At 66.3% G+C, this 57,671-nt stretch carries 38 protein-coding genes, 3 pseudogenes and 1 CRISPR repeat array (2 of these 42 cut by a window edge); of the genes and pseudogenes, 18 read left to right on the top strand and 23 right to left on the bottom strand.

The window, feature by feature from the left end:
- The 8 genes and pseudogenes from GobsT_RS33395 to GobsT_RS33355 form a co-directional block, all read left to right on the top strand.
- Positions 1-394, top strand: partial view of a hypothetical protein gene (locus GobsT_RS33395; RefSeq protein WP_010036080.1) — the end only. 4,346 nt of this gene lie to the left of the window's left edge; only the last 394 of its 4,740 coding nucleotides appear in the window; the start codon falls outside the window, past its left edge; the stop codon is at positions 392-394.
- 147 nt (positions 395-541) lie between these two features.
- A pseudogene (locus GobsT_RS33385) lies at positions 542-1,689 on the top strand (IS3 family transposase).
- Between the two features lie 363 nt (positions 1,690-2,052).
- A complete protein-coding gene (locus GobsT_RS33380) occupies positions 2,053-2,775 on the top strand; it encodes a phospholipase D-like domain-containing protein (protein ID WP_010036083.1) in 723 nt (240 codons plus the stop codon).
- Between the two features lie 58 nt (positions 2,776-2,833).
- Positions 2,834-4,996 (top strand): DUF7133 domain-containing protein, encoded by a 2,163-nt coding sequence (locus GobsT_RS33375; protein ID WP_010036084.1) that lies wholly within the window; start codon positions 2,834-2,836, stop codon positions 4,994-4,996.
- 207 nt (positions 4,997-5,203) lie between these two features.
- On the top strand, positions 5,204-5,707 hold the full coding sequence (tadA, locus tag GobsT_RS33370; RefSeq protein ID WP_010052619.1) for a tRNA adenosine(34) deaminase TadA: 504 nt from the start codon (positions 5,204-5,206) through the stop codon (positions 5,705-5,707).
- A gap of 146 nt (positions 5,708-5,853) precedes the next feature.
- Positions 5,854-7,602, top strand: a complete 1,749-nt coding sequence (locus GobsT_RS33365) for an outer membrane protein assembly factor BamB family protein (RefSeq protein WP_010052621.1) — start codon at positions 5,854-5,856, stop codon at positions 7,600-7,602.
- Between the two features lie 130 nt (positions 7,603-7,732).
- The gene (locus GobsT_RS40820) at positions 7,733-8,575 is read left to right on the top strand and encodes a bifunctional transcriptional activator/DNA repair enzyme AdaA (RefSeq protein ID WP_010049370.1); all 843 of its coding nucleotides are present in this window, start codon (positions 7,733-7,735) and stop codon (positions 8,573-8,575) included.
- A 79-nt stretch (positions 8,576-8,654) separates the two neighbouring features.
- A complete protein-coding gene (locus tag GobsT_RS33355) occupies positions 8,655-9,593 on the top strand; it encodes a nucleotidyltransferase domain-containing protein (RefSeq protein WP_010049371.1) in 939 nt (312 codons plus the stop codon).
- Here GobsT_RS33355 and GobsT_RS33350 read toward each other — a convergent pair.
- Both GobsT_RS33350 and GobsT_RS33345 read right to left on the bottom strand, forming a co-directional pair.
- Positions 9,590-10,135 (bottom strand): DUF2617 family protein, encoded by a 546-nt coding sequence (locus tag GobsT_RS33350; RefSeq protein ID WP_010049375.1) that lies wholly within the window; start codon positions 10,133-10,135, stop codon positions 9,590-9,592. The genes GobsT_RS33355 and GobsT_RS33350 overlap by 4 nt on opposite strands.
- Positions 10,136-10,260: 125 nt before the next feature.
- Positions 10,261-10,767, bottom strand: a complete 507-nt coding sequence (locus tag GobsT_RS33345; protein WP_010049378.1) for a hypothetical protein — start codon at positions 10,765-10,767, stop codon at positions 10,261-10,263.
- 312 nt (positions 10,768-11,079) lie between these two features.
- On the opposite strand from GobsT_RS33345, the gene GobsT_RS33340 reads away from it, so the two are divergent.
- From GobsT_RS33340 to GobsT_RS33330, 3 genes are all read left to right on the top strand, one after another.
- Positions 11,080-12,393, top strand: a complete 1,314-nt coding sequence (locus GobsT_RS33340; protein WP_010049379.1) for a hypothetical protein — start codon at positions 11,080-11,082, stop codon at positions 12,391-12,393.
- A 113-nt stretch (positions 12,394-12,506) separates the two neighbouring features.
- Positions 12,507-14,423 carry an HTTM domain-containing protein gene (locus GobsT_RS33335; RefSeq protein ID WP_010049380.1) on the top strand — a complete coding sequence of 639 codons (1,917 nt, stop codon included), beginning with the start codon at positions 12,507-12,509 and terminating at the stop codon, positions 14,421-14,423.
- A gap of 111 nt (positions 14,424-14,534) precedes the next feature.
- Positions 14,535-14,858: a DUF3467 domain-containing protein gene (locus GobsT_RS33330; protein WP_010049381.1), complete on the top strand. Its 324-nt coding sequence runs from the start codon at positions 14,535-14,537 to the stop codon at positions 14,856-14,858.
- 226 nt (positions 14,859-15,084) lie between these two features.
- Here the strand turns inward: GobsT_RS33330 and GobsT_RS33325 are convergent, their stop codons facing one another.
- Both GobsT_RS33325 and GobsT_RS33320 read right to left on the bottom strand, forming a co-directional pair.
- Positions 15,085-16,908, bottom strand: a complete 1,824-nt coding sequence (locus tag GobsT_RS33325) for an alkaline phosphatase family protein (RefSeq protein ID WP_010038597.1) — start codon at positions 16,906-16,908, stop codon at positions 15,085-15,087.
- 124 nt (positions 16,909-17,032) lie between these two features.
- Positions 17,033-19,072 carry a prolyl oligopeptidase family serine peptidase gene (locus GobsT_RS33320; protein ID WP_010038601.1) on the bottom strand — a complete coding sequence of 680 codons (2,040 nt, stop codon included), beginning with the start codon at positions 19,070-19,072 and terminating at the stop codon, positions 17,033-17,035.
- A 204-nt stretch (positions 19,073-19,276) separates the two neighbouring features.
- Here GobsT_RS33320 and efp point away from each other — a divergent pair, with 204 nt between their 5' ends.
- Positions 19,277-19,852 (top strand): elongation factor P, encoded by a 576-nt coding sequence (gene efp / locus GobsT_RS33315; protein ID WP_010038603.1) that lies wholly within the window; start codon positions 19,277-19,279, stop codon positions 19,850-19,852.
- 443 nt (positions 19,853-20,295) lie between these two features.
- Here the strand turns inward: efp and GobsT_RS33310 are convergent, their stop codons facing one another.
- The 4 genes from GobsT_RS33310 to GobsT_RS38460 form a co-directional block, all read right to left on the bottom strand.
- Entirely contained in the window at positions 20,296-20,799 is a 504-nt protein-coding gene (locus tag GobsT_RS33310) for a leucine-rich repeat domain-containing protein (protein WP_010038605.1), read from the bottom strand.
- 18 nt (positions 20,800-20,817) lie between these two features.
- Positions 20,818-22,281, bottom strand: a complete 1,464-nt coding sequence (locus tag GobsT_RS33305) for an IS66-like element ISGob3 family transposase (RefSeq protein WP_033197911.1) — start codon at positions 22,279-22,281, stop codon at positions 20,818-20,820.
- A 99-nt stretch (positions 22,282-22,380) separates the two neighbouring features.
- The gene (locus tag GobsT_RS33300) at positions 22,381-22,758 is read right to left on the bottom strand and encodes a leucine-rich repeat domain-containing protein (RefSeq protein ID WP_050790252.1); all 378 of its coding nucleotides are present in this window, start codon (positions 22,756-22,758) and stop codon (positions 22,381-22,383) included.
- Between the two features lie 37 nt (positions 22,759-22,795).
- Positions 22,796-23,308, bottom strand: coding sequence for a transposase (locus GobsT_RS38460; protein WP_261344332.1), 513 nt, complete (start codon positions 23,306-23,308; stop codon positions 22,796-22,798).
- Here GobsT_RS38460 and GobsT_RS38455 point away from each other — a divergent pair.
- A complete protein-coding gene (locus GobsT_RS38455; protein WP_029600832.1) occupies positions 23,240-23,755 on the top strand; it encodes a hypothetical protein in 516 nt (171 codons plus the stop codon). The genes GobsT_RS38460 and GobsT_RS38455 overlap by 69 nt on opposite strands.
- Complete coding sequence (locus tag GobsT_RS38450) at positions 23,704-24,192, top strand: ISAzo13-like element transposase-related protein (RefSeq protein ID WP_029600833.1); 489 nt, start codon at positions 23,704-23,706, stop codon at positions 24,190-24,192. Before GobsT_RS38455 ends, GobsT_RS38450 begins: the two co-directional genes overlap by 52 nt.
- On the opposite strand, the gene GobsT_RS33285 is transcribed toward GobsT_RS38450, so the two are convergent.
- On the bottom strand, positions 24,169-25,314 hold the full coding sequence (locus tag GobsT_RS33285) for an ISAs1-like element ISGob5 family transposase (RefSeq protein WP_010033957.1): 1,146 nt from the start codon (positions 25,312-25,314) through the stop codon (positions 24,169-24,171). The genes GobsT_RS38450 and GobsT_RS33285 overlap by 24 nt on opposite strands.
- A gap of 150 nt (positions 25,315-25,464) precedes the next feature.
- Between GobsT_RS33285 and GobsT_RS33280 the strand changes: the two are divergent.
- Positions 25,465-25,770 (top strand): annotated as a pseudogene (locus GobsT_RS33280) (ISAzo13-like element transposase-related protein); the annotation flags it as partial.
- Here GobsT_RS33280 and GobsT_RS33275 read toward each other — a convergent pair.
- The 3 genes from GobsT_RS33275 to GobsT_RS40665 form a co-directional block, all read right to left on the bottom strand.
- Entirely contained in the window at positions 25,718-26,122 is a 405-nt protein-coding gene (locus GobsT_RS33275) for a hypothetical protein (protein WP_010038621.1), read from the bottom strand. The pseudogene GobsT_RS33280 and the gene GobsT_RS33275 overlap by 53 nt on opposite strands.
- Positions 26,119-26,559 (bottom strand): helix-turn-helix domain-containing protein, encoded by a 441-nt coding sequence (locus tag GobsT_RS33270; protein WP_010038623.1) that lies wholly within the window; start codon positions 26,557-26,559, stop codon positions 26,119-26,121. Before GobsT_RS33270 ends, GobsT_RS33275 begins: the two co-directional genes overlap by 4 nt.
- Positions 26,560-26,671: 112 nt before the next feature.
- Positions 26,672-40,328: a CRISPR direct-repeat array (repeat unit 36 nt; unit sequence GCTTCAATTCGGCCGCGGCTATGAGCCGCGGAGAAC).
- Positions 40,329-40,571: 243 nt separating this feature from the next.
- Positions 40,572-40,706 carry a hypothetical protein gene (locus GobsT_RS40665; RefSeq protein ID WP_261340047.1) on the bottom strand — a complete coding sequence of 45 codons (135 nt, stop codon included), beginning with the start codon at positions 40,704-40,706 and terminating at the stop codon, positions 40,572-40,574.
- A gap of 89 nt (positions 40,707-40,795) precedes the next feature.
- On the opposite strand from GobsT_RS40665, the gene GobsT_RS33265 reads away from it, so the two are divergent.
- Positions 40,796-41,056: a hypothetical protein gene (locus tag GobsT_RS33265; protein ID WP_109570709.1), complete on the top strand. Its 261-nt coding sequence runs from the start codon at positions 40,796-40,798 to the stop codon at positions 41,054-41,056.
- Positions 41,057-41,151: 95 nt separating this feature from the next.
- Here GobsT_RS33265 and GobsT_RS33260 read toward each other — a convergent pair whose 3' ends face one another.
- From GobsT_RS33260 to GobsT_RS33225, 8 genes are all read right to left on the bottom strand, one after another.
- Complete coding sequence (locus GobsT_RS33260) at positions 41,152-42,231, bottom strand: type I-G CRISPR-associated protein, Cas3-extension family (RefSeq protein WP_010038626.1); 1,080 nt, start codon at positions 42,229-42,231, stop codon at positions 41,152-41,154.
- A gap of 40 nt (positions 42,232-42,271) precedes the next feature.
- Positions 42,272-43,747 (bottom strand): type I-G CRISPR-associated protein Csb2, encoded by a 1,476-nt coding sequence (csb2, locus tag GobsT_RS33255; protein ID WP_232068504.1) that lies wholly within the window; start codon positions 43,745-43,747, stop codon positions 42,272-42,274.
- Between the two features lie 23 nt (positions 43,748-43,770).
- A complete protein-coding gene (cas7g, locus tag GobsT_RS33250) occupies positions 43,771-44,898 on the bottom strand; it encodes a type I-G CRISPR-associated RAMP protein Csb1/Cas7g (protein WP_010038634.1) in 1,128 nt (375 codons plus the stop codon).
- Positions 44,895-45,734 carry a type I-G CRISPR-associated protein Cas8g2 gene (cas8g2, locus tag GobsT_RS33245; RefSeq protein WP_010038639.1) on the bottom strand — a complete coding sequence of 280 codons (840 nt, stop codon included), beginning with the start codon at positions 45,732-45,734 and terminating at the stop codon, positions 44,895-44,897. The genes cas7g and cas8g2 overlap by 4 nt, the downstream gene beginning before the upstream one ends.
- Positions 45,731-48,310 carry a type I-G CRISPR-associated helicase/endonuclease Cas3g gene (cas3g, locus tag GobsT_RS33240; protein ID WP_010038640.1) on the bottom strand — a complete coding sequence of 860 codons (2,580 nt, stop codon included), beginning with the start codon at positions 48,308-48,310 and terminating at the stop codon, positions 45,731-45,733. Before cas3g ends, cas8g2 begins: the two co-directional genes overlap by 4 nt.
- 12 nt (positions 48,311-48,322) lie before the next feature.
- Positions 48,323-48,607, bottom strand: coding sequence for a CRISPR-associated endonuclease Cas2 (gene cas2, locus GobsT_RS33235; RefSeq protein ID WP_033198170.1), 285 nt, complete (start codon positions 48,605-48,607; stop codon positions 48,323-48,325).
- Complete coding sequence (locus tag GobsT_RS33230; RefSeq protein ID WP_010038644.1) at positions 48,607-50,322, bottom strand: CRISPR-associated endonuclease Cas4/Cas1; 1,716 nt, start codon at positions 50,320-50,322, stop codon at positions 48,607-48,609. The genes cas2 and GobsT_RS33230 overlap by 1 nt, the downstream gene beginning before the upstream one ends.
- A gap of 547 nt (positions 50,323-50,869) precedes the next feature.
- Complete coding sequence (locus tag GobsT_RS33225) at positions 50,870-52,018, bottom strand: citrate synthase (protein WP_010038645.1); 1,149 nt, start codon at positions 52,016-52,018, stop codon at positions 50,870-50,872.
- Between the two features lie 563 nt (positions 52,019-52,581).
- Between GobsT_RS33225 and GobsT_RS33215 the strand changes: the two genes are divergently transcribed.
- A complete protein-coding gene (locus tag GobsT_RS33215) occupies positions 52,582-53,445 on the top strand; it encodes an RluA family pseudouridine synthase (protein WP_063744625.1) in 864 nt (287 codons plus the stop codon).
- Between the two features lie 70 nt (positions 53,446-53,515).
- On the opposite strand, the gene GobsT_RS33210 is transcribed toward GobsT_RS33215, so the two are convergent.
- Positions 53,516-54,364, bottom strand: coding sequence for a TIGR02996 domain-containing protein (locus GobsT_RS33210; protein ID WP_010046259.1), 849 nt, complete (start codon positions 54,362-54,364; stop codon positions 53,516-53,518).
- 108 nt (positions 54,365-54,472) lie between these two features.
- On the opposite strand from GobsT_RS33210, the gene GobsT_RS33205 reads away from it, so the two are divergent.
- A complete protein-coding gene (locus GobsT_RS33205; RefSeq protein ID WP_010046261.1) occupies positions 54,473-56,380 on the top strand; it encodes a TIGR02996 domain-containing protein in 1,908 nt (635 codons plus the stop codon).
- Positions 56,381-56,470: 90 nt separating this feature from the next.
- Here GobsT_RS33205 and GobsT_RS33200 read toward each other — a convergent pair.
- Together GobsT_RS33200 and GobsT_RS33195 are read right to left on the bottom strand one after the other, a co-directional pair.
- A pseudogene (locus GobsT_RS33200) lies at positions 56,471-56,659 on the bottom strand (methylated-DNA--[protein]-cysteine S-methyltransferase); the annotation flags it as partial.
- Between the two features lie 890 nt (positions 56,660-57,549).
- Positions 57,550-57,671: the 3' end of a B12-binding domain-containing radical SAM protein gene (locus tag GobsT_RS33195; RefSeq protein WP_010046267.1), read on the bottom strand. 1,729 nt of this gene lie beyond the right edge of the window; the window shows 122 of its 1,851 coding nt (coding positions 1,730-1,851); the start codon falls outside the window, past its right edge; it ends in the stop codon at positions 57,550-57,552.

Raw genomic sequence — 57,671 nt, 5'->3', positions numbered from 1 at the left:
GGCACCGGTCGCGCTGTTCGAGTTTTCGGTTCCCGCGGTGCAGGTGCTGGAGGTGCGCGGCCCGGACGTGTCCGGGTGGGGCCGGTCCGGCGAGCGGGTGCAAGTGTGGCTCCGAGCCGGCGCCCGCGAGGGGGCGTTCGAATGGACCGGGACGCTCGATCCCGGCGGCAGGCCCGGAGCCGAATGGCCGTTCGAACCGGCCGTTCCGGCGGTCCCGAACGGCCGGCTCACGTCGGTCGACGTGCGCGTGCGACCGGCCCCGGGGTGGACCGCGCGCCCCGCTACCGGCCGCGGGTGGTCGCCGGCACGGGCCGACGAACTCCGGTACCACGCCGCTGGCCCGCCGGCGCCGGGGCTGCGGGTGCAACTGGTACCACTCCCGCCGGGGCGGTAGCGACGGACGAGGGGGTGAGTTGGGCTATCTCGTCAACCGTATACCGGGCGGGGCCGTTCCGTTATTCATGCTGGGGGATCTGAAGTTCCCCACGAATGGTGGACAGCGGGAAAGCGGTGTAAACTCCAAGCATTAAGGGAGACACCGATGGCTGGCAAGCGGAAGACGTACGCGCCCGAGTACAAGCTCTCGGCGGTGAAGGTGGTTACGGAGCAGAAGCTCTCGGTTGCGGAGGCCGCGCGTCGGCTGGGCGTCTCGGAGAACCGGCTTCACACGTGGAAGAAGGCGCTCGCCAAGGACGGGCCGAGTGCGTTCCCCGGATCCGGCCATCTCACACCGCTCGAGGACGAAAACCGGCGGCTGCGGGCCGAGGTGAAGCGGCTGGAGATGGAGCGCGACATCCTCAAAATGCGTCGGCGTCCCTCGATCCAGACGAACTGACGTTCGCCTGGATCGAGGTACGCAAGGCCGAGTGGCCGATCGTGCGGATGTGCCGGGTGCTGGGGGTGTCGCGGTCCGGATTGTACGCGTGGCGGTCGCGGGAGCCCCGTGCCGCCGAGGTTCGACACGAGGAGTTGACCGAAGAGGTGAAGGCCCGGTACGGCAGCCCACGCATCCACGCCGAACTGGTGGCGAGCGGGCACGCGTGCCGCGTGAACGTCGTGGCCCGAGTCATGCGTGAGGCCGGAATCGCCGCAAGAACCAAGCGGAAATTCCGCCAGACCACGGACTCGAATCACGCACACCCGGTGGCCCCGAACGTGTTGGCTCGGGCGTTCGACCCAGACCAGCCGAACGCCCGCGGGTGTGCGGGCATCACGTACATCCCAACCCGCGAGGGGTGGCTGTACCTGGCGGCCGTGGGAGACCTGTTCAGCCGCCGCGTGATCGGTTGGTCGATGGACGGGACGACGACCAGCCGGTTGGTGGTGGATGCCCTGGAGATGGCTCTGGGCGCTCGTCTCAAGGGGTCTTCGCGTTCAGCTCTGGTGGCGCATTCGGATCGCGGGAGCCCGTACGCGAGCGAACATGACCCGCGGCGGCTCCGAGAGGAGCGGATCGTGTGCAGCGTGAGCGGGGTCGGGCAGTGCTGGGACAACGCGCCGATGGAATCGTTCTTCGCCAGCCTGAAGAAGGAGTTCGTTCACCACGAGGACTACGCCACCCGCGAGCAGGCCAAGGCGAGCATCTTCGAGTACATCGAGACGTTCTACAACCGGGTCCGACGGCACTCCGCTCTGGACTACGTTGCCCCAGACGAGTACGAACGAACGCATAACCCAACCCACCGCTAAAAGCTGTCCACTTTCCGTGGGGAACTCCAGATCTAGACTCCCGACCCGAAACCCCACCCCCCCATGCAATTGGCCGTGTAAACAGCGCAGTAACGGGACCACACCCCTTATGTGCTTTTTTGCGGCCACCCCTCTTCGGCCCTCTGGCGACCGTCCCCCTTTAGCATCTTGGAAGCCGTTACCGAGTGAGCATACTCCGGGAGAAGTACGTGTTTTTCTCAGCGAATCGCGTCCCTTTGGCCCAATGGCACCGACGTTTAAGGCGAAGCCATGAACGGACCACACGCTCCTCTCCCAAGCGGATGTGGTAGCCGCTTCTATCGCGCGTGGGGCTTCGCAGGCCGAGTAGCTACAACACCTCACATGAACCCCGACGACCTCACCCGCTTCCTCACGCAGTCACTCGCGGACCGCAAGCTCTCCGGCGGCGAGAAGTCCGCGCTCGCCGACTGGCTCGCCAAAAACGTGAAGTCCGACCAGCACCGCGGGCTGGTCCGGCACACCGCGTTCGAGGTGGCCCGCGCGGCCGTCGCGGACCCGGCGGCGAGCGAACTCATCGAGTGGCTCGAAGACATCATGAAGGTGATCGCCCCGGTGCAACCGCCGGGAGGCGCCTCGCCCGCCGCAGCCGCCGGCGACGAAGCGTACTTCGCGCCCGGCGAGCGGTGCCTTCAGCAAATCGTTGCGCGGTTCAACCAGTGCCGCCGCACCGCCGACGTGTGCGTGTTCACCGTCACCGACGACCGCATCTCCCGCGCGATCCTCGACGCGCACCGGCGCAAGGTGGCCGTGCGGATCATCACCGACAACGAGAAGCAGCACGACGCCGGGTCGGACGTCCAGAAGTTCCGTGAGGCCGGCATCCCAGTGAAAACCGACGACATGCACGGCCCCGCGGACGCCGGGCTCAACGGACACATGCACCACAAGTTCGCCGTCTTCGACGGCGTGCGGCTCATCAACGGCAGCTACAACTGGACCCGCGGCGCCGCGGACCTCAACTACGAGAACATCGTGGACACGGCCGACGCCGCGCTGGTCGCCGCGTTCGCGGCCGAGTTCGCGCGGTTGTGGGCCCGGTTCTGAGCGGGTACACTCGTCTTCATCCTGCCAACCGCTTCCACTCAGTCTTTCGGAGTCGCCGATGAACTCCCTGTCCGCGCTCCTCACGGTGGCGCTGGCCGCCGGTCTTGCCTTCGTACCGCTCACGGGCGCACAACCGCCGAAGGAAAAGCCCCTGGACGGGGAGTACGTCAACAAGGGCAACCGCGCCGACAGTGCGCGGGCCACGCTCAAATCGTACGGGCTCCCCAATCTCGAAGGTAAGTGGTATTACGCGGGGCCGTTCGACAACACCGATAAGGCCGGGTTCGACTTCGCCTACCCGCCCGAGAAAAAGGTCGATCTGAAGGCCGCCTACGCCGGTAAGAGCGGGGCGAAGGTGACCTGGAAGGAGTACACCGGTTTCCAGCTCGGGCGGGTCGTGAACCTGCAAAAGCTCTTCCCGGACGTGCGCGCCAACGCGGTCGTGTACCTCCATCACACGTTCGAGTCGCCCCGGGCCTTCAAGCTCCCACTCTCTTTCGGCAGCGACGACTACATCAGCGTGTTCGTGAACGGAAAACGAATCCTGCACGAGCAGCACACCCGCGCGGCCGCCGCGGACCAGGACAGTGCGGTCGCCGACATCAAGGAGGGGGCCAACGAGATCCTCATCAAGGTGTGCCAGGAAGCCGGCGAGTGGGCCGTGTACGCGAACCCGGAACTGCCCGAGATCGTTCCCGCGACCGTCCGCAAACGGCTGGACCGGGACTTCCCGCCGAAGGGCGAAGCCGCGGTCGCCGCCGCAAAGGGCGAGGAGTTGCACTACAGGGTCGTTACGATCCCCCTCCCGGCCGACTGCGTTCTTGAAGTCGGCGGGCTGGCGTTCCGGCCGGACGGCAAGCTGCTCGCCTGCACGCGCCGCGGCGAAATCTGGCTGATCCACAACCCGACCGCCGACAACCCCGCCGACGTCAAGATGACCAAATACGCCTCCGGAATGCACGAGGCGCTCGGGCTGTACGTCGAGGCGAACAGCGCGGTGTACGTGATCCAGCGCCCGGAGCTCACCAAACTCACCGACACAGACGGCGACGATAAGGCCGACCAGTTCCAGACCGTGTGCGACAAGTGGGGCGTGAGCGGCGACTACCACGAGTACGCGTTCGGCCCGGCGCGGGACAAGCAGGGCAACTTCTTCATCACCCTGAACGTCGGGTTCGGCGGCGGGCACCAGGCGAAGGCCCCGTGGCGCGGGTGGTGCGTCAAGGTGTCGCCGGACGGCAAGATGGAACCGTTCGCCTACGGGCTGCGCTCGCCGAACGGCATCAACTTCGCACCGGACGGCGAGCTTTTCTACTGCGACAACCAGGGCGAGTGGGTGGTCACGAACAAGATGCACCACCTGAAGCAGGGCAAGTTCTACGGCCACCAGGCGGGGCTGCGGTGGGTGAAGGACTCGCCGTTCGCCGGGAAGGTGCCCGAGACGGTGGCGAGCGGGATGTGGTACGACGGCACGCAGCCCGCGCTCAAGAAGTGGAACGACCTGGGGCGCACGCTCCCCTGGGTGCGGCCGGTCCCGGTGTACCCGGACCTCGACCCGCCGTGCATCTGGTTCCCCTACGGCCGGATGGGGAAGTCGGTGACGGAACCGGTGTGGGACACCACCGGCGGCAAATTCGGCCCGTTCGCGGGGCAGTGCTTCGTCGGCGACCAGACCAACGCGGTCGTGATGCGAGTGGCGCTGGAGCGGGTGAACGGCGTGTACCAGGGCGCGTGCTTCCCGTTCCGCGCCGGGTTGCAGTGCGGGGTGAACCGGATCGCCTTCAGCCCGGACGGGGGCAGCCTGTTCGCGGGCCAGACGAACCGCGGGTGGGGGTCGCTCGGCGGCAAGCCTTACGGGCTGCAACGTGTGGTGTACACCGGGACCGAGCCGTTCGAGATCCACCACATCGGCCTGACCCGTGACGGCTTCGCGCTGACCTTCACGACGCCCGTTGACCCGGCGACGCTTGAGAAGTCCGTCACGGTGAGTTCGTACACGTACCAGTACCTGAGCAACTACGGCGGCCCCGAGGTCGACCTCCGCGCCGAAACGGTCGGCGCGGCGACGCTTTCAAAGGATGGGAAGACACTGACGGTGCCGGTGTCGGGGCTGAAGAAGGGCCGCGTGTTCGCGATCCGGGCCGACGACATCAAGAGCCGCGACGGCCGCCCGCTGCTCCACGCCGAGGCGTACTACACGCTCAACGAACTGGCGAAGTAGGCGGGTTGCCAAGGCAGAAGAGGATTGGCCACAAAAAAGCACAAAGGGCACAAAAGGAACCACAGACGAAGACAGAGAAGTGAGTTTAAAAGTGCTTCTCTTTGTCTTCGGTTTGCTTTTGTGCCCTTTGTGCTTTTTTGTGGCCAATCCTCTTCTGCTTCTTTTTGTGGCCAATCCTCATGCCGCGTTTGCAGCTACACTAACGGCATGAACCCGTTCGACCTCGCGTTCACCGACCCGGCGCACCCGTTCCACGTTCATCACATGGAGATGGCGCTCGACGAGGCGGCGGTCGCGGCGAGCGAGGACGAGGTGCCGGTCGGGGCGCTGATCGTCCACCCGGAACTGGGCGTGATCGGCCAGGCGCACAACATGCGCGAGCGGCTCAACGACCCGACCGCTCACGCCGAGATGATCGCCATCACCCAGGCCGCGACCGCCCTCAAGTCCTGGCGGCTGGAGAAGTGCATCCTGTACGTCACCCTCGAGCCGTGCCCGATGTGCGCCGGGGGGATCGTCCAGGCGCGCGTGCCGATGGTCGTTTACGGTTGTACCGATCCGAAGGCCGGGGCATGCCACACGCTGTTCCAGATCGCGAGCGACCCGCGCCTCAACCACCGCGCGCAGGTCGTCGGGGGCGTGCTCGCGGACCGGTGCGCCGCGGCACTCACTGATTTTTTCCGCCGCAAGCGGGAGATGGGTAAGAAGTAGTCGCGCCGGCCGCACAACCGGCGCCACCGACACGGCCGCCGCCGTCTTCGCACGTTCGCTACGCGGTTCGCACCTCGCACAGCCGGCGCGGCCGTGGTAAAGTGAACGGAACGTTTCGCGCCCGGCTTCGCTCTGGAGTCGCACCTATGTGGCATCGTTCCGGCGCGGTCGCCGGCCTCGTTCTGGCGCTCGCCGCCCTCGCCCCGGCCCAACCGATCGGCACGGCATCGAAGGCCGTGCCCCCGGACACCGCGGCACTCGAGCGGCTCAACTTACGCACCGAATGGTCCCTCGTGCTCCCGGTCGAGGGCACGAAAGACGCCGTCGCTCAGGTGCAGACCTTCGACGACCAAATGTTCGTCCAGACCCGGAGCGGGATGCTGGTCGCGGTGGACACGCTGACGGGCCGCATCCAGTGGGCCGCCAAGCTGGGGAACGGGGTGTACGGGAACGCGTACCCGGTGGCGGTGAACTCGCAGTACGTGTTCTGCGCGCACCTCACCCGGCTGTACGCGTTCTACCGGTACACCGGGGTCACCGAGTTCGTTCACGAACTCGGCACCCCGACCACGACGGGCCTGGCGGCCGACGACGAGTCGGTGTACTGCGTCCTCGGGATGCGCCCGGGCGCGGCCGGGGCGCACCGGATCGCGGTGTACGACATGCTCCGCCCGATCCCGGTGAACGATCCCACCAAGGCGCCGGCCGACGCGCTCGCGCAGGGGGCCAAAAAGGACACCCCCAGCCCGCTCGGCGAGCTGGTGAAGCGGTACCCCACGTCCGGAACCGCACACGCGACCAGCCGGTACCCCGAGATCACCGCCCGTCCGGCCGCTGCGGCGGCCCCGGTCGGCGGGGTCACCGGCTCCCGGACCCCGGCGATCGGCGTGCTACCGAGCGTCGTCCCGCCGTACAACCTCGACAACCGCTCGCCGACCCCGGCGATCAACGTAATCCCGTCCCTGCGCCCGCCGTACACCCTGCGGCTCGAATCGGGGCAGTACGTGCAGCAGACCCCGTCGATCGGCGTGATCCCCCCATCGGTGGCCGCGTCGCTCGCGCTGGCCGACCTGCGGCCCAAGGCGCCGCCGCCGCCGCTCCGCTGGGAGTTCGGGCTCACCAGCCGGATCCTGTACCCGCTCCTCCTCACCCCGACCCGCGCGTGGGCCGTCGCCGACGACAACACGGTGATGGCGTTCGGTAAGGAGCTGAGCAAGGAAAAGGTGGTGACCGAGGTGAAGGAGCGGTTCAGCAGCGCGATCCCGGCCGCCCCGGTCGCTGCGGGAACCACCCTCTACGTGCCCCTGGACAACGGCATCCTGGTCGCCATCTCGGGCACCACCGGGAACCTGGCGGGCGGCATCAACGTCAAGTGGCGGGCCGCCACCGGCGGTCTGAACAACCACGCCCCGTTCGTCTCGAAGGACCGCGTGTACGCCGCCGGCGACAACAGCGGGGTGGTGTGCTTCAACCGCGACACCGGCGACACCATCTGGCGGTCCGACGCCGGCGCCGACCGCGTGATCGGCGCGAACGAGGAGTTCGTGTACGTCCGCGACCGCCAGGGCCGGTTCCTGGTATACGACGCCAAGCGCCCGACGAACGCTGCGAGCAATCGGTCCGCGCCCCTTGGATCGGCCGACTTCGGCGAGTTCAACGTGCCCGTGGTGAACACCGCGTCGGACCGGGTCTACCTGGCGGCCAACAACGGGCTGATCGTGTGCCTCCGGGACGCCAACGCGAAGTACGCGAAACCGATGCGCAACCTGTGGCCGGCGCCGGAAGTGAGCCGCCAGCGGGTCCGCGGGGTGGAAGGCTTGAACAAGGACGGCGAGCCAAAGAGCGAGCCGGAGCCGAAGAAGGAGCCCGAGAAGAAAGAGCCCGAGAAGAACTGATCGGGCGGTCAACGCGAGCGGGGCGCACGGACATCCGTGCGCCCCGCTGCGTTTATACTTTTCGCCCGCCCGCGCAAGAACCGGATAGCGGCCCCCGATCCCCTCCGCGTATCGTGAGCGCGGAGGCCCCATGCCAACGACCGCGGAAACGGTGTCGCTGATCGGCGAACTGTGCGACTACATCCGGGCGAACCTCGATTCGCCGCGCACACTCGCGCAGCTCGGCCAGCAGGTCGGGCTGAGCCCCGCGCACCTCCAGCGCGTGTTCACGCGGGTGGTCGGGCTGAGCCCGCGCCGGTTCGCGGACGCGTGCCGGCTCCAGCTCCTCAAATCGAAGCTCAAAGAAGGTGACACGGTGACGACCGCGATGACCGCCGCCGGGTACGGCTCCAGCAGCCGGCTGTACGAGCGCGCCGCGGGCCAGCTCGGGATGACGCCCGGCCAGTACCAGAAGGGGGCCGCGCTGGTGATTCGCTTCACAACCGCGCAGTGCGAGCTCGGTCGGGTATTTCTCGCGGCAACGGACAAAGGGATCTGCTGGCTCGGGTTCGCCGACACCGACGCGGCGGGCGAAGCGGCGCTCCGCGCGGAGTTCCCGAGGGCCGCACTCGAGCGCGCCGACGGGCCGCTCGCCCCGTGGGTCGGCGAGCTTCAAAAGCACCTGGCGGGGGCGCAACCGCACCTGGACCTGCCGCTGGACGTGCGGGCTACGGCGTTCCAGCGCCGGGTGTGGGACGCGCTGCTCGCGATCCCCTACGGCGAGACGCGGAGCTACAAGCAGGTGGCCGAAGCGATCGGTGCCCCGGACGCGTGCCGGGCGGTGGCGCGGGCGTGCGCCACCAACCCGGTCGCGGTGATCGTCCCGTGCCACCGGGTGATCGGCACGAACGGCACGCTGACCGGCTACGCCGGCGGCCTGCACCGCAAAAAGAAGCTGCTCGAAATCGAGGCCAAGAGGGAGCAGCCGCAGTAGCCGGTGTGGCGGGCGCGGGGCGAACTTCGCCGGGGCGCGCCGTGTCCGTCCTCGCTCCCGTAACTCGCCGTGGTGCCCCATGCTCGCATCCGACCGGGCCGACAACCTGCCGCCGAACTTCCTCATCCCGGTCGGGACGCAGGTGGTGCTGCGGTACGAGCGCCGGGTGCCCGGCACGGAACGGACCAAGCTCGCCGGCACGGTGGGCGAGGTGGCCGAGGCGCCCGAGTCCAACGACCGCCCGTACCTCGTGCGGTTCCTCGACGGCGCGGCCTTCCGCCTGAAGTTCGGCGAGTTGCTCGTGCGCCGCAAGGACCACAGCGTCGAGGCGACGGCGACCGCCGGGCCGGACGTGTCGGCGTTCGTGGTGTACCGCGTGATGCTCGGGTCGCGGGCGTTCGGCCTCGCCACCGAGTCGTCCGACGAGGACCGCCGCGGCGTGTTCCTGCCGCCCGCGGACTGGCACTGGTCGCTGACCAAGCCGCCGGAGCAGGTCGAGTTCTTCGGCGACGGCGTCGAGGAGACCGACTGGGAGATCGAGAAGTTCGTGCGGCTGGCACTTCAGGCGAACCCGAACATCCTGGAGACGCTCTGGTCGCCGGTGGTGCTCCACGCCGACGAGACCGGCGACGAACTGCGCCGCGTCCGCACCGCGTTCCTGTCCAAGCACCTGTACCGCACGTACTCCGGGTACGTGCTGTCGCAGTTCCGGCTGATGAAGAAGGGGTTCGCGACCGACCGGCGGTACAAGCCGAAACACGCGATGCACCTGATCCGGCTGCTGCACAGCGGCATCCACGCGCTGCGGGACGGCGACATCCGCGTCGACGTGGCCGAGCACCGCGACGAGCTGCTGGCGATCCGGAAGGGGGACGTGCCGTTCGAGGCGGTGGAGGCGCGGGCGCTGGAGCTGGACCGCGTGTTCCAGGAGGCGTTCGCGGCCACGACGCTCCCGGAGCGGCCGGACACGGACCGCGCGAACCGCTTCCTGATCGCGGCCCGCCGCCGCCGGGTCTAATCCGCGTACTCGATGAGCGACTGCGTCTTCACCACCGCGAACTCGTCCGGGAACGTGTGGAACGCGTGAACGCTGAGCGCCCGCGGCAGCGCCTCGGCGATCACCGCACCGAGCGGCGACAGCCCCACGCGGTTGTTCTCCCGGCAGTGGAACACCAGCCCCTTCCGCGCGCCGTCCGCCAGCAGCTCGGCGTGGACGTGAACGAACTGTTCGGGCGCCAGCACCTCCACCTGCGCCGACACCTGATACCGGGCGCCGGCGAGTTCGACCCGGCGGCTCTGGGAGCCGTCGAACCGCCGGGTCAGCCACAGCCCGGCGCCGGGCAACTCGGCCGCGGCCGTCGTGATGACCTCTTCGACGTGCGTGCGGCCCCGCGACCAGCTCAGCGCGTGCCCGGTGCGCGTGATGCGAACGGTGAGCTGCGCGCCGTCGCGGGCGACGGCGCGGGCGGCCACCGCGTCGAACAGCTCGGGGTGGAGCGGCCGGTCGTAGAGTCGGAACAGCAGTTCCGCGACCGGCGGTCGGATCAGCGCGCCACCCATAATTCGAAACGCCCTCAGTCGGGAGCCGACGAGGGATTATAGCCCGGTCCGACAGACCGCACAAACGCAAGCGGGGCCGCCCGGACGCACCGGACGGCCCCACCCCGCGTTGTTCAGACGATCACTTACCAGCCGTGGCATCCGCCGTGGCAGCCGCCCTTTTTCTTGCCGAACAGGCCGCCGCCGTCACGCAGGCCGAGGAACCCGCCGCCGTGGCAGCTCGACCCGTGGCAGCCGGCCGGAGTGTACCCGGTGCAGCCGGTGCAGCCGGCCGGGGCGGCGACCACCACCGGCGCCGGGGCCGGGGTGTACCCGGTGCAGCCGGTGCAGCCGGCGTACTCGCTGCCGTGGCAGCCGCTCTTGTGCTTGCCGAACAGGCCGCCGCCGTTCCGCAGGCCGAGGAACCCGCCGCCCTGGCAGCTCGACCCGTGGCAGCTCGACCCGGTGCAGCCGGCGCTGACCACCGTGCCGTGGCAGCCGCCCTTGTCCTTACCACCGAACGCAGCCATGTCGCCGCCCGACGTCGCCGCAACCATCAGAACAACGCTGTACATCTCGATGCCCTCAATGAGACCGCCCGGCGCGAACGACTTCCGGTCACGGCTCCATGTCCGCAACAGAACGGTTGCCAAGTTGTCGCTCTGGTCGTTGCCGCAAGTGGGGAAGCTTGAACCAGTCGGGCGGTCGAACCCTCATAGTGAGGATGGTAGATTGAGGCGATTTAGGAGTCAACGGTAAATTGGGGTGTTTGACCCGGGGCCAAAGTCCATGAACACCGGTTGTAGGGCCGCCTATCGGTTGCCCGGGACGGAGCTAAAATTCGGGTGCCGCGTTCGGCATCTTCGGGCCGCCAACGCCGGGGTCAAAATGGAGTTATGCCTCCAGAAAGCGCCCGCCGATGTAATGACCGTCCGTCGCACTCGGGACCGCACTGAGGACAGTTCATGGACAGGGACGCAGCCCCCGGCACCGAAGAGGTGGTGCCGCCGTTTGAATGGAGGCTCGTGCGCCGCGCAGGCCTGGCGGGCCTCGGGCTGACCGCGGCGGCGGCCGCGCTGGGGCTCGTCGCGGCCGCGGTCGCCCCCCCGCCCGCGGCACTTTCCACGGCCCGGCTGCTGCTGGTGCTCGCCGGGGCGCTGACCGCGGGGGCGGCGCTGTCGATGCGCCCGGACCTGTGGCGGGCGTGGGCGATCGCAGGCGGCGCGGCCGCGCTGGCGGTGGCCGGGGTGCCCGAGCACTGGGACTCGTTCCGGCTGCTGTTCGGGGTGCTGGCGGCGGTGGAGCTGGCCGGGGCCGCGACGCTGGCCGCCCCGGCGCGGTACCGGCTGCCGGTCATCAGCGGGTGGCTGCTGTTCCACTTCACCGGCATCTTCTTCGCGACCACCACGCCGCCCTCGACCCCGTGGCTCACCGAGCAGATGTTCATCCGCGTGTACAATCCGTACCTGCAGTTCATCTACATGCGGAACGCGTACCACTTCTACTCGCCCGAGCCCGGGCCGGCGAGCGTGCTGGTGTTCATGCTCAAAACCGAGACCGGGACCGACGCGCAGGGCCGGCCGCAGTACGACACGAAGTGGGTGGTGCTCCCGAAGCGCCCCGACGACGTGAAGGACCCGCTCGGGCTCACTTACTACCGCCGGCTGTCGATCACCGAGCAGCTCGCCCGCTCGACCCCGGGCCTGCTCGCCAACGTGGCCGAGCGGAGCGAGATGCTCCCCCGCCGCCAGGCGGTGGCGCACCTGATCCCGATGAACCCGAACGAGGACCCGCAGTCGCAGTACCGGCTGCCGCAGGCGGAGGTGGCGCGGTACGTGCTGCCGTCGTACGCCTCGCACATCATCCTGGAACACGCGGACCCGGCGCGGGCCGGCAAAACGACGGTCAAGATCTACCGCGTGGAGCACCGGACCATGAACGTGGAGGAGTTCGCCAACCCGCGGAACCGTCCGGGCAGCACCAGCCCCTACGACCCGGCCACCTACCGGCCGTTCTTCCTGGGCGAGTTCGGGTACGTCGCGGACCCCGAGAAGCCGGGCGCGGCGCGCATCGAGCTGCTCAACCCGCAGGAGCCGCTGCTGTACTGGCTGGTGCCGATCCTCCCGCGCCCGGGCGGGGTGCCGCCGGGCGACCCGCACAAGCGGCCGTTCATCGACTTCATGTCGATCCACGCGCTCGACACGCTCGACCTGAACGCGGGCGACGTGGACGACCCCCGGCACCGCAACAAGGTGTTCGACTGGAACCAACTGCGCTGACGCACCGGGCGTGAGCGCGGGTGCGAGCCGGCGGCCGAAGGCGCGTTGATGCCCGGTCGCCGCTCGCACCTGCGCCCCCCACTCCCTGCACCCACACTCAACACAACACTCACATGGCCTCTGAAGCGCCGTCCATCACCGCCCCCGAGCCCGTGTACCGGACCCCGTGGCAGCGGTGGGTCGGGTTCTGGTTCCCGGCCGCGGACCCGACCACCCTCGGGTTCATCCGCGTCACCACCGGCCTCTTGGTGCTGTACATCCACATCGCGTACAGTATCGATTTGCAGCAGTTCTTCGGCAAGCACGGGTGGTACGCGGCCGCGTACATCGAGCGCGAGCGGCACGAGTACCCGTGGCAGGTGTCGCCGTTCTGGTCGTGGGACCCGGAGTCGGTGGTGCCCGCCAAAGTGCCCGAGTTCCCGCACCGCCGCAAGGCGGTCGTGGACTTCATCCGCGCCCTGCCCGCCGAGGAGGCGAAGCGCAAGGCGTCGCTGGAGTTCCTGCGGCGCGTGAGCGACAGCGACAACCCGGAGATTCCGGTGCTGGCGCTGAACTGGTTCCAGGACATGCGCACGTTCCCGGAGCGCCGGGACCGGTACCTGGCGGCGCTGGTCAGCGGCCAGGTGCCCGCGGCGCAGCCGGACCAGCCGCCCACCCCGGCCCCGCCCGCGTTCTTCGCCGCGCTCCCGGCCGCCGAGCGCGAGCGGGTCGCCAACGACGTCCGCGCGTTCTGGGACGTGCTCCCGGCCCGCGACACCGGCGCCCGGGCGTACGTGCTCAACCACTTCGTCGAGCTCGGGCCGGAGCTGCGCCGCGCGCTGGTCCACTTCCTGTACACGCTGCCCAACGATCCGGCCGAGCGCGAGAAGAAGATCGAGTACCTGGACTACTGGAACAACGAGGCGGACAAGGCGCTGCGCACGGGGCACAAGGTGTTCTCCGTCTGGTTCCACGTCACCGACCCGACCCAGATGGCCCTGATCCACGCGTGCGCCCTGCTCGCCATCCTGCTGTTCACGATCGGGCTGTTCACCCGCGTCACCTCGGTCCTCACCTGGATCGCGGTCGTGTGCTACATCCACCGGTCCCAGCAGATCCTGTTCGGGATGGACACGATGATGAACATCCTGCTGTTCTACCTGATGGTGGGGAACAGCGGGGCGGCGCTCTCGGTGGACCGGCTCGTCGCCCGGTACCGCGCCGCGCGGGCCGGCCTCGCGCGGTCGGGGGGCACGCTCCCGCCCGCGACGCGGGCGTTCCTCGACGCGCCCCCGCCGTCCCGCTCGGCGGGGCTGGCGCTGCGGCTGATCCAGGTCCACTTTTGCTTCATCTACGTGGCCGCCGGGCTGTCGAAGCTGAAGGGCGGGGCGTGGTGGGACGGGCGGGCGCTGTGGGACGTGGTGGTGAACCCCGAGTTCACCCTGATGCAGTACGAGTGGTACGAGAAGGCGCTGCGGGCCGGCGCGAGCATCAAGCCGCTGTACTACGCGGTCACCGTGCTCGGGGTCTGGGGCACGCTGTTCATTGAGGTCGCCGGCCCGTTCCTCCTGTGGACCCGGCTCCGGTGGCTCATCATCCTGCTCGCGACCGCCATGCACGCGTTCATCGCGGTGCTGATGGGGCTGAACCTGTTCGAACTGCTGATGATCATCATGCTGGTCGCGTTCCTGCCCGATCAGGTGATCCGCGACCGGCTCCGCGGCGGCCCGGCCCTGCCCCGGCTGAAGCTCGCGTTCGCCCCGGGCTCCGCCGCCGCCACCCGCGCCGCGGCCCTGACGGTTGCGGTCGACGCCGAAAATCAGGTGGCCCTCGTCCCCGACCCGGGCGCGGCGGCGCCGGTGCTGACCGACTCGCAGGGGACACGGACCACCGGCCCGCACGGGGTCGGGGCGCTGTTCCGGTCCTTGCGGCTGCTCGCGCCTCTGTCATTCGTGCTGTGGGTCCCGGGGGTGCGGGGGGGGCTGGCGCGCCGGCTCTTCCCGTCACCGGCGGCCGCGCCCCAGCCGGCCGCGCCGACCGCCGCGAGTTGAAATTCGTGGGCGGGTGAAGGTGGTGGGCGGCGGTTTCGATGACGATATACTGTGTGCGTCCGCGAGTTCTGACACTTGCGGCGCGTGCAACCCTCGCTCAGGAGCCACACAATGGCCGACGAAATTAAGCCCGCGGCGCAACAACAGGTTCAGATCCCGGTGGACGTGTCGAACCGGGAGACGGTATACGCCAACTTTGTGCAGGCGCACCTGAACGCCGACGAAGTGTACCTGGAACTGGGTCAGTTCTCGCAAGTGGTGACCCCGACCGGCCCGGACCCGATCGTCCTGAGCCACCGGGTCATCATGAACTTCGTGACCGCGAAGCGTTTGGCCGATCTGCTCCGCCGGGCGGTGTCCCAGCACGAGCAGATGTTCGGCGTGGTGGAGGTGGACCCGAACCGCCGGCTCCGCGTCCAGCAGCCCCCGGTGTAATTTCGAACACCGGTCAGCCACAAAAGAAGACTAAGACCGAAGAGAGTTGGCCACAAAAAAGCACAAAGGGCACAAAAGAAAACCGAAGACAAAGACAGAAGAGTGAGTTTAAAAGCACTTCTCTTGTCTTCTGCCTTGGTTTCCTTTTGTGCCCTTTGTGCTTTTTTGTGGCCAGCTCTCTTCGGTCTTCTGCCTTGGTTTCCCTTTGTGGCCATTCTGTCTGCGGTTATTTCGTCTTCGTGAGTGCTTCGGGCGCTGGTAGCGCGGCGGCCCGCGGCGGCTTGATGCCCAGCGCCTGGGCGAGGGTCGGCGCGACCGCGAGCGACGACACTTTCTCGGTCCGCTTGCCGAGCGGCGGGACGCCGGCCCCGTAAGCCAGAAACGGGATGTGCGTGTCGTACGGGTGCGGGCTGCCATGCCCGGTGCCGCCCTTGTACGGCGTGACCTGCACGCCCGCCTTGGGGATCACGATCACGTCGCCGCACCGGTCCGGGCGGTACGCCAGCGCGACCGACTTCTTGAACGGCTGGTCGGCCGGGAACTGCCCGTCTTCGATCTGCTTGCGTGTAAAGGTCGTGTCAATGTAGCCGCGCCCGGCGAGCCACCCCGCCGCGGCCTCAGTGACCTTGTCGGGGTCGAGGTTCCGCGCCTTGATCGACTTCTGGTTCAGGTAAACCCAGGGCCACGTGTCCGCGTCGAACGCCGCGACCCACGGGGCGGCCGGGGCGGCGCCGAACATCGCGTCGAGCGCCTTGGGCAGCCCGGTCGTGAGTTCGTCGATCATGACCCGCTGGGCGGTCGGGTACTTCTTCAGCTCCGGCAGCGGGCTGACGCCGTGGTCGGCCGAAACGACGAGCGTGTACCGCCCCTGCCCGACCTCCTTATCCAGGAACGCGAGGAACTCGCCGACCATCTGGTCCGAGCGGAGGGTGACGTCGAGCATTTCCTGCGAGTCCGGCCCCCACCGGTGGCCGAGGAGGTCGTTCGAGGAGAAGCTCACGCACAGCAGGTCCGGGGCGTCGCCGCGCCCGAGCTTCTCGGCGGTAACGGCCTTCTTCGCCAGGGTCGCGAGCAACTCGTTGCCGTAGGGCGAGCCCTCGACTGCGTCGTAGTACTTCTTCGCGGGCGCGGTCAGCTTGCCCCTCAGCGCGTGCGGGAACGTGCGCCCCTGCCCGTTGAACCCGTCCGCCTCGCCCAGCGCGTCGTCCGGGCCGGCGAACTTCAAGTAGTCGGCCTCGGCCTTGGGGCGGAGCCGGTCCCAGCTCGTGTTGAACCACGAGTCGACCAGCCGCGAGTCGTTGAGCTCCTTGACCCAGGCGTGCTCGCGGAAGCTCTCGCTCTTGCGCCCGTACCAGGCGCCGGTGTGGAACCGGCCGTCGCGGGTGTCGAAGCAGTACGCCCCGGACGGGTCCTGGCCGCCCATCAGCACCGCCGTGCGGTCCTTGATCGAGAGCGAGAACACGCGGCCTTTTCTGCCGGTTTGCTCGCGCAAAGCGTCGGCGACGGTGGGCACGAGCAGGCGCTCGGGCGAGTACCCGGTGGCGGCCCCGCGGTTCAGGTCCTTGCTTTCGGACGCCAGCGGCGGCACCAACTCGTACGCCCGCCCCACCGGCTCGCAGCAGTACACCTTTACGCCCTTCTCGCGGTCGAACCACTCGTTCTCAATGATCCCGTGGTCGCGCGGCGCCGCGCCGGTCGAGAGCGACGCGTGCCCCGGCGCGGTGGAGGTGCAGGCGTAGGGAATGTGGCACTCCGAGAACCAGACCCCGTCCTTCTTGATGCGCTCGAACCCGTCGGGGCCGAAGAGCGGCGCCCAGCGCTCGAGGTAGTCGCCGCGCATCTGATCGAACACGAACAGTACGACCAGTTTGGGCGACTCGCCCGCCGCCCCGGACGGCGCGGGCGGCGCGGGCTGCGCCGCCCCCGGCGGCTGCTCGCGCTGCCGCGGGGGGCCGTCCGGCGGCGCCGGGCGGATCAGAAAGTACCCGCCGACGCCCGCGGCAACAAAGAGGAGGAACACGGCCGCGATGGCGAGCCAGAACCGGGACATACGCACTCCTGAAAGAACCCGCCCCAGCCCCCTTCCTCCCCTTTTAGGTAGAGCAGAACGAGCCGGCGCGGGTTGTCGGCTCCTTCTCCCCTCATCTGAAGGGAGGGGCCGGGGATGGGTCGATCTACTTCCCGTCGTTGTCGAGCAGTTCCCACTTCTCGCCGAAGAAGCCCGCGCGGACCACCTTTCCGGGGTACCGCGCGTTGGGCGGGGTGGTCACGTCGATCACCGCGTAGTCCGGCAGCTTGGAGACCTGCCGGGCGTTGTTCAGGTAATCGTATTCGCGGAACGTGAACCCGCTGTTCAGGACGACGTATTTCTGCGGGTTCAGCGGGTTCGGGTAGATCAGCACCGGAACGTGCGTGCCCGCGTCGTAGGTGTGCTTGCCCAGGACGACACCCGTGTCGGTCCACTTCACCGGCAGCTTGTCTGCGATCTTTGCCAGCACCGCGTTGCTGCGCGGGTCGCCCCAGAGGATCAGGTTGTTGTTCGCGATGTCGGCGTCCGTGACCTCGGCGTCCGCCTTCAGCGGCGCGTCGCCGCGGAACTGCTTCCGCCAGTGCTCGGTCGCGTGCTTGAGTTCCTTTTCGGCCCACGCGCCCACCTTCTCGTTCGCCGCTTTCCCGGTGGGCTTCACCATCAAGAACGCGGACATGAACGCGTCGTCGATCGGGCCTTGCGACCCGGGCCGCTTGCCCCCGGACGCGAACTCGTGTGCCCGCGCCCACTTGCCGCCCGCGCCCTTCGCAAACAGCAACTCGACCGGGGACACCCCGGCCGGCCGTTCGGTCGCCACAGTCTGCCCGTCGATCTCGACCGTCTTCGGGCTGTCCGCCGGGAGCGCGAGCCGCAGACGGGTGACCCCGCTGGTCCGGACCGCCCACTTGCCGTCTTTCAGGGTGCCGGTGACCTGCGCGGCCGCCCAGTGCTTCTCCAGCCCCTCTACCGCGGCCCACCCGCACCGGTTGTAGCGCAGCGTGTACGTGGTGAATTTGATCTCCGGGCGCTCCTTCGGCAGCCCTTTCTCGACGGCCGCGTCGATGAGCCGGTTGACCTCTTCCTTCGCGCCCTTCTCGTAGCTGTGACCGGTCTTGGGGCCGATGACGTGCTTCAGATCGAGCCCCACCTTCTTCATCTCGCGGGCCATGACGTCGGCGGCCTGCTTCTGCGAGTCGATCTCGCCGCTGTACGCGACGGTGGGCAGGTTGAAGAAGTTGACCGCGGTGTCGCTGGCGTTGTACATGTGCCACAGCTTCTGCTCGTACCACGTCGGCTCGAGCTTCTCGTTCTGGAACACCTTGAGGAACTCGGGGGTCTCGCTGAACCCGGCGCCCGGGGCGCACGCGGCCCACAGCGTGGGGTAGTGGGCGCCGTACTGCCAGCACGCGGCCCCGCCCATGCTGAACCCGCGCGCCACCAGCCGCGACTCGTCGATGCGGTAGTGCTTCTTGGCGTGTTCGAGGCACTCGAAGGTGTCAATTTCGCCGGCGAATTTGTTGGCGTTACTGAACCGGCCGAACGGGTGCAGGATCAGCGCGCCGGGGGCGGGGATGATGCCCCCGCCGGCGCCGGGCGCGTTCGCCATGAACCCGGCCTCGACGGTGTTCTCGTACCGGCCGTGCCACCAGAAGTCGAGCCGGTGCTTGGTCTTCGCCGCGAAGTCGTACTCCTTCGGAACGATGAGCCAGTACGGCTGCACGCTCCCGTCGATCTTGGATTGGTACCCGCGCAGCACCGCGCCGGTTTGCGTGGCCCAGGGCGCCTTGCCGCTCTTCAGGGCTTTCGCGCGTTCCAGCCCCGCGGCCAGCACCTTCTTCACGTTGTTCGCGGGCACCGGCGGCTTCTTGTCCTTGCCCGGCGCCGGGTCGAAGATCTCCTTGTAGTCGAGCGCCCACCGCACGGCCTTTTCGTAGATGAGCACGTCCGGCAGCAGCTCGTGCGGGCCGGCGTCCTTGATGAGCTGTTGCAGCTCGGCGAGCCCGGCCCGGATCGCGTCGCGGTCGGCGGGCGGGATGTCGTTGCCGACGGGCGGGACCGGGCGCACGTTGTCGGGGACGTTGTCCTTGGGGCCGTCGGCGCGGGTGGGGCTCGCGGGCAGCGTCGCGAGCGCGGCGACGGCCGCCGCAAAGAGAAGGGCGGAAAAGGCGCGTGGCAGCGCGAACATGTGAGCACCTCGGGGGTGTCGTGGGATAGGCACACTGTACGCGCGGCGGCGCGAGGTGCCAGGGGCACCGGCGGGGGCCGGACCGGGCGTTTCGGCCCGGTTCCCTTCTCCGCCCCGCGGGCATCTGCTAGAACGACGGTTGACCGTTCTCACACACCGGGACATCGCGCACGGACCGCGCGGTCCCCCGACAGGAGGCTTCCAGTGGCGGCGACGAAGATGATCGACATCCGGCGGGGCATGGTGCTGAACATGGACGGCACCCTCTTCTACTGCCTCGACCGCGACCTGAACACGCCGGGCAACTGGCGCGCGATCCTGTACCTGAAGCTCAAGAACATGACCACCGGGGCCATCACCGACGAGCGGGTCCACCCGGACCACAAGGTCGACGTGGTGTTCCTCGACACCAAGGACTACACGTACTCGTACAAGGACGGCGAGGACTTCGTGTTCGTGGACAAGGAGTCGTTCGAGCCGGTCACCCTGTCGGGCGACATGGTCGGCGACATGATGAAGTACCTGCGCGAGAACGACGACGTGAAGATCACGTTCTACGACGGCCGGGCGCTGTCGATGGAACTGCCGCAGACGGTCACGCTGAAGGTGACCGAAACGGAGCCCGGCATCAAGGGCGCGACGGCCGCGGCGCAGACGAAGGCCGCCACCCTGGAGACCGGCCTGGTCATCCAGGTGCCGTCGTTCATCGCCGAGGGCGAACTGGTCGTGGTGCAGACCGAAGACGGCAAGTACCTGCGCCGCGCGAAGGAAGGCAAGTAAGCGTTTCGGGCCGACGGCCCGCGGTCGGTGGCCGAAGCGAACGGGGGCGCGAGCCCCCTGTTTGCCTCACCCCAAACCCCGCAGCACGCAAGTACCGCGCCCGCGTCACCGGCCAGCCTCTTGGGCGCTCGCGCGCGGTCCGCACCGGTCCGGCTCGCCCGCAAGCGACCCGATCGGACCCATGATGCCGGCTCTGCCGAAGAGGCCCCTTCTTCTGTCACCGGCTGCCGTGAGGCCGGTGCGACATCACCCGAATGCCAGTGGGCGAGGTGCCGAACCGGGCGCGGCACCGGGCCGCCCGCACAACAGACGGCTCCGGCCGCGCCCGGGTCTGGGAGCGAGAGCCGCACCGGCCGCGCGCTCTTGTGCCGGTCCCGATCGAGCCGCACCGCGTTGACGCACCCGCGCCCGCCCGCGGCTTGGCGCCGCCCCGCGGCCTTGCGTCACTTCCGAACCTTGCACTTCGGTAGCGCCGCGTTCAGTTCCTTCAGCCCCGCGTCCGTTACCCCCGTGCCATGCAGGTCGAGGGTGGTCAGGCCCGTGAGCGCGGTCAGGGCTTTCACACCCGCGTCCGTCACCTGCGTGTTGCTCAGGTCGAGGGTGACCAAGAAGTTGAGCCCGGATAGCTCCTTCGCACCCGCGTCCGTCACTTTCGTACCCCCCAGGTCGAGGTGGTTGAGGTTCTTAAGCGCGGCCAACTCCTTCACACCCGCGTCCGTTATTTTCGTGGAACGCAGCTCAAGGCGGGTGAGGCCCTTGAGCCCGGATAGCTCCTTCACACCCGCGTCCGTCACCCCCGTGCCGCCCAGGTCGAGGTTGGTCAGGGCCTTGAGTGCGGCCAGCTCCTTCACGCCCACGTCCGTCACCCGCGTGCGCCGTAGGTTGAGGGTGGTCAGGCCCTTATTCAGCGCGGCCAACTCCTTCACACCCGCGTCGTAAGCGTTCACAGTTGATGCGGGTGTATCTCAACAGCCAGCGAAAGTTGGGTTCATCATCGGTGGTTGTTGAGCCGGGACCGGGATCAGTGTTGGTGGCTTTGCCCCGGTACGGTGTGCGGTGACGGCGTCGGTGAGGAATGCGAGCACGTTGCGGCCCTGCCGGCGACACGAGGCCAGGACCGTGAGGATCCGCTCCACGAACCGGCTACCGCGTTCGGAGTCGGTGCCGTAGCTGGTCTTGCGCCAGCACACGGCGTGACGCAGGGCCCGCTCGGCCGCGTTGTTGGTCGGTTCCACCCCGCCCACGCGTGCGAACGTCCACAGGGCCGGCTCCACCGCCAACAGCTCGCGGCACACGGCCCCGGTCTTGGGGCACCCGCACCGGCCCCCGTGCCCCAGGTGCGTGCGGAACCGGGCCCGCACGGCGCGGGCGTACACGCGAGCGAACGTGGACCGGGCTAACGTCCCGTCCCGCACCCGGAACCAGTGCCCGAACAGTTCGTCGGAACAGGCCAACAGGGCGGCCCCGATCGGGGATCCGTCGTTGCCCCGATCGATCATCGCCTGGAAGTCCCGCCGCAGGTGCGCCCAGCACACCTGGCGCCGATGCACCGGCAGATGCGTGTACACCGGATACCGATCGGTCGTGTGGACCTGGGCGGACCCGTCCCGCAGGTCGTCGAACGCGCTCCGGCCCCGGGTGGCGCGGATCAGGAATGCGACCACCGAGGTGCTCACCGCGACCCACAACCAGGCCCGCTGGCGCCCTTGCGTCCAGCACGTTTCGTCCACGTTCGCCGGGTGCCCGCGGGTGTACGCGAGAGCCGCTTCGGCCACCGGGGCCAGAGCCGCCGCGGTCGTGTGCTGGAGTTTGCACACCGTGGCCGGACGGATGGGCAACCCGAACAGGTCGTCGAACAGTTGGCTCACCACCCGCTTGCCCAGGCGGCACGAACCGGTGAGCATGGCGGCCACCGCCTGGACCCGGGGACCGTACCCGGGAGCCGCGTCGGCGGGCACCGGTGCGGTCGTCACGGCGCCGCAGTGCGGGCACCGGAGCCGATGGCACCGATACTCGGTCACCTGCGGCCGGACGACCGGGATCTCATGCACCTGGTGAATCGACGGGTTCGGGTCGTCCCCGGTGAGTGGGCACGCACACCCGCGGCAGGTGTCCGGTTTGAGGGTGTGGACCGTGTCGGGCGGCAGCACGGTGCGCTCGGCCTTGGGGTGCCCCGATTGACCGCCGCGCCGCTTCCCCGAGGGACTCTTGGGCGGGGCCGGCTTCACCTGCGGACCATCCGACGAGGGCGGTTTCGACGAGTTGCTGGAATTCTGGTTGAGCCGGGTCTGAAGGTCGGCCACCGTGACCTGGAGAGCCGCGACCGTGGCCTGCAACTGCGCAACCGTCGCTTCCAGCGCACGAATGTACGCCACCACCGCTGGCGGCAGGTCACTCGGTAGCTCCGGCGGTTGAGGAACAGATGTCATCGCGTCCGTTCGATTACGGAACACCGGCTCTTGAGGCAACCCCGCGCAGAATCGAGTCACAAAGGCCTGGAAAATGCACGGCCCGCACCCCGTGAACGGTTACCCCGCGTCCGTCACCCGCGTGAAACTCAGGTCGAGAATGGTCAGGCCCTTGAGCCCCGCCAACGCCTTCACACCCGCATCCGTCACCACCGTGACGCCCAGGTTTAGCTGAATGAGGTGCTTGAGCCCGGACAGCGCCTTCACACCCGCGTCCGTCACCTTCGTGAACCCCAAGTCAAGGGTGGTCAGGGCCGTGAGCCCGGACAGCGCCTTCACACCCGCGTCCGTTACCTGCGTGAAGGTGAGTTCAAGGCGGGTGAGGCCCTTGAGCCCGGATAGCTCCTTCACACCTACGTCCGTCACTTTCGTGTCAAACAGGTCGAGTTGGGTGAGGCCCTTGAGCGCGGCCAACTCCTTCACACCCGCGTCCGTCACCCCCGTGCCACCCAGGTAGAGAGTGGCTAGTGCTGTGTCAGGTTTTGATTTTAGGGTAGAGGGATTTGAGCCTGTTGCGAGCATCGTCGGTGCGGAACTGCCAATCGACGCTACGCTGCTTGTCGTTGGTGTAGTCCTGCCAGGCGGCCGTCTCTACCCTCAACTCCTCTATCGTTGCGAACCGCCTACCCTGCACGCATTGCCGCGTCATCGCGCCCAGCTCACATTCCGCGACGTTCAACCAACTCCCGTGCTTGGGCGTGTGGCGGAACTCCGATCGCCTCACCAGCGCCCGCGCCGTTTCCGGGTCGAACGCCTCGTAGAACGCACCGATCGTGTGCGTGTTCCGGTTGTCGCACACCACGATCACCTTCACGGCATCCCGGTAGCGAGTACGCGGATTAGGGACTCGGCAAAAAATAACTATCCCAAGTCTCGTATCGTAGGATGACCTTCTCGGTGGTACCCGCAGGAGGTCGCTGTGATTCCGTTCGGCGAGACACTCACGCCCGCGTTGATCGAGGCGGCGAACGATCTGCGCGGGGCGCAACGACGGTTGTTCATGGCCCGGGTGGTGCGTGCGTTGGGTCCCGGCGGTCAACGCCGAGCCGAAGAGGCGTTCGGGTGGAACCGGGTCACCATCCGCAAGGGCATGCGGGAACTGAACTCGGGCGTCGTGGCCCGCGACGCGTTCTCGGCGCGAGGCCGGCACCGTGCCGAGGACCGATTGCCCGACCTGCTGGCCGACATCCGGGACCTCGTCACCAGCCAGAGCCAGGCGGACCCGCGGTTCCGCACCCTGCGCCTGTATACCCGGCTGACGGCCGAAGAAGTGCGGCGTCAGCTGGTCGCCACGAAGGGGTACCGCGCGGACCAGTTGCCCCAGGCGCGAACCCTCCGCACCAAGCTCAACGACCTCGGGTTCCACCCGACCAAGGTTCTCAAGTGCGTGCCCAAAAAAAGATCCCCCAGACCGATGCCATCTTCGCACGGCTGAAGGAGATCAACCCGCAGGCCGACGCTAGTGCCGACACGCTGCGGCTGTCGCTGGACGCGAAAGCCGGTGTTCAGGTGGGGGCGTACTCGCGCAAGGGCAAGAACCGAGTACGAACGAAGGCCGCGGACCACGACTTCCGGGCCGAAGAGGTCCTGACACCCTACGGGCTGTTGCTGCCGCGTGACAGCGACCTGTGGCTGTACTTCACGACGTCGCGGGTGACGAGCGATTTCATCGTGGACATCCTGGACCGCTGGTGGGTACAGCACCAGCCGCGCTTCCCGCGGGTCCGGACACTGGTCATCAACCAAGACAACGGGCCGGAGAACAAAAGCCGGCGAACCCAGTTCCTCAAGAGGATGGTGGCCTTGGCGCGTCAGCGGAGGCGGCTCGTGCGGCCAGGGCAAACGCACTCAATCCTCGGGATTTTTCAGTAGTACCTGTTCGAGGTAGGTATTATCCCATCCGGCCTTGAGTCGCCGGTTCTTGATCCCACATTTGGCGTTTGCCTTCTTCAACATCGCCAAGGCGATCTTGCGCACGAGGGCCATATTCTGCGGGCCGTGCCCTTCACGGAGTCGGTGGTCGTCTTCTCGGAACGCGACATCCAGCACCCAATGGCATGAATTCTCGATGCACCAATGAGCCCGGATCCACGTTTGGAACCGCTTGGCCGATGCCTTCCGCGAGCTGATGTAATACCGCACCTCGTCGCTCGTCCTACCGGCGACCGTGCGGCTGCTGACGAGCACCACGACGGACCGCAACCGGGGCCACACATTCCGGTCCCGGATCGACTCCAGGTCGTCGATCACGAAGCAGAACCGCATCTCCTCGCGCCCGTGGCCCGTTCCTTCGTTGAGGTCGGTCGAGCGGCCCGCGTAGCTCGCCTCTAGGGCCCCCTCGGCCAACCGCTGGATGTCCTCGAGCAGCCGCGGCTGGTTGTCCTTGACCGCCAGCAGGTAGTCCCCCTTGGCGGCCACGATCTGCTGGGCGATGTCCTTCTGGGTGCCCATCGCGTCGATGCTCACCAGGGCCCCCGCGAGGTCCAGCCGCTCCAGCAGTTCCGGGATCGCGGTGATCTCGTTGGACTTCTCGTCGGTCTTCACCTGGGCCAACGTGAGGCCCAACTGCTGAGCCCATGCGCTGACGATGTGTGTGGCCTTGCGAGCCCCCGTGCCGGTGACCCGCTTGGACCCCCGCATGGTCTTCCCGTCGATCGGGATGTGGGGCACCCGGAGGCCCTCGGCGGCGTCCGCGACCCACGCCCGGAAGCACCGCCCGAACGCCTCCGGGCGGACCAGCGCGAACACCCGGTTGAGGGTGTCGTGGGACGGAATCCCGTTGCGCAGCGTCAGCCCCAGCCGGTCCCGGAACCAGGACTCCTTGGCCCGCGCGAACTCGGCGATCGACACGAAGTCATCGGCCCCGACGATCGTCCCACAGGTCACGATCATGAGTACATCAATCAAGTCGTGGAAGCACTTCAACTCGACCCGCGGATCCGGGATCTGGGACAGGTACTCGATTAACGGGCGTGGGCCGGGGGCGGCACTCATCGGCAGACTCCGAGGCGGTGAGGGCGCGCCAGAATCATATGGAGGCGGGGCCGCACATGCGCAGGAGGCGAGCGATGGCCGCTCGATCACACGCCTCAAAATTAGCTAGAATCCAGCGATTCCTAGGGGATTGAGTGCGTTTGCCCTGTCGTGCGGCTGGCGTATTACCCGCCCTACCACAGCAAGTACAACCCGATCGAGCACTGCTGGGGGGTACTCGAGAACCACTGGGGCGGAGATCTGTTAGACACCCGCGAAGCGGTCCTCGGGTTCGCCCGGTCGATGACCTGGGGCGGCAAGCATCCCACCGTTGAGGTACTGACCGATGCCTACCCGAAGGGCGTCCGCTTGACGAAAAAGGAAATGGCGCAGGTCGAAGACGAGGTTCATCGGCTGCCGGATCTCAACGATTGGTTCGTGGACATCCCTGGCCACGAACTGCCTCCGTTGGGATAGTTATTTTTTGCCGAGTCCCTAACTCGGTCACCTCCAACGCCCAATCCACCTTCGTCCGCCGCTCCCGTACGCTCACCTGGCGCCACCCCACCAGCGCCTCACAGAACATGAAGATGCTCGCCGTGCCCGCCCGCTCGTACTCGTAGTCCACCCGGCGCGGATGATCCTTCGTCGCGGGAATCGGCGCCCGCGTCTCCTTGAGCAACGGGATCGGTTGCTCGTCCATGTTGAGTACCGGGTAGAGGCAATCGTAAGGCAAGGCATAGGTGTCCAGGACCAACTCCATGTGCGCCACGAACGCCGCGTCGGCGTCTGGCGGGATCACCCCGTACTCCAACTTCCGCGGCGTCATCGCGTTTTTTTGAGCGTCTGATGAATGGTCTCGTGGCTGATGGCGTCCACAACCTCCAACGCGACGACCTGCTCGGCCAGTAACCGCAGGCTCCAGTTGGCGAAGCCCTTGGGCGGCGGACCCAATCGCATCGCGATGACTTGGGCTTCCTGTTGGCCGTCGAGCAACTTGGCTCGCGGGGGCTCGGCCCGGGGTTGGCCGTGGAGTGCCACCTCGAACCCGCTCGTCACCACGCGCTCCCGGATATTCTCCACGGTCTTGGTGCGACATCCGACGGCCTCGGCAATCTTCGCATCCGTCCAGCCCGGGCCATCGGCATCGGCCTTCAGAAGAATCTGGGCCCGACGAACCTTCTGCGAGGATCCCTTGAGTTTCTTGACCACCTCCGACAACGTGGCCCGTTCCGCATCCGAAAGACGAACGATATACTTCTTCATCACGGCGGCACCTCACGGGGGGGGCTGCCATCATACCAATGGACCCCGTGGCATCCTAATTCGTTAGCCTGACACAGCACTAGGGCGACGGATAGCAAGGCGCGGCCGAGGAGCTTCAATTCGGCCGCGGCTATGAGCCGCGGAGAACGTGACGTGGGGCTCCATCTCCCGGCCACGATCCGCGCTTCAATTCGGCCGCGGCTATGAGCCGCGGAGAACCTTGTGGCTGAACTTCACGTTGGCTGCCAGCCACGGGCTTCAATTCGGCCGCGGCTATGAGCCGCGGAGAACTTCGCATGGCCGGGAGGACGCATGAGCAACGACGACGCTTCAATTCGGCCGCGGCTATGAGCCGCGGAGAACGTGCTCCCGGAGCCCACCGGCCGGTGCTTCGCCATGCTTCAATTCGGCCGCGGCTATGAGCCGCGGAGAACAAACACACCAGGGAAGGGGTGACGGTATGAGTTATCCGGCTTCAATTCGGCCGCGGCTATGAGCCGCGGAGAACCTCGACCCGCACCCCCTCTTGGATCGTGTCCGCGTTGCTTCAATTCGGCCGCGGCTATGAGCCGCGGAGAACCTGGCCCAGTCCGGCCGGATGTTGTGCAGCCGATCGCCGCTTCAATTCGGCCGCGGCTATGAGCCGCGGAGAACGCCCGGCCCGTGCTCCCGTGCGGCCCGGGTCAGACCGCTTCAATTCGGCCGCGGCTATGAGCCGCGGAGAACTCTGCTTCGCGTCCTCCGGGCTGTCCGCCTCCACGCGGCTTCAATTCGGCCGCGGCTATGAGCCGCGGAGAACGTGGACACCCACGAGCCGGTCGTGCTCGTGGTGTCGCTTCAATTCGGCCGCGGCTATGAGCCGCGGAGAACCAGTGCCCGCACTCGGCGTAGATCGGCTCACCGTCCGCTTCAATTCGGCCGCGGCTATGAGCCGCGGAGAACGTAGCTCCGGCAGTGTCACAGCTTATCAACATCTCAGCTTCAATTCGGCCGCGGCTATGAGCCGCGGAGAACTCGGCTCGCGGGCGCGACGATCTTGCGCGCGATGTACGCTTCAATTCGGCCGCGGCTATGAGCCGCGGAGAACCGGGTACAAGCGGCAGATCGACTCGCGCATCGTGCCGGCTTCAATTCGGCCGCGGCTATGAGCCGCGGAGAACCGCAAGGGGTACGGGTGGCAGGCGTGCAAGCGGGGCGCGCTTCAATTCGGCCGCGGCTATGAGCCGCGGAGAACTGCGGTCCGTGCCCGACGGCCCCCACTCGTCGCCGAAGCTTCAATTCGGCCGCGGCTATGAGCCGCGGAGAACTCCTTGATCGCGGCCCGCACCAGCGGCGTGAGGGGCACGGCTTCAATTCGGCCGCGGCTATGAGCCGCGGAGAACGACCTGGTTTTCGCTGACCCGGACGAGTCGGCGGGAGCTTCAATTCGGCCGCGGCTATGAGCCGCGGAGAACCATCCTGAAGTGCGTCGGATCGACGTGGGATTGGGCGCTTCAATTCGGCCGCGGCTATGAGCCGCGGAGAACTACGCTCTCGTCCCCGCCGTTCTGCTCGCCCTCCTGACCGCTTCAATTCGGCCGCGGCTATGAGCCGCGGAGAACCCCACCGATTCGGCGGCTTGTCGCCCCGCGCCTTGCGGCTTCAATTCGGCCGCGGCTATGAGCCGCGGAGAACCGCGGCTCGGTACGGCATGGCACGGCTGAGCGGGGCATGGGCGCTTCAATTCGGCCGCGGCTATGAGCCGCGGAGAACAATGAAAGTCCGGCCGTCGAGGATCGGGGTGAGCAGGGCTTCAATTCGGCCGCGGCTATGAGCCGCGGAGAACGCCGTCGAGCGCTCGCTGGCGGCCGAGATCGCGAGCCGGCTTCAATTCGGCCGCGGCTATGAGCCGCGGAGAACCAGGTTTTGGGCCTCGTCGCCGATAACGATTTGCGGTCGCTTCAATTCGGCCGCGGCTATGAGCCGCGGAGAACTTGGTACGGAACGCATTTCAGCGGAGGCTTGTAGTGCTTCAATTCGGCCGCGGCTATGAGCCGCGGAGAACACGTTAAGGCATCATCAACGTCCTCAACGGCTCTCGGCTTCAATTCGGCCGCGGCTATGAGCCGCGGAGAACCTCAGTGTTGAGGTTCACATCCGGGACGGCCCCGACGCGCTTCAATTCGGCCGCGGCTATGAGCCGCGGAGAACCGGCGTAGATCGCCGGGTCGTCACTGCACCCCCGCGCGCTTCAATTCGGCCGCGGCTATGAGCCGCGGAGAACGGTGCTGGACCGGCTTGACGAGGTCGTGGGAACGGCGCTTCAATTCGGCCGCGGCTATGAGCCGCGGAGAACCCGACGATCGCCCATCACGCAAACGACGTGCTGCTTGCTTCAATTCGGCCGCGGCTATGAGCCGCGGAGAACGCGCCGCCCGGCGTGGGCGAGCGGCGGAAGCGCGGGGAGCTTCAATTCGGCCGCGGCTATGAGCCGCGGAGAACAGGAGCACGTGTGGGTCGCGGGCAACCTCGACTTCGCGCTTCAATTCAGCCGCGGCTATGAGCCGCGGAGAACTGCCCAGGTTGCGGTACAGCGGGTGCGGATCACGGTAGCTTCAATTCGGCCGCGGCTATGAGCCGCGGAGAACGCCGCCGACGATCGATACAGCCCTGGACAAGGTAGCAGCTTCAATTCGGCCGCGGCTATGAGCCGCGGAGAACCGACGCCCTCGGGAAGCTCGCGAACTACCTGGGGCTGCTTCAATTCGGCCGCGGCTATGAGCCGCGGAGAACGCGGCAAAATCGAGATGCTGAGTGCGGACGGGGTGTCGCTTCAATTCGGCCGCGGCTATGAGCCGCGGAGAACCTCCTCCGGCTTCACGCCGCTCGCGCTCCCAATACTGCTTCAATTCGGCCGCGGCTATGAGCCGCGGAGAACCGCTGGCGCCCGTGACGCGGCGCTTCGAGGACATCGTGCTTCAATTCGGCCGCGGCTATGAGCCGCGGAGAACGGTCAGGCTGGGCACCGCCGGGGGCAGCGCGGTCGGGCTTCAATTCGGCCGCGGCTATGAGCCGCGGAGAACCCTCCGAAGCCGGTCAAGCCCGCGGCGCCACCGCCGGCTTCAATTCGGCCGCGGCTATGAGCCGCGGAGAACGGTGAGCGGGGTGCGCCACCACGGCTGGCCCGCGTTCCGCATGCTTCAATTCGGCCGCGGCTATGAGCCGCGGAGAACGGGCTGGTGCAGGGGTTCGCGCCGCCCACGCAGCAGGCTTCAATTCGGCCGCGGCTATGAGCCGCGGAGAACCGGGCTGGTGCAGGGGTTCGCGCCGCCCACGCAGCAGGCTTCAATTCGGCCGCGGCTATGAGCCGCGGAGAACGGAGGCGCGGCGGCTCACCGGCATCGAGCGGTACGGGCTTCAATTCGGCCGCGGCTATGAGCCGCGGAGAACCCGTTCCTCGCGCAGCACGCGGTGAAAGTGCTCGTGGCTTCAATTCGGCCGCGGCTATGAGCCGCGGAGAACGCCGATGGTGGCCTGAAAATCGCGCATGGCCTGTCCGCTTCAATTCGGCCGCGGCTATGAGCCGCGGAGAACGGGGCCGTTCGCGTGCCCACTGAACGAGTGCGAGGAGCTTCAATTCGGCCGCGGCTATGAGCCGCGGAGAACGTCGGTGAGCGAGGCGATGTCGCGCGGCGTGAGGCCGCTTCAATTCGGCCGCGGCTATGAGCCGCGGAGAACAGGGCCGGACGGGGAACGTCCCCGCTCCGGGTATCAGCTTCAATTCGGCCGCGGCTATGAGCCGCGGAGAACCTCGTGTTCGTAAAGCAGGGCGGCTTGGCGGTTGGTGCTTCAATTCGGCCGCGGCTATGAGCCGCGGAGAACGCCGCGGCCCGCCGAGTGGCTCGCGGTGGTGCCGGTGGCTTCAATTCGGCCGCGGCTATGAGCCGCGGAGAACCGCGGCCGGGTGGGAACGCGGCGTACATCGAGCACCTGGCTTCAATTCGGCCGCGGCTATGAGCCGCGGAGAACGCGATGGTCTCAAGATGCTTGCAACGACGGTGCGACTGGCTTCAATTCGGCCGCGGCTATGAGCCGCGGAGAACTGCTGTCCCCGCGCCCGGTGCGGATGGTCCAGTCCGTGCTTCAATTCGGCCGCGGCTATGAGCCGCGGAGAACCCCCGGGCACGCTGTTCTCGTTCTGGGGCGGTGGCGGCTTCAATTCGGCCGCGGCTATGAGCCGCGGAGAACTCCATCCCAGTGCAACGCCAATCGCGACGCCCGCGGCGCTTCAATTCGGCCGCGGCTATGAGCCGCGGAGAACGCTGGCCCCAGGTTGCCCCGTGGCGTGCCACGAACTGCTTCAATTCGGCCGCGGCTATGAGCCGCGGAGAACCGGCAAGCCGCTGACCCAGCCGTTCGACCCAACGACGGCTTCAATTCGGCCGCGGCTATGAGCCGCGGAGAACACCCGTCCAACAGTTCGGCGGCCTTGCGAATGTGCCCGCTTCAATTCGGCCGCGGCTATGAGCCGCGGAGAACGACGAGGCGGCGGTGGAGATGTTCGCGGACAAGGTGCTGCTTCAATTCGGCCGCGGCTATGAGCCGCGGAGAACGACGGTCAACAGCGACCCGGGCCCGGCGAATTCGTAGGCTTCAATTCGGCCGCGGCTATGAGCCGCGGAGAACTCGAAGTTGGCGCCCAGGGCCTGGGGTGCGGCCGTGCTTCAATTCGGCCGCGGCTATGAGCCGCGGAGAACCCAGAGCGCGAACACGTTCGAGGTCCGCAACAGTTCGCTTCAATTCGGCCGCGGCTATGAGCCGCGGAGAACCTGACGCTCCCTGAGGTGTCGAGTTTCCGCCGCGGCGCTTCAATTCGGCCGCGGCTATGAGCCGCGGAGAACTTCATCCTGCGCGAAGCGGGCGACAGCAAACGATGCCCGCTTCAATTCGGCCGCGGCTATGAGCCGCGGAGAACGGTGGCGGTGGGTACGAAGTGGAAGATCTGGCTAGAGCTTCAATTCGGCCGCGGCTATGAGCCGCGGAGAACGTGGCAGCCCCAATAAACCCTCGCTGCATGGCTGCGTGGCTTCAATTCGGCCGCGGCTATGAGCCGCGGAGAACCCCTCGGGACCGCCGGCAGTTTCGGCACCGCTGCGCTGCACCGCTTCAATTCGGCCGCGGCTATGAGCCGCGGAGAACCGAGGCGGGCCGGGTCGAGGACCGCGAGGAGCTGACGCTTCAATTCGGCCGCGGCTATGAGCCGCGGAGAACGCGAACGATCCATGTCATCATGTCCGCAGTGTCGTCGCTTCAATTCGGCCGCGGCTATGAGCCGCGGAGAACCTTGCACGGGACATTCGGCCATTAACACACCACTGGCTTCAATTCGGCCGCGGCTATGAGCCGCGGAGAACTTCGCTGCGTTACAAACTTGGTTTGACGTCCGGCTGCTTCAATTCGGCCGCGGCTATGAGCCGCGGAGAACACGATCGCACCGTTCAAAACGCGCTTTCGAAGGCCCGCTTCAATTCGGCCGCGGCTATGAGCCGCGGAGAACATCGAACTGAACCCTGCGTATCACGAACTGATTCGGCTTCAATTCGGCCGCGGCTATGAGCCGCGGAGAACGCCGGTGCGGTTTGCGGCCTCAGAGAGCGGCCCCAGGCTTCAATTCGGCCGCGGCTATGAGCCGCGGAGAACCAACGCCCAGGTGCGGATCGGGGTGCTGATGGCCAAGCTTCAATTCGGCCGCGGCTATGAGCCGCGGAGAACCACAACGCCCAGGTGCGGATCGGGGTGCTGATGGCCAAGCTTCAATTCGGCCGCGGCTATGAGCCGCGGAGAACAGGGGTTGAACTGATTTGGATGGTCATTAATCGCGGCTTCAATTCGGCCGCGGCTATGAGCCGCGGAGAACATGGTGCGCCTGCCGGAGGCGTACCGGGACAGGCTGCTTCAATTCGGCCGCGGCTATGAGCCGCGGAGAACCGGGCGGACGCGCGGCACGCCGCGCGGCAATGGATGGCTTCAATTCGGCCGCGGCTATGAGCCGCGGAGAACGAGCGTCACGTCCTGGTGAGCGCCGGCGATCGCCTGGCTTCAATTCGGCCGCGGCTATGAGCCGCGGAGAACAAGGCGGTTCCGCCGGGGACCACGGGCCGCGCATGCTTCAATTCGGCCGCGGCTATGAGCCGCGGAGAACCGCGGGGCTCTCACGTGGCCGATCCCGTCAGCGCCGCTTCAATTCGGCCGCGGCTATGAGCCGCGGAGAACTTAACTGAATCCAATCATTAGGGAGAGCGTGCGGGAGGCTTCAATTCGGCCGCGGCTATGAGCCGCGGAGAACCCGGGGTACGCGCCGTCGTCGTCCGCGAAGTAGTCCGCGCTTCAATTCGGCCGCGGCTATGAGCCGCGGAGAACAAAGATTCGTTCGCGATCAAATCGCACCGCCTGATGCTTCAATTCGGCCGCGGCTATGAGCCGCGGAGAACCCGCCCACCTCGGAGACTCCCGCGTGACCCGCGACGCTTCAATTCGGCCGCGGCTATGAGCCGCGGAGAACGCCCGTTCCCGCGTCGCCGATGCCGGCCCCCGCGCCGGCTTCAATTCGGCCGCGGCTATGAGCCGCGGAGAACGTCTTTCAGGCTCATGCGGACATCCTGAAAGTGCAGTGGCTTCAATTCGGCCGCGGCTATGAGCCGCGGAGAACATCCGTAGACGTAAATAAAGATCAGGTCGCGGCCCGGCTTCAATTCGGCCGCGGCTATGAGCCGCGGAGAACTCGATCTCGACGCGGCGGACGGCACCGCGGAGTTCGCAGCTTCAATTCGGCCGCGGCTATGAGCCGCGGAGAACTCCGCTGGGTCAAGACCGGCACCGAGCAGGGGGCCGAGCTTCAATTCGGCCGCGGCTATGAGCCGCGGAGAACCCCGGCGGGGAACGTGGTCCGCATTGAGGTGCGGTGGATGCTTCAATTCGGCCGCGGCTATGAGCCGCGGAGAACTCGTAAGCGGCCCACTGCTCTCGCGCTGCCGCCACCGCTTCAATTCGGCCGCGGCTATGAGCCGCGGAGAACCCGACACCGACCGGCTGCGGTCGCTGCTGAGCGACCTGCTTCAATTCGGCCGCGGCTATGAGCCGCGGAGAACGCGCCCACCAGTGCCCGGCCTACTTCGATCCGAGAGCGCTTCAATTCGGCCGCGGCTATGAGCCGCGGAGAACCTGGCTGTGTGCCGGTCTGAGCGACTCCCCACCGCACGCTTCAATTCGGCCGCGGCTATGAGCCGCGGAGAACGCAACCGGGTCGGTGAACGTGGCGGCATGAGCAACCGCTTCAATTCGGCCGCGGCTATGAGCCGCGGAGAACGGCTACATTGGTTGTCGAATTAGTGCCGTTCTTTAAGGCTTCAATTCGGCCGCGGCTATGAGCCGCGGAGAACCCGCGCTCCAACGGTAGCACTGTTCGAGCCCGCGTGCTTCAATTCGGCCGCGGCTATGAGCCGCGGAGAACCGGGCTGCTGGTGCTGCGAACCTCGGGCCAGGTGGTGCTTCAATTCGGCCGCGGCTATGAGCCGCGGAGAACTTCCGGTGACCGCCCGAGCTATTACGTTTCCATCATGCTTCAATTCGGCCGCGGCTATGAGCCGCGGAGAACCTTCCGGTCGAGAACGCCCCCGCCGCTCCTACCGCGGCTTCAATTCGGCCGCGGCTATGAGCCGCGGAGAACAACCTCATCTCGCGCATCAACGCCTCACCCGAATCGGCTTCAATTCGGCCGCGGCTATGAGCCGCGGAGAACGCGGGGGTGGACGCGGGCGGAGATACGGAAGCGGGTGCTTCAATTCGGCCGCGGCTATGAGCCGCGGAGAACTCCAGCGACCCCGCCATCTCAGCGCCCCGTGAGTGAGTGCTTCAATTCGGCCGCGGCTATGAGCCGCGGAGAACCCGTCACAGGCGCGGGCGAACGAATGTACGCCCCGGGGCTTCAATTCGGCCGCGGCTATGAGCCGCGGAGAACCCGGGTGGTCCAGGGGTACCGCCCGAACGGCGGGGCCTGCTTCAATTCGGCCGCGGCTATGAGCCGCGGAGAACTTCAGAAGCTCCTTACTGCCGTCCTCGTACTTGGAGCGCTTCAATTCGGCCGCGGCTATGAGCCGCGGAGAACTACAACTTCTGGGCGGAAATCCGCGGAGTTCTGTGCTTCAATTCGGCCGCGGCTATGAGCCGCGGAGAACTCATCGCGGCCCTGGCCCGGGTGTACGGCCACGCGCACGGGACGGTCGAGCTTCAATTCGGCCGCGGCTATGAGCCGCGGAGAACGGCGCGGAGCAGGTTCAGCTCCACTTCCGTGCGGTAGCTTCAATTCGGCCGCGGCTATGAGCCGCGGAGAACGCGGCGCTGGTGGACGCGGCCGGGTCGCACGTCTGGCTTCAATTCGGCCGCGGCTATGAGCCGCGGAGAACTTCTCCGCGGGACTCATGCCGGCGAGCCGGAAGCCGAAGCTTCAATTCGGCCGCGGCTATGAGCCGCGGAGAACGCTGCCGGGCGAAGACAGCCAGACCGCTTTTGGCCGCTTCAATTCGGCCGCGGCTATGAGCCGCGGAGAACCGCGCGACTCGCAAACCCCGGCGTGCCGGACTGCGGCTTCAATTCGGCCGCGGCTATGAGCCGCGGAGAACGCGACACCTCGGGGTAGTCGGCCGCGAGAAGCTCGTTGCTTCAATTCGGCCGCGGCTATGAGCCGCGGAGAACACGTCCGTCTGAGGTGCGACATGCCCGCGTACATCGCTTCAATTCGGCCGCGGCTATGAGCCGCGGAGAACTCGATCGCGGTGTCGTGGGCCGAGGAGAAGGCGAGCCGGCTTCAATTCGGCCGCGGCTATGAGCCGCGGAGAACCACCTCGCCCGCGTACCGCGAGTGGCAGGCGAAGGCGGCTTCAATTCGGCCGCGGCTATGAGCCGCGGAGAACCAGGACACCACCGTCAACGAGCTGTGCAAGCGGTACATGGCTTCAATTCGGCCGCGGCTATGAGCCGCGGAGAACTGCGAGCCTGCGCTGAGGGCGAGACGGTGACGATCACCGGGCTTCAATTCGGCCGCGGCTATGAGCCGCGGAGAACCCGCACGAGCACCTGCGCGGTGGCAACGGGGATGTCGCTTCAATTCGGCCGCGGCTATGAGCCGCGGAGAACGACCGACGCGCAGAAGGCGGCCCTCCGCGCCCACCTGCTTCAATTCGGCCGCGGCTATGAGCCGCGGAGAACGTCAGCCACCCCGTGCCCCCGGCGGCGGTACATCAGGCTTCAATTCGGCCGCGGCTATGAGCCGCGGAGAACCGCGGGCGTTCGGTCGCCGGGGTTGTCCCCGCACGCGGCGCTTCAATTCGGCCGCGGCTATGAGCCGCGGAGAACAACCAAGGAGACGGAGATGCCCCGGAATACGGACGTGGCTTCAATTCGGCCGCGGCTATGAGCCGCGGAGAACATGGGCTCTCGACCGCGATTCGTGCAAATGCTGCGTGCTTCAATTCGGCCGCGGCTATGAGCCGCGGAGAACGCCGTCGTCGGTGTGGGCTGGGTAGGAACCCCGGTGGCTTCAATTCGGCCGCGGCTATGAGCCGCGGAGAACCCTCGGCCCCGGGCCATCGTGTGCGACCACGACGAGGAGGCTTCAATTCGGCCGCGGCTATGAGCCGCGGAGAACTTCGCCCGCTTCCGCTTGGCCCGCGGGGGTGTCCGCGCTTCAATTCGGCCGCGGCTATGAGCCGCGGAGAACTCGACGGCGCTGTTCCAGATCACCCTGCTCGGTCTGGCTTCAATTCGGCCGCGGCTATGAGCCGCGGAGAACCGCCGCCCCAGTTGGTCACGTCGGGGGAGCCGGACTTGCTTCAATTCGGCCGCGGCTATGAGCCGCGGAGAACGCCGGCAGTCCGTTCGCCTGGGCAAGCCGCCGCACGCTTCAATTCGGCCGCGGCTATGAGCCGCGGAGAACCGTCAAGCCGGCGATCAAGCGGGCCGAGGCGATCCAGCTTCAATTCGGCCGCGGCTATGAGCCGCGGAGAACGGCCGGTCTGTGCGTTGACGAGCAATGCCATGGACGGCTTCAATTCGGCCGCGGCTATGAGCCGCGGAGAACGGCTCGGTCTTGGGCAGAGGCTAACGGGCACGAATTCGCTTCAATTCGGCCGCGGCTATGAGCCGCGGAGAACCCCATCCAGTGAGAAGTCGTCCGCATTAAACTCTTCGCTGGCTTCAATTCGGCCGCGGCTATGAGCCGCGGAGAACTCTGCAAGTCAGCGTCAGGTATGACCAGAACTTCACACGCTTCAATTCGGCCGCGGCTATGAGCCGCGGAGAACGCCGTCTCTGAAGTAGGGTGAGATCCACACTTCCCGCTTCAATTCGGCCGCGGCTATGAGCCGCGGAGAACACGGGGCCAGGATCTGTGACAGCTCCTCGGCGCTGGGCTTCAATTCGGCCGCGGCTATGAGCCGCGGAGAACCACATCCCCGCCCGCACGCTGGTGGTGAGCGACCTGCTTCAATTCGGCCGCGGCTATGAGCCGCGGAGAACGACCAGTGCGGAATACCAGTTCGACCACCGGCAGCGGCTTCAATTCGGCCGCGGCTATGAGCCGCGGAGAACCCGGGCCGCTGATCCAGGCCGCGGCCGAATTGACCGCTTCAATTCGGCCGCGGCTATGAGCCGCGGAGAACCCGCGCGTTGGCGTTGGGGCTGGCTGGCGTCAGGGTCAGCTTCAATTCGGCCGCGGCTATGAGCCGCGGAGAACCATCACTTGCCCTCACGGATGGCCTTGCGGTAAAGCTGGCTTCAATTCGGCCGCGGCTATGAGCCGCGGAGAACATCGGCCGCACGTGCCGGCCGCTCGGGGGCAGGCTGCTTCAATTCGGCCGCGGCTATGAGCCGCGGAGAACTTCTGAGGCGGCGCCGTGTACCGCGGAATACGTGTGCGCAGTTGCGAATTGGGCTTCAATTCGGCCGCGGCTATGAGCCGCGGAGAACCCGTGCGGTGAAACTCCAAACCTGTCAGACGAGCCGTGGCTTCAATTCGGCCGCGGCTATGAGCCGCGGAGAACGTGACCGCGACTCAAACCAAAGCGGCCGCATACAGGCTTCAATTCGGCCGCGGCTATGAGCCGCGGAGAACGAAACGCTATACACAATCGCTCAACGCGAGCAGACGGCTTCAATTCGGCCGCGGCTATGAGCCGCGGAGAACGCGGTTCCGGGCAAGGGCCAGTTTACGCCGTTCGTGGCTTCAATTCGGCCGCGGCTATGAGCCGCGGAGAACATCGCCAGCCGCCACAGGCCCGCTTCGCACGTCAGTGTGCTTCAATTCGGCCGCGGCTATGAGCCGCGGAGAACCTGGCAGCGGGCCTGCAAGGCGGCCCACCCGGGTGCGAAGCTTCAATTCGGCCGCGGCTATGAGCCGCGGAGAACCTGTGCCGTCCGGTGTAGTGCCTGCGGTTAAGTCAGAGCTTCAATTCGGCCGCGGCTATGAGCCGCGGAGAACTAGAGCCGGGTATTAGCATCACCACCAAACCAAGTAGCTTCAATTCGGCCGCGGCTATGAGCCGCGGAGAACAGCCGAGCTAGCTGCTGGCCGCGCAAGAACCTTTAAGCTTCAATTCGGCCGCGGCTATGAGCCGCGGAGAACCTGTTCAACGTCTTTAGGGCAGCGAGCTATGGGAGAGCTTCAATTCGGCCGCGGCTATGAGCCGCGGAGAACGGTTGCACGGCTACCCTGCACACATGGCCAAGTCGAGCTTCAATTCGGCCGCGGCTATGAGCCGCGGAGAACAAGCCGACTCGTGGCGGACGGACCTGGGGCACAAGCCGCTTCAATTCGGCCGCGGCTATGAGCCGCGGAGAACGTACTGCCCCCGCGGAAAGCCTTCTAGCTCGGTGAGGCTTCAATTCGGCCGCGGCTATGAGCCGCGGAGAACCCCTTCTCGGTCACGGCGGCCCGCGCGGCCGTGTTGACCGCTTCAATTCGGCCGCGGCTATGAGCCGCGGAGAACACCCGTCCGGGCTCGCCTCGAACGTCACCGCGAGGCTCGTGCTTCAATTCGGCCGCGGCTATGAGCCGCGGAGAACCCCCGACTACCTCGCGGGCGTGCTGATGGGCAAGCAGCTTCAATTCGGCCGCGGCTATGAGCCGCGGAGAACCGGCTGCGGGTGGCGGTGGGGGCGTACAACCAGACGCACGCGCTTCAATTCGGCCGCGGCTATGAGCCGCGGAGAACGCCCGCGAGCTGCTCAGCGGCACGGCCGCCAACGGGCTTCAATTCGGCCGCGGCTATGAGCCGCGGAGAACCTGTTGGAGAGCTTCCTTTTCCTTGGCCGTGCCTTGGCTTCAATTCGGCCGCGGCTATGAGCCGCGGAGAACAAGTGCTTCGAGTTATTCGGACGCAGTCTTCGCTGCTTCAATTCGGCCGCGGCTATGAGCCGCGGAGAACGTAGTGGTCAAGGGCGTCGAGACTGTCGCGGCGGCCAGCTTCAATTCGGCCGCGGCTATGAGCCGCGGAGAACGAGGAAGAGGACGACGAAGAGGAAGCAACTAAGGTCGCTTCAATTCGGCCGCGGCTATGAGCCGCGGAGAACCCGAAATATCGAATTTGCGGTTTACACCGCAGAGTGTGCTTCAATTCGGCCGCGGCTATGAGCCGCGGAGAACCCGATCGACGGTAAGTTTGTCATAATACCAGTTGACGCTTCAATTCGGCCGCGGCTATGAGCCGCGGAGAACACGGCGGTAGTGGAATAAACGTGTGCGATCGCTGGCTGCTTCAATTCGGCCGCGGCTATGAGCCGCGGAGAACAAGGCCACCGCTGCCGCTTGACCCGTGGCGATTTGATTGCTTCAATTCGGCCGCGGCTATGAGCCGCGGAGAACGCATCGGTCTTCTGACGAACTTCGACTTGATCCTTCAGCTTCAATTCGGCCGCGGCTATGAGCCGCGGAGAACTGCATCAGGGCGGTAGTCATTTTGTCGAGACAACGCTGGCTTCAATTCGGCCGCGGCTATGAGCCGCGGAGAACTCGTGCTGTTCTACGAGAAGTGGCCGATGAATGGTGGCGAGCTTCAATTCGGCCGCGGCTATGAGCCGCGGAGAACGCTCGTCCCCGGTATTCAGAAGTTGGTGGACGAAGGGCTTCAATTCGGCCGCGGCTATGAGCCGCGGAGAACGCCGAGGGATTCCAACTCGCGTAGTCAAGGTAGAAGTTGCTTCAATTCGGCCGCGGCTATGAGCCGCGGAGAACTCATTGTCTTCAACTTGAATGTACGTTGGCACTGCGGCTTCAATTCGGCCGCGGCTATGAGCCGCGGAGAACTCAGCCGTCGCAGGGCTGACAGTCTCGCCGCCCGGCTTCAATTCGGCCGCGGCTATGAGCCGCGGAGAACCGGAATCCGCGCGACCGGTGCCGGTATAACCGTCAGGCTTCAATTCGGCCGCGGCTATGAGCCGCGGAGAACGTTATCGTCAAAGATCGCATAACCAGTGCCCAACTTGCTTCAATTCGGCCGCGGCTATGAGCCGCGGAGAACGGCAGGAACCGAAGTTCCTGCCTTGCAAATTTCAATGCTTCAATTCGGCCGCGGCTATGAGCCGCGGAGAACCCTTCACGAAACGGGTGCTGAATGGGCAGCACCCGCTGCTTCAATTCGGCCGCGGCTATGAGCCGCGGAGAACCTGCTCGATGCGGATGAGTACACGGTGGAGCCGCTGGAGCTTCAATTCGGCCGCGGCTATGAGCCGCGGAGAACTTCGATTCTCAGAAATTATATCGTCGCAACGGATTATCGCAATCTCCGCGAGCGGTTGAGCGCGAAACGCTGTCATGACGTAAACTCTGGGACACCAGTTGCCACAACCCGCTGACCAAACCGTCGGTTGCGACTTGCGAGCGGTGGCGAACTGGCGCCCGGTGGAAACTCGTTAGTTGTCAAAGACCTTCGGCGCGAAACGCCCGACGACGCGTTTCACCACCGGGCCGCTCGCGTGTCAGATCACCCGGTCAGGCCGGGCAGGTTCGGCGTCTTGCCGACCAGAATGCGCGAGGTCCGGAACACCGAAGTGACCCTGAACCCGCGGAGCAGATCGGCCTCCCAGGATTCGGTCTGGAGGCCCCGCAGGGACAGCATTGAGGCCGCCCCGTCGGCTGTCAAGCACGAATCCCACAGCGGCCACAGCCAGAACGTACTCGCCGCGCGGTTGCCCCGGAACCCGCGGGGTGCGCACGCGGTCCCCGTCCGGGAACGACGGGAACAACGGCCACGCCTCTAGCGCCAGCCGGTTCGCCCCGAGCATGCCGCCGGTTTCTCGGCTCCGCGAGTTGGTCGGCACCAGCCGCTGGTACGCGTGGCCGTTACGACGCCGCCCGTGGAAACCACCGTGGGTCCACGAGTTGGTCGGCACCAGCCGCTGGTACGCGTGGCGGCGGTCCTCGCTCGGTTCCCAGTGCAGCGACTGGTTGTTCAGCGAGTCGCGGTAGTCCCACGGGGCGAAGAGGGCGCGGAGCACGTGATCGGCCCCAGTGCGGTGCATCACCGACCGAATGTTGCCGGTTCCATACACGTTTGCAGGCGGTCACAGCGCTCTGGACGGAGTGAAGTTACTGTAATCACTGTTTGAGACCTTTTCGCACTGATAACAAACAGTCACGCCGATTTGGTCAGGCGTCTTGATGTGTCGCACCTCCGACCCGTCTCGCGGAGCCGCAAGAGCCCCGAGTACGGATCGCACCGAACTAAGCCCCCAAGCAGGTTCCCAAATCGGCCAAGTGAAGAATGGGCGGCGGTCAAGCACGAGGAATCCCGTGGTGACGAGACGGGAGCCCCGTGCGAAGCACGGGAACAGCGGCAGAGCCTCGAACGCCAAGCGATTGGCGCCGAGGACGGAACCCTTCTTCCCCTTTGATTTGTCCTTGCTTGGGTTGTGAAATCGCGTCGCGTAGCGAAGGTCGTCCCGCGGATCCCACCTCAACGACAACCCCTCAAGCGGGTCGTCATAAGTCCAGTACGCAAACAACGCCTTCGTGAGATGCTCTTGCGTCGCGGCTGTGGCGATCTCCAAAGCCTGCTTCAGCAGCTTTTGCTGACCTGCGATGAAATAGAACTCCGTCGGTTTAGTCTTCCCGGCGTTCGGACCGCCTTGGATCGTTACGAGTGGATTGGCGCAAGCGACAAGGAATTCTGAGAACTCCCGGTCGGTATGGATCGCGAGACGGGCCTCCCGCTCGAAGGCACAAAACTCTTCGGCCAGAATTTTGACATCTTGAGCGAACGTGACGCACCGTCGGGTCCGAACGGCTTGTGCGAGAAGGTTCGCGATTAGGGCCGTTGGGGTGATTTCTTGCGGAAGGTGGAGAACCGGTGTCCAACTCCCTTGTGCTTTCCAGCTCAGGCGAGTCCCCGGGTACGCACGCTCCGCCAACCGGAGCGTTCCCAAGGCGGCGAGGAACGCGAGCGGGTTCGCCCCATCGAGCCCCGTCAGTGGGAGCGCATAACCTTCCGCCCGCGACGCCAGCGCCGGCCGCGACACCCACCCGGTTGCCACCGGTGCCGGGGCCGCGTCGCGGATCTGCTCGGCGGCGCTCTGCGCGTGGTCCGCCAACCGGAACACCGCCTCCCGGTAGGCCGCGCCCCACCAGCCCCACTTCCGCACCACGCGCCAGAACCGCTCCGGCAGTTCGGCGTTGAGGTCCGTACTACTCGGCGGCGAACACTCCCAACCCGCGATACCGCCCGGCCCCGACCGCCAGCGGCCCGCGAACCGGGTGCGCGAACCGCACCCGCACGTGATACCGGCGCCCGTTGAGCCGGTCGGGCAAGGCGTAGCGCGAAGCCAACTCGGCCCCGGCCCGGAAACCCACCGGGCGCCAGTCCAGTTCGGTGATGGCATCGACCACCGCCCGCGCAAAGCCCGCATCCACGAACGCTTTCCGCAGGAGGCGAGCAGCCTTCTCGGGGTCGTGGTCGTCGTGCCCCGGCCATATCACGGGCGTCACCGTGGACCACGTCTGCGCATTCTCGGTGTACCGCCGGAGCACCCAGTCCGAATCCGGCAGTGCGTTCAGAAGGCCCTGCGCCCGGTTGTCCCAGACGAGTTCCTGCCCGGGCAACCGGCGGCGAATCCACTCGATGCGCTCCCCGAACCCCGGCGGCGCGGCGACCAGCACCCGGCGGATTGCTCCGACGTGCTCCCTTCGGTCGCCCCGGCGTTCGATGCTCGGTAGCGGGAGGTACATGAACCGCTCGTCGGCACGTTCCCCCTTCGTTTGCAACCCGCTCTCGGTGTGCCCGTGAACGAACGAGGCGAAATCGGAAAACGGCCAGTTCCGGCACACTTCGCCGGTCGCGTGCCGCACCCACGCCGCCACGTCGCGGCACTTGGCCGGGGCGTCGAACGACGGGTTCGGGGCGTCCGGATCGACCGACGTGATGCGGAACGCGACCCACTCGCGCGCGGCCGGTTCGGTGTCGCGCCGGTATCCGACCGTGTCGAACACCGTCAGCGGCGGCACCGGCTTGAACCCGTCGGCCGAGAGCCGGTTCAGAAACGCCTCGTGCTTCTGCGCCAGTGCGTTCAGCGTCCCGGCGCGCGGGGCGCGGAGTTGGGTTGTGGACGCGCCCGCCGCCGGGCGCCAGTGCTCGCCGGTGAGGTTCGCGGCTTCCTCTTCGGACAGCACACGCGCGTCCCCCGCGACCATGTCCACGCCCCAGCCGAGGTGCGTGACGCTCCGCGCCGCGGTGACGAGCGTTTCCTTGTGCGTGGCGAACTCCGAATCGGTGTCCCCAATGGGGTAGAGGTAATTAACCGCCGGGAGCTCGTCGCTTTTCCCGATCAGATGCGTGGGGCGAACGTCCTTTTCGGTTCGGGAATCCGCGATGCTCGCACTCGTATTTCCGCCACTCCACGCCTTCGCCACCTTATCGGCCACATTATCGGGGACGTAAAGGCGGTATTTCACGCCCGATGGCACGCCTTGCGACGCGATCACCGTAGGCGCTGGTTGCTTCGCGAGCCACTCAAGGGCGGGCACAGCGTATTCAAGTCGCGTGCGCTCGTTCCACCGAGCCGCAGCCGCGGCAACGAGCGCCTGAAACACCCGTAACGGTGACGGCGGCCACTCAGGTTCTTCGCCGTCACCACGTCCGTGCGCACATGGCTGAAGAAACCGCACCGTAATGCAGAATTGAGAAGGCACTACTGGGCCTCCTGTTCGGGCGTTTCCTCAGCACTTTTCTCTTTTGATTTCTTCGCTTTTCCTTTCGTTTTTTTGTTCCCCTCTTTCAGATCAGTCTTCGCCCGCTCCTTCTCGAAAGGCACCGTTCTGCTATCACCGACGCCGAACTCTTTTGCGCTCGCGGTGGCATACTCCAGCGCCACTTTCGGCGTAATCGTTACTGGCTTCCGCTCGCCGGAAGGGTGAACTTCAACGAACTCACGCGGCTTGTCCGAATCGAGGACGAGCAAACACCCTTGCCGCAGGTAGCCAGATGGGTTGTGCGTAAACGCGACCAGCGCGAGGCCAAGGATGTAGCGGCGAAGTGCGAGTGTCCGCGCCGGGTCCTTTCCCGCGTGAAGCAGACGCAGAGCCGCAAGACCGAGCGTAGCGTCGCGCCGAACACCGCCGTCCGCGATGACGCCGCCGTGAGACGCTGACGCCGGAACGTGAACGAATCCGCGTTTCGCTAACGGGCTCTTGTTGTCGCCTTCGGCTTTCGCTTTCTCTTCTTCGCTGAACACTTCAAGAGCCGCGTAATCTACCGGCGGCATGTAGACTGCGCCGCGTGTGAGCGGGCGCACCTGTTCGGCACGAACCGTAGACGCTACGACTCGCGGGAGTTTGGCCTGTGTGTCACGCGAGTCCCACACGCCGAAAACCAGTGATGTCGGCGCAATCTTCGCGAGCTTTGTAGCGTCACCTTTCAACACGTCATTAAATGCGTCGTGCAGTTCCCTCTGAAGTGAAGAGCAACGAACGATTGCATCGCCGGCGCGATGTCCGGCTTCGAGGATACTCACCTCTTTCTCTCCAGCTTTCACCACGATTTGCGGAACGAGGTGCGCGTACTTGCCATCACACTTGTCAGGCATGAACATCGGCTCGATGCGATTCGCTTGCGACCCTACGCTGTCGATGAGGCAGACGTTTTTACCACTCGGATCGGTGTCAATGTTGTAACCACCTGGAAAATTGCCACCGGGCGCGAACGTTGCCGGGAAAAGCACGCCATCCGCACCTTCGGCTGGCATTAGCCATTCGCGGATGACAAGCGCCGCGGGGCCGTCAGCGCTCAGGTAATTGTCGAACTTGGTTAACTCGCTCATTTGACACCTCGCACGGCTTGGGCAGGAAGAAACGCTTTCATATACTCAGTCCGGTAAAGCATGCGGAATTCAAAGGCTCGACTACCTGTCACGTTCAACATCCCCGCTGCTGCTACCGAAGCGACAGAAGGCGGAAGGGGAATGGACCAAGTTGCGTACAGAATTCGCTCAGCTTTATCGGGTCGATGTGGACGAAACCGCTGCAACCCGACAAACGCGAGCAGTTCAAGCAGCGGTCTATCGTTGGGAGCTGACTTTACAGCCCCCGGAGCAAAACCATTGTCGCGCGGCGTATTTTGAGTGTTGTTTGCTGCATCAAAATAAAAGGGCAACCCTGACAATTTCGCTGTCCGCTGCAAACAGTTTTCCCTGCTGCTGCTGTCCCAGGTCAGGCTCTTAAGAGCGGACAGCATCGGGTTAGCCATCGACAGAACGAATTGTTTCGCCGCCCAAGTCTTGAGCAGCGTCACGCCAGATTTATCATTCCACCACCAATCCAACCAGAAATCGAACGGAGCGGGGATTTGAACTCGCTCAACTTGCCAAGCCTTTCGCAATCGCTCTTTATCTTGCTTGTCCAGTTCCGTTAGTGTCGATTTGTCGGCACTCAGTAGGCTGCCAAGCCGCTTCAATCCGTCGTCGCCGAGCGAACTAACGAATCGCAGGCAGACAAGCTGGTCAATTAACGTTGCGATATCACCCGTCGACACATGAAACGTTCCGTCCTCGAACCAACCTTCCGCGCCGGGCCAGAGACGGTCAGCCAACTCCAGCAACCCGCAGCACGCAAAGAACTGGCCCGGATTAGTCGGGTCCACAGCTACGCTGAAACTCATTTCACGCCCTCCGTCACGAACGCCGACGGCTTGGCACTTGCGGCGTAGTCCGCGGCGCGCAACAGCGACTCCAGGTACGCCAGCCCCCACCGCCCGTACTTGCGCTGCAATTGCGCGAACCGACGCGGCACCTCGCGGGCAACCGTCTTGGCGTCGGCGTCCGGGCGCTCGGGGTCGAACGCTTCGGGTTCTGGGAAATGCGGGCGACCGCGCCCGTGGTGCGTCGCGATGACGTGCAGCACAAACGCTTTCAGGTCTTCTGAGAGGCCCGCGAAACCTGGGGCTAGATCCGGATTCGCGGTGTCGATGAGCGAGCCGAACTCGTGCCGGTATGTCTCCGCGATCCGCCCGCCCTTTTGACCCGATTTTGCCAGCGTGACCGCTGGATAGGCCCGGTTACCAAGAACGGTCTGAAACACCTTGCGCCTCTTGCCGAGGTCGTGACACTTCGCCGCGATCTCGAAAGCCTTGACCAAGTCTCCCAGGCCAAGCTTCTCGACGATCGCCGCCGTGTTTTTCACCACATCGTCGGTGTGAACCTGCCACAGTACGGCTCCCGTCGTGTTCTTGGAACCGTCCCCGTCGCCGCCGGATGATAGCTCGAACCAGTACCAGAAGCGCGTGCCGGTTTCTTCTTCCTCTGCCTCTTCCGCATCGGGCTTGATGTCGATCGCCTTGCGAATTCGTCGCATTCCGCTGGGCACGGTGTCATCGTCCCAGACGCGAATGCGGCGGTGCCGTGTCCGCAATTCGTCCGCGAACCATCGGTCGGCCACGTCATCTGCGGAGGTCGATGTCGCGTCCAACATTCCGTTCGCAAGCCCACCGGCTCCGGGCGGGAGGAGAACGGTTCGGCGCTCGATGGCCTCTTTACCCGCGTCGATCAACTCGCCGAGCGTGGTGACGCGGACGGAATCGTCATCGTCCACGACCCATACAGGAGTTCCTGCATCGGCCTTCAACTTCTTCAGCCGATCGAACACGCGGCCCGAGTTGTCGCGAAGCAGTTCGTGCGGCTTCAGCGGATAATCTTCGAGCAGGTCTTGGGGCGGATACTGCGTCAGCAGGGCGCCCGTAATGCAGCCCACTTCCTCGCGCCACGCGACGTGCGCTTCCGGCGGTTGCCATTCTGCCAATCCGTGCAAATACGGTTCGACCGGCGGGCGCCCGGGCAACTTGGCGCGGATGGTTGTGAGCGCCCACGCATCGAACAGAATGTCGGACACGGGGAGGATGGTCGGTGTCGGCGCGAACGCCTCCTGGCGCGCCTTCGGGTCGAGCATCCCGAGTGCGGCCGGACTGCCTTGGCCGTTAAGTTGCAGAAGCAAAGTGAGAGTCCGCATCCGCCGCACGTCGATCGTATTCTCGCCATCGAAGTCCGCTTCTCTTGGGTGAACGACGTGAATCTCGGTGTCGGTACGTTCCCCGAAGCGGTTCACGCGGCCGAACCGCTGGGCCATGCTCTCGAACGTCGAGAGGTCGCAGACGAGGTGATCCGCCGAAATGTTCACCCCCACCTCGCCCGCGCTCGTGCAGACGAGGTACACCGTGCCCGGTTGCGGTGCGGCGGTCGTGTTGCGGTTCGAGGGCGGTAAGAACCGCTGGAAAATCGGCTTCTTCACGAGGTCGTCGCGTTCCAACCCGCGAAGGGTTCCGGTCAGTTGCTCGAACAAACCTTTCGGGAGCTTCTTCGTGACTTTATCAACGTCATCAACTTTGCGGACGAAAACCAGAATCGCACTGCCGGATTCTTTGTGCTTCAGCGCAAGGTCCGCAATCTCGTCCGCGAGTTTCTTCTCGTCCTTGTTCGGCTGGAGGTGAAGCGCCTTCTTCGCGCCGACGCGTCGTTGAACGGTTTCGTCCTTGTAATCCTCGTCGGAGAGGGTGAACGGCGGCGGGCCATCGGCCCGCGAGGTCGCGGTCAGTTCCACCACCCGAAGCGGCCGGAAGTCCTTGCACCGCTGCTGTTCCTTTTCGATCTCTACGAGCAACTCCTGAAACGCCGGTTCCAGGTGCGCTTCGTCGTGGACGATGAGCGCGTCCTGGCCCAAGAACCCGGCGTGCAAGGGGCGCGTCTTGAACCCGCATCCGTACCCGCTGAACAGCAGCCGCGAGCCGATCATGTCTACGGTGCCGCAGATCACCGCCGGGCGCGACGGGTCGGCGCTCCACTCGCGGTTGTCCGCGAATTGGCCGCGTAGTGTGCTGATCGCGAGCGGCCGGTCCTTCTTCGGGTCAGGCTTCTCTGGGCGTGTCGAACACAACGCCCAAAGCGCGGCTTCGACCTCCGGGACATCCGGCAAGCGCTCTCGGAGATTCTCCACTTCATTTGTCGTCTGATCCACCACGGTGCGCCGGTTCACAACGTACACCAACCGCCGCGGGAGCTTGTTGTTCACAGACAGAGCGAGCAGCCAGACGTGGATGACCGATGTTTTGCCCAAACCGGTTGGCAGGTTACACGACGCCGGGATGTCACCAGCGACGAACCGCTTATACAACTCCCACTGCCAAGGAAAAGGGCCGGGAGTGCCCGCGAGCGTCGCAAAGGCGGTGGCAAACTCGTTCTTATTCATCGGGCGAACTCCTCACAAAATCATCACCACGTCGTTCTTATCGTGCGGGTCGGTCGGTCGGCCGATCGCCTCCATGCGCTGCAACCCCTGCTCCGAAAGCGGGATGAACAGCACTTGGTCTTCGCTCAGGTCGATGATGTCATACAAGCGGGAACGCAATCGTACAAAGTCGGTAGCGCTCACGCGAACCAGAAAGACAGATAATTGCTTGCGATACCCGAAGTCCTCGCACGTCCGCGCGACCTTGCGGAGCCGCTTCGGGTTCGAGATGTCGTAACACACCAGGTAGCTGTCCATCACCGCACCGTGAACCCGGTGTAGCTCGGGACGCCGCCGCGCACGAACGCCGCCAGCATCCGGGCCTGCACCTCCAGCATCCGCGCGTAGCTCATCCGGTACCCGTACACCGGGTGCGTCACCACCGTCGCCTTCCGCTGCTCGTACGCCGCGAAGAACGCCCGCCGCCCCTTCTCCGTGAGGCTGCACGCGTCCCGCCAGATGATGAAGTCGTCGGGCGTGAGCGCCTCGTTGTTGATGAGCGTCAGCACCACCGAGTCCGCGATCACCGGGCGGAACTCCTCCATCAGGTCCAGCGCCAGCGACGGCTTCCCGTGCCGGCCCACGTGAAAGAAGCCCTTGTACGGGTCGAACCCGACGGTACACGCGACCGAGAAGCAGTCCTTCGCCAGCATCGCGTACGCGAACGACAGCAGCGCGTTCACCGGGTCGCGGGGCGGGCGCCGGTTGCGGGTGGTGAAGTCGAACCCCTTCCCGGTCGGCGGCTGCTTCAGGAACCGCCCGAAGTCCCCGAAGTACAGGGCCGCGCCCTGGCCCTCGATCCCGAGAACGGACTCCACCGAGGTCTGGGCGTCGAGCGCCCCGAGCAGCCCGTAAATGCCCTTCGCCGAATACTCGTGACTGCCGCGCGCCTCGCCCTCCCCCCGCAAGCTCCGCATGAGCAGCGCCCGTTGGTTGCTCAGCTTCGCCCGCACTACGGCCTTCGCGAGGTCGAGGCACGCGGAGGGGTCGTTGAACGTGCGGAACTGGGCCTCGCGCAGGGACACGTTTTTGGCGGGCGCGGGCACGAACGAGCCGATGAACCGCCCGTGCCCGGTCACATACGCCACCGCGATGTCGTTGGCCGCCAGCGTCTCCAGTGCCTGCGTGCTCACCTGCACGTTCCCGCACACCACCACCTGCCGGATCGCGTGCATCGGCACCCGGGTGAGTTCCTGGCCCTCCTTCTTCACCACGAGGTGCTCGCTGCGCTTGCCCACCGAGGTGCCGGGCTCCTGGAGGTACAGCACCGCGCCGTCGTCGGTCATCGGGATGACCTTCTTCAGCTCCGGGACCGGCTTCTCGGCCGCGTCCGCCCCCGGGGCCGGGTGCCCGAGCTGGTACAGGGTCTCTTCGGGCAGGCACACCGGCGCCAGCGAGCACCCGAAGCACCGGTGCCGCAGCTCGGGCGGAAGGGGCGGCGGCGGGGCGGCGAGGGCCGCCAGCTCCCGGCACCGGGCGACGGCGTCGCGGGTCTTCTGGCGCAGCTCGGGCGCGAACTCCAGCGGCACCCGCTCGCGGCTCCCGGCGTGGAACTGGAACCCGTGCGGCACCGGCTGCCCGAACGCCTCCTCCAGCAGCATCGCCTGGGCGCACAGTTGGACCGCGTCGTTGTCCCACACGGTGGGCTTGCCGTCGGCGTCGTGCGGGGCGCTCCCGTGCTTGGTCTCCACCGGGTACCGAGCGCCGCCCTTCTCCTCGAGCACGTCGAGCACGCCGGTGACGCCGAGCCGCTCGCTGGACAGCGCGACCCCGCGGCTGGTGGCGGTGCCGCGGTCGGTGCGGGTCTTGTTCTTCAGGTCCGGGGCGTCCACCCGGCGGTGGTCGTGCAGCCCGCCCTCGACGTGCTCGTTGGTGGGCATCACGCAATCGACGTACTGGAGGTAGTACAGGCGCGGGCAGTACGTCACCTGGTTCAGGGCGCGCACCGGGATCAGGTCTGTGGTCGCAGACATGGGGAAATTCCGGGGTGGTGAAAGGGGAATCCAGTCGTGGCGCAGCGAACGCGGCCCGCCGAGCCGCGCGCGGCGTGGACCTTGAGCGCCTCGCAGTACGCCGAAATCAGCACCGGTCCCGTGACGACGGCTTCCGCGGAGGTGGCACGTCGGTTGTTCCGCGGTCGCGGGTGAAGTTCGACCGTCGCGCGCGGAATTTGTGTCGCGCGTGTGTCGGAGGTGCGGGACTTGAGTGCGGCCCGGTCAGGCCGTGAGCGGATACTCGGGCCTCAGATGTGTGTGGCACCCAGCAACAGGGTCCGCAAGCTCACGAAGCTGATCGGACGCGCGGCGCGACTTCGGGAGGGCGCGCCGTGACGTTGGAAGGCGCGCAGGGCGGCATGCTCGCAGAGCGAACCGGGCGCGCCGAGCAACCGCTCACAGAGTGAGCGGACCACATTCAACGGCCCGAATCGCACTGCGCGAACGTGAAACGACTGGGCGCCGGTCGTGCTCCTTTCGGGGAGGGCACACCGGGCGGGCGCCCGGTCCGCCGGGGCGTGCCCCACTACGCCCGCTGCTCCAGCGGCACGTACTTCACGTCCGTCTTGCCGATGCTGATCTGCTCCGGCCGGAAGATGCGGTTGCCGACGAGCTGCTCCGTCCAGTGGGCGAGCCACCCGCTCACGCGGGCGATGGCGAAGATCGGGGTGAACACGTCGGTCGGGATGCCGAGCGACTGGTACACCACGCCCGAATAGAAGTCCACGTTCGGGTAGATGCCCTTCGGGCCGTAGATCCCGGCGCAGAGCCGCTCCAGTTCGAGGGCCGTTTCGTAGGTCTTGGGCCGGGCGGTCTCGGCGAACATGTGCTCGGCGATCTCTTGCAGCACGGTGGCGCGGGCGTCCTTCACCTTGTACACCCGGTGCCCCATGCCCATCACCTTGTACTTCGAGTCGACCGCACGCTTGGCGTCCAGCCAGCCCTTCACCTGTTCCGGGCCGCCGATTTCCTCGAACTGGCGCAGCGCCTCCTCGTTCGCGCCGCCGTGCAGCGGGCCGGACAGGGAGCCGATGGCGGACGCGATGGTGTGGTAGGGGGTCGCCAGGGTCGAGCCGGTGACGCGGGCGGTGAACGTGCTGGCGTTCATCTGGTGCTCGGCGTGCAGGATGAGGCACGCGTCGAGCACTTTACGGGTGGCGGGCGACGGCTCCTTGCCGAACAGCATGTAGTAGAAGTTGCCGGCGTGGTCCAGGTCGCTGCGGGGGTCGAGGATCTCCTCGCCCCGGCGGACCCGGGCGAACGCGGCCACGAGGGTGGGCAGCGCGGCGATCAGGCGGCAGGTGGCGTCCCAGTTCTTGGCGGGGTTGCTGACGGTCGGGCACGGGTAGAACATCCCGAGCGCCGCGACGCCGGCGTGCAGGGCGTCCATCGGGTGCCCGTCGGCGGGCATGCACTTGATCAGGTCTTTGAGGCGGAAGTGGATGGCCCGGCGCTGGCGCAGGTCGTGGTCGAACTCGGCGAGCTGCTTCTGGGTGGGCAGGTCGCCTTTGACCAGCAGCCACGACACCTCTTCAAAACTGCTCTCTTTCGCGAGGACCTCGACCGGGATGCCGCGGTACTCCAGCACCGCCTTTTTGCCGTCCAAGAAGCTGACCGCGGATTTCGCGGCGGGCACATCCTCAAGGCCCGGTTTGTATTCGATTTCGGTGCTCATGACGGTCTCGATAGGCGGCGGTGGGATGCGTTACAGCCAGTGTATAATGGGCAGCGGGCCGTGGGCAGTAAGGCCGGGCAGAAAGCGGCCGGCGGCGGCCCGCCCGGAACCGGTACGATCGGTTCCGGGCGGACCGCCGCCGGCCCCTCATCCCCCGCCACGGGCTTCACTTTTTGACGATTACCGGGGCGATCTTGTCAGCCCGCCCGGCGCCCGCCGCTTCGTCTCAACGTTCTGGTGCCGCACCACGTCGTTGAGCACCACCTTGACGAACGTGGCGTTGGCGACCTTTTCCCGCCCTCGAACTTGGGCGCCTGGAAGTTGATGACGAACTTTTGCCACTCGCCCGGCTTCTTGCCAAGGGCCGCCAGTTCCGCGCGACCGCCGGCCCCTCTCCGCGTAGTACTAATCGGAAGCGGCCGCGAATGCGTTTGCAGAACGAGCCCCGGCGGTGAACGCACTCGTTCAGGGGCCGGCTGTTGATATAGGCTTTGGTTTTTGTCCTTGTGGCACCGACGCCGTTCTGGCGCCGGTGCGCGGCGCCGCAGGCACGTGATGGTCCCATGCAGAACCTGTCTCCACCTGCTTCCGAAACGCCGATGCTGGAGTTCTTGCTGGCGGCGCTCGCGCCGATGAACCGCACCCGCGTGAAGCAGCTCCTTCGCTCCGGGCGGGTGGTCGTGAACGGTGCGTCCGTGACGCGGCACGACCACACGGTTCGGCCCGCCGACAAGGTAGGCGTGGCGCGCGAGGCGCCGCCCGCGCCGCCGTCCGCGTCCGGGCTGGAGATCGTTCACGAGGACGCGCACCTCGTCGTGATCGACAAGCCGTCGGGACTGCTCACCGTGGCGACCGAGTCGGAGAAGCTCGACACCGCGTTCGTGCGCCTGAGCGACTACCTGCGGGCGCGGAACGCGGGGCGGCCCTTCGTGGTTCACCGGCTCGACCGCGACACATCGGGCCTGCTGCTCTTCGCGCGCAGCGCCGAGGTCCGCGACCAGCTTCAGGGGAACTGGGAGGAGCTGACGAAGACCTACCTCGCGGTGGTCGAGGGCCGCCCGGAGTCGTCCGAAGGGGGGGTCGAGAACTACCTGACGGAGGGCCGCGACCTGCGGGTGCGCGCGAGCCCGCGCCCCGGGCCGGACGGGAAACGCGCGGCGTCGCGTTACACGGTCCGGCAGACCCGCGGCGGCTACTCGTTAGTGGAAGTGGAGATCGAAACGGGGCGCAAGCACCAGATCCGCGTTCACCTAGCCGGGCTGGGGTGCCCGGTCGCGGGCGACAAGATGTACGGCGCGACGACCGACCCCGTCCGGCGCCTGGGCCTGCACGCGTGGCGGTTGAGCTTCGACCACCCGTTCACGCTGGAGCGCCTCGAACTGGAAGCGCCGCTCCCGTCGGCGCTGGCGCGAATCGTGGGCTTGTGACCCACGAGAAAAGCCCACCACGCGAAGCGAGGGGACCGCCACCTCAACGAACAAGAGCCGCCAACGGGTATCAATCGCACAGGTTGTGGCACACCTGACTGGTGATCGCGCCGACGAGCCGGTCCCCGTGCGGCGAGTGCCCGACCGCGAGCAGCGTCACCTCGCCGCACGGCCAGCCGCCGGCGTGGAGCAGGACGTACCAGAGCCGCCCGCGCACGTACCCCTTCAGCGCGCCGTGCGCCCCCGCGTCCTCCGCCCCGGCCGTCTCGTGGTTGAACAGGCACTGGTCGGCGAAATCGGTGTGGACCTCGTCGTTGAGCGTGTGCGGGTGGTAGCCCGGGTACGGGATCGCGGTCGCGTCCAGCGTGTCGATGTGGTCGCTGCGGAAGCCGCCGGCGCGGACCGCGTCGATCACGTCGCGCCCGGTGAGCGGGTGCCGGCCCGGCTCCAGTTGGCACACGAACCCGTACATCGGGCAGTCCGCGGCGCCGTAGCAGCACTCGCCCCACTCGACGCCCGTCAGGAACGCGAGGTCCGCGAGCAGCCCCTCGTCCCACTCGTCGGGGGCGCAGAACTGCGACCCGAACGTGACCACCCGGCCGCGGGTGCCGACCGCTTCGGCGAACGGGTGCGGCGGGTCGTCGTGCTGGAACCGCACCGGGGCGAACGGCTGCGCGAGCGTGGTCATGAACGCGGTCCACGCCGGCTCGAACTCGTCCCCCAGGGTGCCGAACACCCCGGCCGCTTGCGGCCCGGCAGACGAATCGATCAGCCCGGCGAGCTGGACCTGGAGCCGGACGAACTCGGCCCGCGGGTCGGCGCGGTCCTGGAGCCAGTCGGCGTACACGAGCTTCAGCGTGGTGTCGGCCGGGTTCGCGAGGAGCGCCCGCTGGAACGCAACGTCGTCGTCGGTGAACATGCCGTCATGCTAAACCGCCCCCGGCCGCCTAGCGATCGCATTCCGCAACGCGCGTTCGCGTCGACCAGGATCGGCGGTAAGCTATCGCGAAATGAATGGGAGCCCGCGATGAGCGAAGAAGACGCGCTGCTGGCCGCGATCCACGCGAACCCCGACGACGACGACCCGCGCCTCGCTTACGCCGACTGGCTCGACGAGCACGACCGGCCCGAGCGCGCGGAGTTCATCCGCGCGCAGGTCGAATGGTCACGCCTACGGAGCGACGAGGCCGGGCGGCTTAAGAACCGTACGGACGAGCTTCTCGCCACAAATTTTCAGAGATGGACGGCAGAGATCGGGCCACTCGATCCGGAGAAGGTGCAACTGCGTTTCGAGCGCGGGTTCCCGACCGAGTTGACCATCCGAGACGCTACGGAGGAAGAACTGTCGATTCTCCGCCAACTGCCCACAATCCGATTGCTAGCCCTAGAAGGCCAGTGCGAGCTGACGCCATCGGTGTTGGCGTTAATCATCGCACTGGGGCACTTGGACGTCCTCCTGATTACTGAGGCGGAAATCAACGTCACGGTTTTGAACGCACTCGAATCGCTACCACCCTGGGTTTTTCTGAGGCTTTGCACCCGTACTTGCGGCAATGAGGCATGGCTGGCGTTCCGCGCACGTCGGCTCGCGCGGTTCGAACAACTGCCGCCCGACGAACAGCGCGGTGGGGCGATCCGAGCGCTTCGGTTCTCGAGCTACCATCTGCCGCGCCCCTGCGAACTCGTGAAGTCCCTCGACGTTTCGCCTACCGATGACGAACTTCGGGTGTTCACGTCAATTAGAGAAGTGGAGCACGTTCGTATCGCCAACGGCGATGTCACCACGGCTGGCTTGTACCATCTTCCCCGACTCTCAAAGTTGAAGACGCTGGAGATCGATTCGTGCCCGGTCGATTCGATCGCTCCACTGACGGCGTGCCCCAACCTAACGGAGCTTGTAATCACAGCAGAAGCGGGCACCGAGCGGCGTGCCGTTGTCAACGATACCGGCACCGCGGGGTTGGAGAAGCTCACGAACCTGCGCCGGTTGAAACTGGATTGGTGCGAAATCGGTGGGCAAACGCTTCGGCGCCTCGCTGCGTTGCACCGACTTCGCTCGCTGGAACTGATGCTGTTTTGGGGTCAGCACATTAGTGGCACCGACCTCGCCGAATTAACTGGGTTGCTGGAACTTGAAAAGCTCACACTGCACCCAATTCCTCCTTGGGCGCTTGAGTACATCGGACCGTTGCGGACGCTGCGGACATTGACACTGTCTTTGTTCGGCGAGGGTGATTCAGAGTTCCGGCATCTCGCGCAACTCACGAACCTGTGCTGGCTGAAGCTGACCGGGCCGGCCGTGACGGATTGTGCGCTGGGCCACCTCCGCACGCTGCGAAGCCTTCGCACACTGCATATCAGTGAGTCGGCCGTTACCGCGACCGGGGCACTAACGCTCGCGCATCAACTGCCGGCCGCAAAGATCATTTCGGATACGGTTGTGGCGTGGTCGCCGAACACAGCGCTGACTTTTCACCGGCGCGTCGTAGCTGGATTCGCATCCGTGTTGGTGCCCGTGGGGTGGGACAAGCCACAAGAGCATTCCGATCCGTTCGGGTTTGAGTTACAAGAAGACGGCTGGGATCCGGCCGATGCCACGCGAACCACAGGTACCACACCGGCCAGAATCGCACTGGAGGTTTGCGCTGCGACTTCGGCTGAGGACGGCCTTCGGAGTTGGCTTCAGCGCGACGGCGATTACACGTTCGATGTAATCACGCGCCGGCCAACCGTGCTGGCCGGCCCTGATTCTGCCGTGTGTGAGTACAGCGACCGTCTGCTGCCGCGCGAACGTCAAATCGCGTTCGCCATCGCCGATAGCGGGAGCATGGCTGTGCTCGTTTGTACCGCTTTGGAATACCGGATGGAGGAACTTCGCCCCCTGTTCATGTTCATCGCCCGGTCGCTTCGCGTTGGCGCGGCGGCACTGGAGTAGGTAGGCGAACAGGTCACCGTCCCGGTGGCGCAGCTCTAAGCTGCCCGAGGCACCGCAACGGGTGCGGGAAGGGCGAACACGCCGGAGGCGTCACCGGCAGCCTTCCAGTTCGAACAGCATCTGCTTGGTCGCGAGGCCGCCGGTGAAGCCGGTCAACGCGCCGGACGAACCGATTACCCGGTGGCGGGGGCTGATGATCGAGATCGGGTTCTTCCTGTTGGCCGCACCGACCGCTCGGGCCGCCTTCGAGGCGCCGATCCGTTCCGCGAGTTGTTGGTATTACGGCGGCGCGCAAGATACGCATTAATGGCAGCGGCCCGGTAGTAATTCCCTGCGATTTCCAGCGATTCGGCTCTGCTTATCTAACGCGCCGCCGTAATAAACCCGGCCGCTCCAAGTTTCAGGCTCGATTCTGGTGTTTCCCGTTCGCTGTTGTACGCTCCCCTACCTGCTGACGCAGGCGGGCGATGCTACGCAAACCGCCCCGGCCGGCGGGCCAACGGGTTTTGCGCCACTTATTCGCGGCGGCCGCCAACGAGCCATGCGCAAGCGAGCCACAATCGACGCGTTCGGATTTCGCGACGAGCAGCTCTTCCAATCTCTGGCAAAATTTGGACAGCGGCCGGTAACTTTTGCGTCCGCCGATTACAACGAGTTGTAGTTCCTACCCGCCTCAAAAACCGGCTTTGTAAAGCACGCCGCGGCCCAAAATCGCGCCCCGCCCCAGACTGCTACGCCGAGCGCCGGAGCCGGTCCGTGGCGCGAAACAAACCGCGCCGCGCACACCGAAAAGCCCTCAAGTCTCGGCCGGGAAAATCCGCACGCCGTTGTGGCACGGCCGCTGCTTAATCACACGCATCGCCTCCACCCGCCAAAGCCAAGAGGGCTGAAGCATGCAAACCATCGCACTGGACCGCGACGAACTGAACCGCATGGCCGACGACGGGTGCCCGCACGGAGACGACACCGACTTGTGGCTCGACGGAAGCAACTCCGACTGAGCCGCCGCGTGGCAGGGGCCACGCGATGAAGGCCCGCTCGAACTTGCTTCTCTCCCAGAGCCCCGCGGCGCCAGTGTCGCGGGGCTCCTTCATTTTCAACCGCTCCCATTCGCCCGGTCTTGGCGAGGTGCGGACGCCCGCCCGTACTCGCACCCGGCGAACGCGGCGCTACCCGCCCACGGGCTGGGCGATCGGAGTGGCGGCCCACACGTACTCGTGCGGTTCGAGGTCGTCGGGTTCGGCCGCACCCGCCGCCCCGCGCCACACCACCGACGCAAACGCCCCCGCTT

The organism is Gemmata obscuriglobus (assembly GCF_008065095.1).
Lineage (GTDB): Bacteria > Planctomycetota > Planctomycetia > Gemmatales > Gemmataceae > Gemmata > Gemmata obscuriglobus.
This window is presented reverse-complemented; position numbering and strand designations above follow the sequence as displayed.

Excerpts from the sequence above, each read along its gene's own strand:
- GobsT_RS33380 (WP_010036083.1), top strand. The coding sequence starts at position 2,053 with ATGAACCCCGACGACCTCACCCGCTTCCTCACGCAGTCACTCGCGGAC.
- GobsT_RS33365 (WP_010052621.1), top strand. The coding sequence starts at position 5,854 with ATGTGGCATCGTTCCGGCGCGGTCGCCGGCCTCGTTCTGGCGCTCGCC.
- GobsT_RS33275 (WP_010038621.1), bottom strand. The coding sequence starts at position 26,122 with ATGACGCCGCGGAAGTTGGAGTACGGGGTGATCCCGCCAGACGCCGAC.
- GobsT_RS33335 (WP_010049380.1), top strand. The coding sequence starts at position 12,507 with ATGGCCTCTGAAGCGCCGTCCATCACCGCCCCCGAGCCCGTGTACCGG.
- GobsT_RS33285 (WP_010033957.1), bottom strand. The coding sequence starts at position 25,314 with ATGAGTGCCGCCCCCGGCCCACGCCCGTTAATCGAGTACCTGTCCCAG.
- GobsT_RS33210 (WP_010046259.1), bottom strand. The coding sequence starts at position 54,364 with ATGTTCACCGACGACGACGTTGCGTTCCAGCGGGCGCTCCTCGCGAAC.
- GobsT_RS33270 (WP_010038623.1), bottom strand. The coding sequence starts at position 26,559 with ATGAAGAAGTATATCGTTCGTCTTTCGGATGCGGAACGGGCCACGTTG.
- GobsT_RS33225 (WP_010038645.1), bottom strand. The coding sequence starts at position 52,018 with ATGAGCACCGAAATCGAATACAAACCGGGCCTTGAGGATGTGCCCGCC.
- cas3g (WP_010038640.1), bottom strand. The coding sequence starts at position 48,310 with ATGAATAAGAACGAGTTTGCCACCGCCTTTGCGACGCTCGCGGGCACT.
- GobsT_RS33375 (WP_010036084.1), top strand. The coding sequence starts at position 2,834 with ATGAACTCCCTGTCCGCGCTCCTCACGGTGGCGCTGGCCGCCGGTCTT.
- GobsT_RS33320 (WP_010038601.1), bottom strand. The coding sequence starts at position 19,072 with ATGTTCGCGCTGCCACGCGCCTTTTCCGCCCTTCTCTTTGCGGCGGCC.
- cas8g2 (WP_010038639.1), bottom strand. The coding sequence starts at position 45,734 with ATGAGTTTCAGCGTAGCTGTGGACCCGACTAATCCGGGCCAGTTCTTT.
- GobsT_RS33330 (WP_010049381.1), top strand. The coding sequence starts at position 14,535 with ATGGCCGACGAAATTAAGCCCGCGGCGCAACAACAGGTTCAGATCCCG.
- GobsT_RS33350 (WP_010049375.1), bottom strand. The coding sequence starts at position 10,135 with ATGGGTGGCGCGCTGATCCGACCGCCGGTCGCGGAACTGCTGTTCCGA.
- tadA (WP_010052619.1), top strand. The coding sequence starts at position 5,204 with ATGAACCCGTTCGACCTCGCGTTCACCGACCCGGCGCACCCGTTCCAC.
- GobsT_RS33215 (WP_063744625.1), top strand. The coding sequence starts at position 52,582 with ATGCAGAACCTGTCTCCACCTGCTTCCGAAACGCCGATGCTGGAGTTC.
- GobsT_RS33230 (WP_010038644.1), bottom strand. The coding sequence starts at position 50,322 with ATGTCTGCGACCACAGACCTGATCCCGGTGCGCGCCCTGAACCAGGTG.
- GobsT_RS33340 (WP_010049379.1), top strand. The coding sequence starts at position 11,080 with ATGGACAGGGACGCAGCCCCCGGCACCGAAGAGGTGGTGCCGCCGTTT.
- GobsT_RS33325 (WP_010038597.1), bottom strand. The coding sequence starts at position 16,908 with ATGTCCCGGTTCTGGCTCGCCATCGCGGCCGTGTTCCTCCTCTTTGTT.
- GobsT_RS33205 (WP_010046261.1), top strand. The coding sequence starts at position 54,473 with ATGAGCGAAGAAGACGCGCTGCTGGCCGCGATCCACGCGAACCCCGAC.
- GobsT_RS33355 (WP_010049371.1), top strand. The coding sequence starts at position 8,655 with ATGCTCGCATCCGACCGGGCCGACAACCTGCCGCCGAACTTCCTCATC.
- GobsT_RS40665 (WP_261340047.1), bottom strand. The coding sequence starts at position 40,706 with ATGCTGTCCCTGCGGGGCCTCCAGACCGAATCCTGGGAGGCCGATCTG.
- GobsT_RS40820 (WP_010049370.1), top strand. The coding sequence starts at position 7,733 with ATGCCAACGACCGCGGAAACGGTGTCGCTGATCGGCGAACTGTGCGAC.
- cas7g (WP_010038634.1), bottom strand. The coding sequence starts at position 44,898 with ATGAGCGAGTTAACCAAGTTCGACAATTACCTGAGCGCTGACGGCCCC.
- GobsT_RS33305 (WP_033197911.1), bottom strand. The coding sequence starts at position 22,281 with ATGACATCTGTTCCTCAACCGCCGGAGCTACCGAGTGACCTGCCGCCA.
- cas2 (WP_033198170.1), bottom strand. The coding sequence starts at position 48,607 with ATGGACAGCTACCTGGTGTGTTACGACATCTCGAACCCGAAGCGGCTC.